The sequence below is a fragment of the Desulfovibrio piger genome (assembly GCF_951793255.1).
GTDB lineage: Bacteria > Desulfobacterota > Desulfovibrionia > Desulfovibrionales > Desulfovibrionaceae > Desulfovibrio.
Window position 1 is genome coordinate 994,046 of the sequence record NZ_OX636706.1, and the last position, 55,690, is coordinate 1,049,735.

The 55,690-nt window shown below is 64.6% G+C and carries 51 protein-coding genes, 1 tRNA gene and 1 pseudogene (2 of these 53 cut by a window edge); 20 read left to right on the plus strand and 33 right to left on the minus strand.

Annotated features, from left to right (window positions below):
- Window positions 1-52: the 3' portion of an IS200/IS605 family transposase gene (tnpA, locus tag Q4I12_RS04605; protein ID WP_302260756.1), read on the plus strand. 404 nt of this gene lie to the left of the window's left edge; the window shows 52 of its 456 coding nt (coding positions 405-456); its start codon lies off the left edge, out of view; the stop codon is at window positions 50-52.
- A 483-nt stretch (window positions 53-535) separates the two neighbouring features.
- Here tnpA and amrA read toward each other — a convergent pair whose 3' ends face one another.
- The 9 genes and pseudogenes from amrA to dsrA (Q4I12_RS04650) form a co-directional block, all read right to left on the minus strand.
- Window positions 536-1,102 (minus strand): AmmeMemoRadiSam system protein A, encoded by a 567-nt coding sequence (gene amrA, locus Q4I12_RS04610; RefSeq protein ID WP_302260758.1) that lies wholly within the window; start codon window positions 1,100-1,102, stop codon window positions 536-538.
- Window positions 1,103-1,656: 554 nt separating this feature from the next.
- A complete protein-coding gene (locus Q4I12_RS04615) occupies window positions 1,657-1,893 on the minus strand; it encodes a dissimilatory sulfite reductase D family protein (protein ID WP_302260760.1) in 237 nt (78 codons plus the stop codon).
- A 59-nt stretch (window positions 1,894-1,952) separates the two neighbouring features.
- The gene (gene dsrB, locus Q4I12_RS04620) at window positions 1,953-3,098 is read right to left on the minus strand and encodes a dissimilatory-type sulfite reductase subunit beta (protein ID WP_168935315.1); all 1,146 of its coding nucleotides are present in this window, start codon (window positions 3,096-3,098) and stop codon (window positions 1,953-1,955) included.
- A 17-nt stretch (window positions 3,099-3,115) separates the two neighbouring features.
- Window positions 3,116-4,357 (minus strand): annotated as a pseudogene (gene dsrA, locus Q4I12_RS04625) (dissimilatory-type sulfite reductase subunit alpha); the annotation flags it as partial.
- 11 nt (window positions 4,358-4,368) lie between these two features.
- Window positions 4,369-5,063 (minus strand): IS1 family transposase gene (locus tag Q4I12_RS04630; RefSeq protein ID WP_302259955.1). Its coding sequence is split into 2 segments (ribosomal slippage): window positions 4,369-4,745 and window positions 4,745-5,063, totalling 696 coding nucleotides; the frame shifts between segments, so codons are not numbered across the junction.
- A gap of 512 nt (window positions 5,064-5,575) precedes the next feature.
- Entirely contained in the window at window positions 5,576-7,222 is a 1,647-nt protein-coding gene (locus Q4I12_RS04635) for a sigma-54-dependent Fis family transcriptional regulator (RefSeq protein ID WP_302260763.1), read from the minus strand.
- Window positions 7,223-7,864: 642 nt separating this feature from the next.
- Window positions 7,865-8,101 (minus strand): dissimilatory sulfite reductase D family protein, encoded by a 237-nt coding sequence (locus Q4I12_RS04640; RefSeq protein ID WP_297158610.1) that lies wholly within the window; start codon window positions 8,099-8,101, stop codon window positions 7,865-7,867.
- Between the two features lie 60 nt (window positions 8,102-8,161).
- On the minus strand, window positions 8,162-9,307 hold the full coding sequence (gene dsrB / locus Q4I12_RS04645; protein WP_168935311.1) for a dissimilatory-type sulfite reductase subunit beta: 1,146 nt from the start codon (window positions 9,305-9,307) through the stop codon (window positions 8,162-8,164).
- Between the two features lie 18 nt (window positions 9,308-9,325).
- Entirely contained in the window at window positions 9,326-10,639 is a 1,314-nt protein-coding gene (dsrA, locus tag Q4I12_RS04650) for a dissimilatory-type sulfite reductase subunit alpha (RefSeq protein WP_289615891.1), read from the minus strand.
- 592 nt (window positions 10,640-11,231) lie between these two features.
- Between dsrA (Q4I12_RS04650) and Q4I12_RS04655 the strand changes: the two genes are divergently transcribed.
- Genes Q4I12_RS04655 through Q4I12_RS04665 form a run of 3 tightly spaced genes read left to right on the plus strand, consistent with a single transcriptional unit; the run spans window position 11,232 to window position 13,068 of the window.
- Window positions 11,232-11,501, plus strand: a complete 270-nt coding sequence (locus tag Q4I12_RS04655; RefSeq protein WP_168935309.1) for a hypothetical protein — start codon at window positions 11,232-11,234, stop codon at window positions 11,499-11,501.
- A complete protein-coding gene (locus Q4I12_RS04660) occupies window positions 11,498-12,331 on the plus strand; it encodes a hypothetical protein (protein WP_006007091.1) in 834 nt (277 codons plus the stop codon). The genes Q4I12_RS04655 and Q4I12_RS04660 overlap by 4 nt, the downstream gene beginning before the upstream one ends.
- The gene (locus Q4I12_RS04665; protein WP_204626658.1) at window positions 12,331-13,068 is read left to right on the plus strand and encodes a septal ring lytic transglycosylase RlpA family protein; all 738 of its coding nucleotides are present in this window, start codon (window positions 12,331-12,333) and stop codon (window positions 13,066-13,068) included. The genes Q4I12_RS04660 and Q4I12_RS04665 overlap by 1 nt, the downstream gene beginning before the upstream one ends.
- A gap of 438 nt (window positions 13,069-13,506) precedes the next feature.
- On the opposite strand, the gene Q4I12_RS04670 is transcribed toward Q4I12_RS04665, so the two are convergent.
- The 4 genes from Q4I12_RS04670 to Q4I12_RS04685 form a co-directional block, all read right to left on the minus strand.
- Window positions 13,507-17,100 carry a UvrD-helicase domain-containing protein gene (locus Q4I12_RS04670; protein ID WP_302260769.1) on the minus strand — a complete coding sequence of 1,198 codons (3,594 nt, stop codon included), beginning with the start codon at window positions 17,098-17,100 and terminating at the stop codon, window positions 13,507-13,509.
- A 209-nt stretch (window positions 17,101-17,309) separates the two neighbouring features.
- Window positions 17,310-18,287: an N-6 DNA methylase gene (locus Q4I12_RS04675; protein WP_302260771.1), complete on the minus strand. Its 978-nt coding sequence runs from the start codon at window positions 18,285-18,287 to the stop codon at window positions 17,310-17,312.
- A gap of 462 nt (window positions 18,288-18,749) precedes the next feature.
- A complete protein-coding gene (locus Q4I12_RS04680; RefSeq protein WP_302260772.1) occupies window positions 18,750-20,921 on the minus strand; it encodes a peptidase U32 family protein in 2,172 nt (723 codons plus the stop codon).
- Window positions 20,918-21,925: an NAD-dependent epimerase gene (locus Q4I12_RS04685; protein WP_204626365.1), complete on the minus strand. Its 1,008-nt coding sequence runs from the start codon at window positions 21,923-21,925 to the stop codon at window positions 20,918-20,920. The genes Q4I12_RS04680 and Q4I12_RS04685 overlap by 4 nt, the downstream gene beginning before the upstream one ends.
- Window positions 21,926-22,019: 94 nt before the next feature.
- On the opposite strand from Q4I12_RS04685, the gene Q4I12_RS04690 reads away from it, so the two are divergent.
- Window positions 22,020-23,027: a hypothetical protein gene (locus Q4I12_RS04690; RefSeq protein ID WP_302260773.1), complete on the plus strand. Its 1,008-nt coding sequence runs from the start codon at window positions 22,020-22,022 to the stop codon at window positions 23,025-23,027.
- 250 nt (window positions 23,028-23,277) lie between these two features.
- Here Q4I12_RS04690 and ahcY read toward each other — a convergent pair whose 3' ends face one another.
- From ahcY to Q4I12_RS04705, 3 genes are all read right to left on the minus strand, one after another.
- Window positions 23,278-24,699 (minus strand): adenosylhomocysteinase, encoded by a 1,422-nt coding sequence (gene ahcY / locus Q4I12_RS04695; protein ID WP_302260774.1) that lies wholly within the window; start codon window positions 24,697-24,699, stop codon window positions 23,278-23,280.
- A 246-nt stretch (window positions 24,700-24,945) separates the two neighbouring features.
- A complete protein-coding gene (locus Q4I12_RS04700) occupies window positions 24,946-25,872 on the minus strand; it encodes an ArsR/SmtB family transcription factor (RefSeq protein ID WP_204626364.1) in 927 nt (308 codons plus the stop codon).
- A gap of 66 nt (window positions 25,873-25,938) precedes the next feature.
- Window positions 25,939-26,397 (minus strand): hypothetical protein, encoded by a 459-nt coding sequence (locus tag Q4I12_RS04705; protein ID WP_302260777.1) that lies wholly within the window; start codon window positions 26,395-26,397, stop codon window positions 25,939-25,941.
- Window positions 26,398-27,940: 1,543 nt separating this feature from the next.
- Here Q4I12_RS04705 and Q4I12_RS04710 point away from each other — a divergent pair.
- Window positions 27,941-28,669, plus strand: a complete 729-nt coding sequence (locus tag Q4I12_RS04710; protein WP_302260779.1) for a DciA family protein — start codon at window positions 27,941-27,943, stop codon at window positions 28,667-28,669.
- Window positions 28,670-28,799: 130 nt separating this feature from the next.
- The gene (locus tag Q4I12_RS04715; protein WP_302260781.1) at window positions 28,800-29,171 is read left to right on the plus strand and encodes a hypothetical protein; all 372 of its coding nucleotides are present in this window, start codon (window positions 28,800-28,802) and stop codon (window positions 29,169-29,171) included.
- 327 nt (window positions 29,172-29,498) lie between these two features.
- Here the strand turns inward: Q4I12_RS04715 and Q4I12_RS04720 are convergent, their stop codons facing one another.
- From Q4I12_RS04720 to Q4I12_RS04740, 5 genes are all read right to left on the minus strand, one after another.
- A complete protein-coding gene (locus Q4I12_RS04720; RefSeq protein ID WP_302260783.1) occupies window positions 29,499-30,119 on the minus strand; it encodes a DUF4125 family protein in 621 nt (206 codons plus the stop codon).
- Between the two features lie 138 nt (window positions 30,120-30,257).
- A tRNA-Ser gene (locus Q4I12_RS04725) sits at window positions 30,258-30,347 on the minus strand.
- 239 nt (window positions 30,348-30,586) lie between these two features.
- On the minus strand, window positions 30,587-30,862 hold the full coding sequence (locus Q4I12_RS04730) for an HU family DNA-binding protein (protein ID WP_006007160.1): 276 nt from the start codon (window positions 30,860-30,862) through the stop codon (window positions 30,587-30,589).
- A gap of 189 nt (window positions 30,863-31,051) precedes the next feature.
- Window positions 31,052-31,882 (minus strand): glutamate racemase, encoded by an 831-nt coding sequence (murI, locus tag Q4I12_RS04735; RefSeq protein WP_204625495.1) that lies wholly within the window; start codon window positions 31,880-31,882, stop codon window positions 31,052-31,054.
- Window positions 31,883-32,174: 292 nt separating this feature from the next.
- On the minus strand, window positions 32,175-33,053 hold the full coding sequence (locus tag Q4I12_RS04740) for a sulfite exporter TauE/SafE family protein (protein WP_297138788.1): 879 nt from the start codon (window positions 33,051-33,053) through the stop codon (window positions 32,175-32,177).
- 315 nt (window positions 33,054-33,368) lie between these two features.
- On the opposite strand from Q4I12_RS04740, the gene hisH reads away from it, so the two are divergent.
- The 3 genes from hisH to larE are packed head-to-tail and all read left to right on the plus strand — an operon-like array spanning window position 33,369 to window position 35,555.
- Window positions 33,369-34,007, plus strand: a complete 639-nt coding sequence (gene hisH / locus Q4I12_RS04745; RefSeq protein WP_302260787.1) for an imidazole glycerol phosphate synthase subunit HisH — start codon at window positions 33,369-33,371, stop codon at window positions 34,005-34,007.
- Window positions 34,000-34,779 (plus strand): imidazole glycerol phosphate synthase subunit HisF, encoded by a 780-nt coding sequence (gene hisF, locus Q4I12_RS04750; RefSeq protein WP_168936431.1) that lies wholly within the window; start codon window positions 34,000-34,002, stop codon window positions 34,777-34,779. Before hisH ends, hisF begins: the two co-directional genes overlap by 8 nt.
- A complete protein-coding gene (larE, locus tag Q4I12_RS04755; protein WP_302260789.1) occupies window positions 34,773-35,555 on the plus strand; it encodes an ATP-dependent sacrificial sulfur transferase LarE in 783 nt (260 codons plus the stop codon). The genes hisF and larE overlap by 7 nt, the downstream gene beginning before the upstream one ends.
- Window positions 35,556-35,968: 413 nt before the next feature.
- Here the strand turns inward: larE and Q4I12_RS04760 are convergent, their stop codons facing one another.
- From Q4I12_RS04760 to Q4I12_RS04790, 7 genes are all read right to left on the minus strand, one after another.
- The gene (locus Q4I12_RS04760; RefSeq protein ID WP_297138800.1) at window positions 35,969-36,205 is read right to left on the minus strand and encodes a hypothetical protein; all 237 of its coding nucleotides are present in this window, start codon (window positions 36,203-36,205) and stop codon (window positions 35,969-35,971) included.
- A 14-nt stretch (window positions 36,206-36,219) separates the two neighbouring features.
- On the minus strand, window positions 36,220-37,266 hold the full coding sequence (gene mltG, locus Q4I12_RS04765; protein WP_168936429.1) for an endolytic transglycosylase MltG: 1,047 nt from the start codon (window positions 37,264-37,266) through the stop codon (window positions 36,220-36,222).
- A complete protein-coding gene (ruvX, locus tag Q4I12_RS04770; RefSeq protein WP_302260791.1) occupies window positions 37,263-37,700 on the minus strand; it encodes a Holliday junction resolvase RuvX in 438 nt (145 codons plus the stop codon). The genes mltG and ruvX overlap by 4 nt, the downstream gene beginning before the upstream one ends.
- A 5-nt stretch (window positions 37,701-37,705) precedes the next feature.
- The gene (gene trpS / locus Q4I12_RS04775; protein ID WP_297138806.1) at window positions 37,706-38,698 is read right to left on the minus strand and encodes a tryptophan--tRNA ligase; all 993 of its coding nucleotides are present in this window, start codon (window positions 38,696-38,698) and stop codon (window positions 37,706-37,708) included.
- Window positions 38,699-38,726: 28 nt separating this feature from the next.
- Window positions 38,727-39,389, minus strand: a complete 663-nt coding sequence (locus Q4I12_RS04780) for a site-2 protease family protein (RefSeq protein WP_168936427.1) — start codon at window positions 39,387-39,389, stop codon at window positions 38,727-38,729.
- An 80-nt stretch (window positions 39,390-39,469) separates the two neighbouring features.
- Window positions 39,470-39,859: an MmcQ/YjbR family DNA-binding protein gene (locus tag Q4I12_RS04785; RefSeq protein WP_302260793.1), complete on the minus strand. Its 390-nt coding sequence runs from the start codon at window positions 39,857-39,859 to the stop codon at window positions 39,470-39,472.
- A 17-nt stretch (window positions 39,860-39,876) separates the two neighbouring features.
- Window positions 39,877-40,128: a ubiquitin family protein gene (locus Q4I12_RS04790; protein WP_050760298.1), complete on the minus strand. Its 252-nt coding sequence runs from the start codon at window positions 40,126-40,128 to the stop codon at window positions 39,877-39,879.
- 403 nt (window positions 40,129-40,531) lie between these two features.
- Here Q4I12_RS04790 and Q4I12_RS04795 point away from each other — a divergent pair, with 403 nt between their 5' ends.
- The 4 genes from Q4I12_RS04795 to Q4I12_RS04810 are packed head-to-tail and all read left to right on the plus strand — an operon-like array spanning window position 40,532 to window position 44,467.
- Entirely contained in the window at window positions 40,532-40,774 is a 243-nt protein-coding gene (locus tag Q4I12_RS04795; protein ID WP_204625500.1) for a FeoA family protein, read from the plus strand.
- An 11-nt stretch (window positions 40,775-40,785) separates the two neighbouring features.
- A complete protein-coding gene (gene feoB, locus Q4I12_RS04800; protein WP_302260795.1) occupies window positions 40,786-43,251 on the plus strand; it encodes a ferrous iron transport protein B in 2,466 nt (821 codons plus the stop codon).
- A 34-nt stretch (window positions 43,252-43,285) separates the two neighbouring features.
- On the plus strand, window positions 43,286-43,603 hold the full coding sequence (locus tag Q4I12_RS04805) for a hypothetical protein (protein WP_006007196.1): 318 nt from the start codon (window positions 43,286-43,288) through the stop codon (window positions 43,601-43,603).
- A 36-nt stretch (window positions 43,604-43,639) separates the two neighbouring features.
- A complete protein-coding gene (locus tag Q4I12_RS04810; RefSeq protein WP_006007198.1) occupies window positions 43,640-44,467 on the plus strand; it encodes a DUF4198 domain-containing protein in 828 nt (275 codons plus the stop codon).
- A gap of 439 nt (window positions 44,468-44,906) precedes the next feature.
- On the opposite strand, the gene Q4I12_RS04815 is transcribed toward Q4I12_RS04810, so the two are convergent.
- The 3 genes from Q4I12_RS04815 to Q4I12_RS04825 are packed head-to-tail and all read right to left on the minus strand — an operon-like array spanning window position 44,907 to window position 47,849.
- On the minus strand, window positions 44,907-46,232 hold the full coding sequence (locus Q4I12_RS04815; RefSeq protein ID WP_302260798.1) for a DUF4857 domain-containing protein: 1,326 nt from the start codon (window positions 46,230-46,232) through the stop codon (window positions 44,907-44,909).
- Window positions 46,229-46,909: a hypothetical protein gene (locus Q4I12_RS04820; RefSeq protein WP_302260799.1), complete on the minus strand. Its 681-nt coding sequence runs from the start codon at window positions 46,907-46,909 to the stop codon at window positions 46,229-46,231. The genes Q4I12_RS04815 and Q4I12_RS04820 overlap by 4 nt, the downstream gene beginning before the upstream one ends.
- A 4-nt stretch (window positions 46,910-46,913) precedes the next feature.
- Window positions 46,914-47,849: an ABC transporter ATP-binding protein gene (locus tag Q4I12_RS04825; protein WP_204625503.1), complete on the minus strand. Its 936-nt coding sequence runs from the start codon at window positions 47,847-47,849 to the stop codon at window positions 46,914-46,916.
- An 81-nt stretch (window positions 47,850-47,930) separates the two neighbouring features.
- On the opposite strand from Q4I12_RS04825, the gene Q4I12_RS04830 reads away from it, so the two are divergent.
- The gene (locus tag Q4I12_RS04830; protein WP_006007205.1) at window positions 47,931-48,251 is read left to right on the plus strand and encodes a hypothetical protein; all 321 of its coding nucleotides are present in this window, start codon (window positions 47,931-47,933) and stop codon (window positions 48,249-48,251) included.
- Window positions 48,252-48,582: 331 nt separating this feature from the next.
- Here the strand turns inward: Q4I12_RS04830 and Q4I12_RS04835 are convergent, their stop codons facing one another.
- Together Q4I12_RS04835 and rnhA are read right to left on the minus strand one after the other, a co-directional pair.
- On the minus strand, window positions 48,583-49,569 hold the full coding sequence (locus Q4I12_RS04835; protein ID WP_204625504.1) for a hypothetical protein: 987 nt from the start codon (window positions 49,567-49,569) through the stop codon (window positions 48,583-48,585).
- 15 nt (window positions 49,570-49,584) lie between these two features.
- Window positions 49,585-50,064: a ribonuclease HI gene (rnhA, locus tag Q4I12_RS04840; RefSeq protein WP_168934732.1), complete on the minus strand. Its 480-nt coding sequence runs from the start codon at window positions 50,062-50,064 to the stop codon at window positions 49,585-49,587.
- A gap of 721 nt (window positions 50,065-50,785) precedes the next feature.
- Here rnhA and Q4I12_RS04845 point away from each other — a divergent pair.
- The 5 genes from Q4I12_RS04845 to Q4I12_RS04865 all read left to right on the plus strand — a co-directional run.
- Window positions 50,786-51,115, plus strand: coding sequence for an FmdB family zinc ribbon protein (locus tag Q4I12_RS04845; RefSeq protein ID WP_168934733.1), 330 nt, complete (start codon window positions 50,786-50,788; stop codon window positions 51,113-51,115).
- A 7-nt stretch (window positions 51,116-51,122) separates the two neighbouring features.
- Window positions 51,123-52,418: an adenylosuccinate lyase gene (gene purB, locus Q4I12_RS04850; RefSeq protein ID WP_168934734.1), complete on the plus strand. Its 1,296-nt coding sequence runs from the start codon at window positions 51,123-51,125 to the stop codon at window positions 52,416-52,418.
- A gap of 21 nt (window positions 52,419-52,439) precedes the next feature.
- Complete coding sequence (gene pyrE / locus Q4I12_RS04855; RefSeq protein ID WP_040369879.1) at window positions 52,440-53,000, plus strand: orotate phosphoribosyltransferase; 561 nt, start codon at window positions 52,440-52,442, stop codon at window positions 52,998-53,000.
- Window positions 53,001-53,761: 761 nt separating this feature from the next.
- The gene (locus Q4I12_RS04860; protein ID WP_302260802.1) at window positions 53,762-55,117 is read left to right on the plus strand and encodes an alanine/glycine:cation symporter family protein; all 1,356 of its coding nucleotides are present in this window, start codon (window positions 53,762-53,764) and stop codon (window positions 55,115-55,117) included.
- Between the two features lie 277 nt (window positions 55,118-55,394).
- Window positions 55,395-55,690 carry the 5' portion of a cytochrome c3 family protein gene (locus Q4I12_RS04865; protein ID WP_302260804.1) on the plus strand. 517 nt of this gene lie beyond the right edge of the window, so the window shows 296 of its 813 coding nt (coding positions 1-296); its start codon is at window positions 55,395-55,397; the stop codon falls past the right edge of the window.

The following is a 55,690-nucleotide window of genomic DNA, read 5'->3' on the forward strand; positions in this document are numbered from 1 at the left end:
TATGAGAGACAAGCTGACATCACGCGAATATCAAGACCCCTTTAAGGGGTAGCCAAGGCGGCAAGGGCACTGGGCTTGAACAGCGTGAAAGCCAGCGTCTTTAGGCGCAGCCGGTAACAGGCCCTTACAGGGCCAGAGCAAACCACCCGCTTTGCGGGTGGTTGTGGACTTTCGCCCGGGGCTCAGGACGGCGGACCGCAAGCCGTCCCGTATGGCGGCTGGGATATTTCAGGCGGCGGCGTTTCGTCTGTGGACCGATATATCGGGGAAAGGATAGAGGCGCGCGGGCTTCGAGAAGGCCGCATCCGTGGGGCATCCGCTGTCGGACACGGCGGCAGGATGCCGCCCCCGGCGTGAAGAAATCAAGAGGGCAGACCCTCCGGTCCTTTGTGGAGACACTTCTCCGGAGAAAGCGCGCGAGGGGTGGGCCCTCTTCGCGCTGGCGTGAGCGGGCCATTTTCTCCTCCGCCTGTTGCTGCGAAGGGGCACGGACAGCGCGGCAGGCAGGGATACTTCCTCCTCAGGGCTCTTTGGTTCAGGCCTCGAAGACCAGGCTCTCGAACCAGAAGAGCAGGGCCTGCGGATCACGCCAGCTGCCTGCGGGCAGACCGGCCTTGCGGCAGAGATGTTCCAGATATTGCCCCAGATCCCAGCCCTGTTCCACGGGCACCTGCGGCAGGAAGACGCCCTGACGCATGCCCAGGCGCAGCAGCAGGCCGTGACGGCCGATGACGACCCGCGCCGGGTCGGGGCAAGGGCTCAGGGGGCCCAGCACGGAGATGTGCAGGTGGCAGTGCGGCCATTCCTCCGCATCCAGGGCAGGGAAGCGGGGATCCTCGAAGGCGGCGGCACGGGCCATGCGCCAGACGTTCTGCCAGAGCGGCTCCCGGCCCACCATGTTGCCGATGCAGCCCCGCAGGTCGCCGTCCTTGTTCAGGGTCACGAAGGAGCCCAGGGACTGGGCCAGCGTCCCTCCGGCCAGCGCGGACGGCAGGGGCGGCGGGACGTCCTCCCGGCCCTCAAGGGCCGTGGTGATGCTGTCCCGGGCCAGCCGGGAGAGCCATTGCCGTTCTTCGTCATTGAGGGAAAAGGTGACGCCCATGACAGACCTCCGTAACGGGCGCGCAGGAAGTGCGCGATCCCGAGGGGCTCGCGGCCGCCTGATGCCCGCACGGAAAGCTGTGAAGGGCGGCAGGTCGCGGCATATGGCCGCAGTGTAGGCGGGGCGGGCGGAGGATTCAAGCCGGCTGTGATGCGGGCGCAGGAGGGGCGGCATGGGGAGGAGGGACCGTTCAGCCCGGTGACCGGCAGGTACAAAAGCGCTGCCCGGCGCAGGCAGGAGGCGGAGGGACTGGCGCAGGCCCTTGCCCATCCCTGCCGCCGCCGGAAAGCGGGACGGGAAACACCGGGGGCGCTGTCGCCGCAGACCGCCGGGGACGATAGGCGGGGCAGGGCCCCTTGCCTTCGCCGGACAGGCGTTGCATCCGTGCGGAAAACGGAAATGCCGCGATGGCTCGCGGCATTTCTGTGGGGTAAGGCAGGGCACATGCTCCTGAACGGTATTTGGCGGCATACCGTATGATATTTGCGTCCGTCGCGGTCCCGACTGCGTGGGGACGGACTGTTGCCGGTGCGGGAGGCACGACCGCCCGGCAGTTAATCTTCGCCCTCGGTATGGGCCTGCTTGCCGGCCCCCTTGAGGCCGTACATGGTGGTGGAGCCGGAAGACCAGAATTCCAGCACTTCTTCGTTCACCAGCCTGGTGAGGATCTTCTTCACTTCGCGGGGGCCCTTTTCGGGGAACAGCTCCGTGAAGTCCTTGAAGTAGAACTTGGACTTGGAGGAGGACTTGCTCTTCAGGAATTCGACAACAACGTCTTTTTCGTCAGCCATTTTTTTCTCCTGAACCCGGCGGCGCCGGAAAGCGCCGCCGGGGTATTTTCAAGCTCGGCTTAGAACTTGAACTGGGTGCTCTGACGCCAGGTGTAGTAAGCCGGATCGCGGAAGTCGTCGATCAGGTGGTGGGTGAACTTCAGGCCGGTCAGCTTGAAGAAGCTTTCCCAGCCGATGCGTTCGGCCCAGTCGCCCAGACGTTCGTACTTGTTGGCGTTGGCGGCATAGACTTCGACGATGTGCTTCACCGTCTTGGTCAGGGTGGGCCAGCGCGGCGGCTCGTTGGGGATGTAGCCCACGACCACCTTGGAGAACTTGGGCATGCTGATGCGGTTGGAGACCTTGCCGCCCACCATGATGGCGATGCCGTCGCCTTCGTGGTCGGCGATGGGCAGGGCGGGGCACATGGTGTAGCAGTTGCCGCAGTACATGCAGCGGTCCTGCTTGATGGCGATGGAGTTCACCTTCTGACCGTTGTGTTCCACCTTGGTGGGACGGACGGCAGCGGTGGGACAGGCGGCCACGGCCAGCGGGATCTCGCACAGCTGGTCGGCCCATTCGTGGTCGATCATGGGCGGTTTGCGGTGGATGCCCACCAGGCCGATGTCGGAGCAGTGCACGGCGCCGCACATGTTGATGCAGCAGGCCAGGGAGATGCGCACGGGCGCGGGCAGGCGCATGTTCTTGAAGTCCTCGAACATGGCGTCCATGACGCATTTCACGGGGCCGGAAGCGTCGGTGGCGGGGGTGTGGCAGTGCACCCAGCCCTGGGTGTGCACCATGTTGCTGACACCGGCGCCGGTGCCGCCCACGGGGAACTTGAAGGAACCGCCGTCGAACTTGCGGCTGTTGAGCTCGTCGCGCAGGGCCTTCATGGTGTCTTCGTCTTCCACCATGAACTCGATGTTGCTGCGGGTGGTCCAGCGCAGGTAGCCGCCGCAGTACTTGTCGGCGATGTCGCACAGCTCGCGGATGTGGGTGATGGACATGGTGCGGGTGCCGCCCACGCGGACGGTGTACACCTTGTCGCCGCCCTCGGCCACGTGCATCAGCACGCCGGGCTCGAGGATCTCGTGGTACAGCCACTTGCCGAAATTTTTTTTGATGACCGGCGGGAAGAACTCATCGTACTTGCGGGGACCGATATCGGTGATGCGCCCTTCCATGGGCTTGGCCGGATTGTAGCCGGAAGAAATAAAAGCCATGGTCTTTCTCCCTTACACTAGCGTTGATGGCGTTTGCGGAATTCGGCCAGGTCGCGGTTCCAGCCGCCGGGCACTTCCTCTTCCTTGAAGAAGATGTACGGGTTGGAGCGGGGAGCCGTGACGTGGTACGGAGCGGCCTCGGTGTCGGTGACTTCGAGCAGCTTCTGGAAGGAAAGACGCTTCATGGTCTCGCCCACGCGTTCGCGGTTCTTGCCTTCTTCCATCCACCAGTCCCAGATCTTTTCGATGACTTCCTTGATCTCGGTATACGGCGCTTCACAGGAGATGAAGGGCACCAGCAGCGAGCCCATCTGGGCGCCGTCCACCACGGGGGCCTTGGCGCCCACCAGGATGCTGGCGCCGCGTTCGTCACCGATGTGCAGGGCGCGGGGCATGGTGTTGATGCAGTGCATGCAGCGCACGCAGTCGGCGGTCTTGATGGACAGCTTGTTGCCGTCCCAGCTCATGCACTTGGAGGGGCAGCGGTCCACCACTTCGGCCTGGATGTCGAACTTGCCCCAGTCACGACCGGCGTGAGCACCGGCGTTGGGCTTGAATTCGCCGCCCACGTAGGCTTTCACGGCATCCTGGTCGATCTTGATGTCGTCCTTCCAGGTACCCACCACAGCGAAGTCGGAACGGGCCATGGCGCACACGCAGCCGTTGGGGCAGCCGTCGAACTTGAACTTGAACTTGTAGGGGAAGGCGGGACGGTGCAGCTCGTCCTGGTAGTCCTGAGTCAGCTGGTAGCACATGTCCTGGGTGTTGTAGCAGGCATATTCGCAGCGGGACTGGCCGAGACAGGCTTCGGGGGTGCGCAGGTTGGAGCCGGAACCGCCGAGGTCGTTGTGCAGCTTGTGGGTCAGAACGTGGAAGATCTCTTCCAGCTGCGGGGTCTGGGTGCCCAGGAGCACGATGTCACCGGTGGAACCGTGCATGTTGGTGATGCCGGAACCGCGCAGGTCCCAGATGTCGCACAGGTCGCGCAGGAATTTGGTGTTGTAGTACTTGGCAGCGGGCTGGGCCACACGCATGGTGTGGAAGTGGGCCACGCCGGGGAACTTTTCGGGCTGGTCGCAGTAACGGCCGATGACGCCGCCGCCGTAACCGAACACGCCCACGATGCCGCCGTGCTTCCAGTGGGTCTCCTTTTCTTCGTAGGAAAGTTCCAGGACGCCCAGCAGGTCTTCGGGGGCATCAGCGGGGATCTGATAGTCGAGTCCTTTGGGATTGGCCGCACGGGCGGCGGCTTCCTGTTTGGAGAGTATTGCTAAAAGAATGATAAAATATCTTCTCTTTGCCCGTTCACATGAAATCTGGCAAAGAGAGATATTGTGAGATCAACCATTCGCAAGGACCTTGAAACCACCTGAGATTTACGTTTGAAACGGGCAAACCAGTGTCTTTGGCGGGCATTATTTCGTTCAATTCGCACGGTTCCCCGTTTTCCTTGAATGAGGTCGTCCTCGGGTATTTCCCGTGGATATACTTTCCAGTTGTCGGTACAGAAGAACCAGACAGACCAACGGCGAAGCCTTGCCATCAATCTTGCAAGAGTGCTTTGGTCACGATTGCCACATTCCCAGTCAATGAGTTGACCGGTATCGCGACAATAAGCTTTCCAGAGCCATAGTTTGTTTTTTTTGAATGCAAATAGTGCCACATCTCATCAAGTTCTATGATGACAGCTTCCCCAGGAGAAGGCTTTTCATAAGTTTTTTCAGCGAAATCCCGGACCCAACGCATGACGGTCGATGTTGCAACTCCATAAATACGTGCTATGGCATTAAACGAAAGGCCCAAAGTATAAAGCAGGATGGCCATTGCCTTTTCCGTTGCCGGTCGTCCTCTGGGAGTGTCACGGGTAAATTGAAAACCGCAGTCTTTGCAGCGAAATCTCTGACGCTCCAAGTGTCTTCCATTCTTCACAATCCGCTCTGACGCACATTTTGGACAGTATTGCATAAAGAACTCCTTAACTGGAGTATACCATTATAACATTCTTTATGCAATACTCTCCCTGTTTGATGTCGGACACAAAGCTCGGCCAGGGGCCGCTTTCGAGCTGGTCCAGCAGGGGAGTCGCATGTTTCGGCATTGCCATACCTCCATGAGTGCATATTTCAACGAAAAATCGTTGAATATTTTACCAAATGCTGAAAAAATGGCGCATCCTCGGGGGTAAAGATGGCCTTTCCAGCCACGGCATGGCTTCTTGGTAACAAAAAATCGTTGCTCTTGGCAATAGAAAAAGAGGAATTTTCGTTTTTAGACGGCAAAATTTATGCTCGTGGTGTTGTTTTAACGAAAAATCGTTGAATCGAGGAGGGGTAAAGGGCGCGGGGCTCCGGCACGGTCAGGACCGTCCGAAGATGCGCCGCCATCCTGCGGTGTTGGAGTGGGGCATGGCAGGACGTGCGGGCCGTGAGGGCCGGCGCGGGCCGGGCTCCCCGGCGCGGCGTGCCTTCCGGCCCGGATCAGACGTCCTGCTTGCGGAGGCCGAACTTCTTGATGCGGGAGCAGAGCGTGGTGGGGCTGATGCCCAGCAGGGCCGCGGCCCCGTCCTCGCCATAGATCTTGCCGTGGCACCGTTGCAGGGCATTGGCGATATTGGTCCGCTCCAGGGCCTGCATCTCCGCCTCGGTAAAGACGATGGCGTTGTCGTCGGCAGGCAGGACGGGCCGGGGCGCGGCAGAGGGAGGGGACGGCGGCAGGGCCTCCAGGTGCAGGAGACCGTCCGTGCTGCCTGCGGCCGCGCGCAGGAGGCATTCCTGCAGTTCGCGGACATTGCCGGGCCAGGCATAGGTCTGCAGGCGTCCCGGAGCGTCGTCGGCAAAGGCCAGTTCCGGCCGCTGCAGGTGGGCCCGGTCATGTTCCAGAAAGGCCTGGGCCAGCGGCAGGATGTCTTCCGGGCGCTCACGCAGGGGAGCGATGCGGATGGGGAAGGCATTGAGGCGGTAATAGAGGTCTTCGCGGAAAAGCCCCGCGCGCACCAGCTCGTAGAGGTCGCGGCTGGTGGCGGCCACAAGGCGTACGCTGAGCCGGTGTCCGCTGTCCTCGCCGCCGCGGTGGAACTCCTTGTCCTGCAGGACGCGCAGGAGCCTGGCCTGCAGAGGCAGGGGGAGCTCGTCCACGGCATCCAGGAAGAGCGTCCCGCCCGAGGCGGCCTCCAGAAAGCCCATGCGGGCCGCATGGCCGAAGAACTCGTCTTCGAAGCTGTCGGGCGCGATGGCGGCACAGTTGACCCGCACCAGCGGCCCGCCGGCCACGAAACTTTGCCGGTGCAGCTCGGCGGCCACGGCTTCCTTGCCGCTCCCGGCTTCGCCGGTGATGAGGACGGGCATGTCCGTACAAGCCACCTGCCGGATCTTTTCCTTCAGCATGCGCATGCAGGGGCTGTCCCCTGTCAGCGCCAGGGCGGCCGGGGGAAGGGCATCGTTCTTCAGGTAGGCGTTCTCGATCTCCAGCTGCCGCTTCAGGCGGGTCAGCTCTTCAAAGGCCTGGGCATTGGCGATGGAGACCGCCAGATAGTCCGCGATCATGCGCAGGCGGTCCATGGCCTGGGCATCCTGCACTTCGCGGCTGAAGACCGCGAAGACCCCCAGCACGCGGCCGCGGTGCACCAGCGGCTGGCCCAGGAAGGTGCGGATGCCTTCCCGGCGTATCCAGTCGGGCGAGGTCACCCAGTCCATATCCGGGCGGACGGCATCCACATGATAGGCGGTGCCTGACTGGGCAATGAGCCCCACCTTGCCCAGCCCCAGGGAAAAACGGCTGTGCTCGCCATCCAGGGCGGTCCAGGCATGCCCGTCCACGCGGGAACGCCCGGTGCTGGCCGCCAGCCGCAGGCACTGGCGATGGTCGCGGCAATCGTAGAAATGGCGGCAGCTGGCGCAGAGGCTCGGCTCGGTCTGTTCCAGCAGCCAGATGCGGCACAGGGCCACGTCCTGCCGGGCGGCGAAGGTCTCCGCCACCAGACGGAAGATCTGGTCCAGCGACTGGCAGCGGGCCATCTCCAGAAGCAGGGCCCGGGTCTGCCCCATGTCCTGTTCGGGGGCCGGGGTTCCGGCAGGCAGGTCCGCTGTGGCCCCGGTGCGGGGAAAAGCTGGATGGTGGTCGTGCATGGTCTCTCCGTCTGATGGCTGCTGTATCCAGAGCTGATGGGAGCGGTAAGGCGCTCTCGTGCTCTTTGCGCCCGGCCAAATAGTGGTGGGCAGGATCTTTTGGGCGTGTCGCAGCCCCAGACTACTGGTGACGGCAGGCTTTTTCAACGAAAAATAGTTGGAGCGGCGACGATGCCGTCCCGTGGTCGTGGGGGCGCTCCTTCATGGCCAGAGGTGAGGGACGAGTCTCTTTGTCCGGGCGGAGCTTCGCCGCCCGACAGCGGGCGTAAGGCGTACTGTCCCGGAAAAAGGCGGCCGGTGCTCCCCGATGTCATGACTGGGAAGGATATGCCGCAGAAGGGGCGTGTGATGCCGGAACGGTCGCAAGGAAGGCTGGAAAGAAGAGTGGGGAGGGATGCGGCCGATTCTGCGCACGGCGGCGTTGAGGGGCTACAGGCGCCGGTAGGGAGCGTGTCGCGGGGATGGAAGGACGCTGCCGGACGCTGGAGATGCCGCAGGCCCCGGAAGATTTTTACAAGGACAAAACAAGAAACGCCACAACAGAGGTTGTGGCATTTCTTGAGAAAGGAGTCGAAGCTCCAATGGCCTTTGTAAACGCACAGACGTTGCAGTCGGGGCGTTCAAAAGCCGAAGGCAAAAAGACTAGTCTTCGCCTTCGGTGTGGGCCTGCTTGCCAGCGCCCTTCAGGCCGTACATGGTGGTGGAGCCGGAAGACCAGAATTCCAGAACTTCTTCGTTCACCAGCTTGGTGAGGATCTTCTTCACTTCGCGGGGGCCCTTTTCGGGGAACAGCTCCGTGAAGTCCTTGAAGTAGAACTTGGACTTGGAGGAGGACTTGCTCTTCAGGAATTCGACAACAACGTCTTTTTCGTCAGCCATTTTTTTTCTCCTGAACCCGGCGGCGCCGGAAAGCGCCGCCGGGGTATTTTCAAGCTCGGCTTAGAACTTGAACTGGGTGCTCTGACGCCAGGTGTAGTAAGCCGGATCGCGGAAGTCGTCGATCAGGTGGTGGGTGAACTGCAGGCCGGTCAGCTTGAAGAAGCTTTCCCAACCGATGCGCTCGGCCCAGTCGCCCAGACGTTCGTACTTGTTGGCGTTGGCGGCGTAGACTTCGACGATGTGCTTCACCGTCTTGGTCAGGCTGGGCCAACGGGGAGGTTCGTTGGGGATGTAACCCACGACGACCTTGGAGAACTTGGGCATGCTGATGCGGTTGGACACCTTGCCGCCCACCATGATGGCGATACCGTCGCCTTCGTGGTCGGCGATGGGCAGGGCGGGGCACATGGTGTAGCAGTTACCGCAGTACATGCAGCGGTCTTCCTTGATGGCGATGGAGTTCACCTTCTGACCGTTGTGTTCAACCTTGGTGGGACGAACGGCAGCGGTGGGGCAGGCGGCCACGGCCAGAGGAATTTCGCACAGCTGGTCAGCCCATTCGTGGTCGATCATGGGCGGTTTGCGGTGGATACCCACCAGACCGATGTCGGAGCAGTGCACGGCGCCGCACATGTTGATGCAGCAGGCCAGGGCGATGCGCACGGGAGCGGGCAGACGCATGTCCTTGAAGTCATCAAAGATGGCGTCCATCACGCACTTCACCGGGCCGGAGGCGTCGGTGGCGGGGGTGTGGCAGTGCACCCAGCCCTGGGTGTGCACCATGTTGCTGATACCAGCGCCGGTGCCGCCCACGGGGAACTTGAAGGAACCGCCGTCGAACTTGCGGCTGTTCAGGTCGTCGCGCAGGGCCTTCATGGTTTCTTCGTCTTCCACCATGAATTCGATGTTGTTACGAGTGGTCCAGCGCAGGTAACCGCCGCAGTACTTGTCGGCGATGTCGCACAGTTCGCGGATGTGGGTGATGGACATGGTGCGGGTGCCGCCCACGCGGACGGTGTACACCTTGTCGCCGCCTTCGGCCACGTGCATCAGCACGCCGGGCTCAAGAATTTCGTGGTACAGCCACTTGCCGAAATTCTTTTTGATGACCGGCGGGAAGTATTCGTCGTACTTGTGGGGGCCGATGTCGGTAATGCGGCCTTCCATCGGTTTGGCGGGATTGTACCCAGAAGAAATAAAAGCCATGTTCTTCTCCCCCTTAAACTAGCGTTGATGGCGTTTGCGGAATTCAGCCAGGTCGCGGGTCCAGCCGCCGGGCACTTCTTCTTCCTTGAAGAAGATGTACGGGTTGGAGCGGGGAGCCGTGACGTGGTAAGGAGCGGCTTCGGTGTCGGTGACTTCGAGCAGCTTCTGGAAGGAAAGACGCTTCATGGTTTCGCCCACGCGTTCGCGGTTCTTGCCTTCTTCCATCCACCAGTCCCAAATCTTTTCGATGACTTCCTTGATTTCATCGTAGGGAGCTTCACAGGAGATGAAGGGCACCAGCAGCGAACCCATCTGGGCGCCGTCCACCACGGGGGCCTTAGCACCCACGAGGATGCTGGCGCCGCGTTCGTCACCGATGTGCAGAGCGCGAGGCATGGTGTTGATGCAGTGCATGCAGCGCACGCAGTCGGCGGTCTTGATGGACAGCTTGTTGCCGTCCCAGCTCATGCACTTGGAGGGGCAGAGGTCGATGACTTCCTTCTGGATGTCGAATTTGCCCCAGTCACGACCGGCGTGAGCACCGGCGTTGGGCTTGAATTCGCCGCCCACGTAGGCTTTCACGGCATCCTGGTCGATCTTGATGTCGTCCTTCCAGGTACCCACCACAGCGAAGTCGGAACGGGCCATGGCGCACACGCAGCCGTTGGGGCAGCCGTCGAACTTGAACTTGAACTTGTAGGGGAAGGCGGGACGGTGCAGTTCGTCCTGGTAGTCCTGGGTCAGCTGGTAGCACATGTCCTGGGTGTTGTAGCAGGCATATTCGCAGCGGGACTGACCGAGGCAGGCTTCGGGGGTACGCAGGTTGGAGCCGGAACCACCGAGGTCGACGTTCAGCTTGTGGGTCAGGTCGTGGAAGATTTCTTCCAGCTGCGGGGTCTGGGTGCCCAGGAGCACGATGTCACCGGTGGAACCGTGCATGTTGGTCATACCGGAACCGCGCAGATCCCAGATGTCGCACAGGTCACGCAGGAACTTGGTGTGGTAGTATTTGGCAGCGGGCTGGGCCACACGCATGGTGTGGAAGTGGGCCACGCCGGGGAATTTTTCGGGCTGGTCGCAGTAACGGCCGATAACGCCGCCACCGTAACCGAACACGCCCACGATACCGCCGTGCTTCCAGTGGGTTTCCTTTTCTTCGTAGGAAAGTTCCAGAACGCCCAGCAGGTCTTCAGGGGCATCAGCGGGAATCTGGTAGTCGAGCCCTTTCGGATTGGCCGCACGGGCGGCGGCTTCCTGTTTGATGTCGGACACAAAGCTCGGCCAGGGGCCGCTTTCAAGCTGGTCCAACAGGGGGGTTGCATGTTTCGCCATTGCCATACCTCCACATGGTTTGTTGTATCACATCGCGTGATGTGCCTTCGTCATGACGCTTGGGGCCGGAGTAGCCCGGAACCGCACACGACAAAACGCCGCCGGGGCGGCCTCGTCTTGCGGCCTGCACACATATGTGTGCAGGCCCAGGTGCTGTTCCCTGTCCGGCGTAGTCAGACGGGGGATCGCAGGCGCAGCGGCAGACGCTGTTGGACGTCCGGCACTGCGGGCTGCAATGCAGTTCTGCTTCTTCTAGCGTATTTCTTTGGCGATGACAACCGCTGTTTCTTGTGATTGACCGCTTTTTCACAGCACAGACACAATGCGGGCTGCGCAGGCATGTTGTTTGTATGGTGCGGATAACTATGTGAAAAAAATATCATATCAACTTCTCCAAAAATATACGCTATGCCGCCCTGATAGACACGGTGCAGTCACGGGACCGGTCCATTGCCGGGCAGCCTGTGCAGAGCGTTCCGCTGTCCCCTGCGGGAGCGCCCCCTGTGCTCGCCTTGGCAAAAAAGGCATTAGCGGCTATGGTTCGGGCAGTATTTCACAGTGCCGCCGGGAGCGGCCCAGCAAGGAAAAAAGCATGAAAGACGAGCGTGGTTTGTACTATTTCCCCAATGCCGCGGACCACAGGGCCCGCATGTACGTGCGGCGCGGTGAGGACGGCGGCGTGCAGTTCCGCCTTTGGCAGTCCGACCATCCCGAGGTCTGGGACCGCCACCAGTGGCTGGACCTGCAGGTCATCGAAGACGCGGCGCGCCTGTACCGTGAGGAGCGCAACGCCGATGCCGATCCCCTCAAGCTCTATGATGCGGCCGTGGCCCGCGCCCTGCTGGAGGAGGCCGGTCTGTGAACGGGCGCTGGTCGCCGGAACGCAAGGCCTTTTTAGTGCGCGACCTGGTGCGTGACTACTGCCAGGTCTATGAGGGGCTGGAAGAGCAGCGCCGCCGTTTCGATCACGAAGGCGCCGTTTCCTATTCGTCCATCCGCGACCTCCTGGGCGAGGCCATGCGCAAGGGCGTGTTCTGGCGCCTCAAGGATACGGCGCATCACCTGTTCCGCAACAGCCAGTCCCAGACCCCGGACAAGGACGCCATCCTGCTCTGGCAGTATTCCGGCAGCCGTCATCCCGACGGCCTGGTCAGCCAGCAGCCGGTGGAGGCGCTCATCGACTGGTGCGTGGGCTATGCCTTCCACGAGTGCGCCAAACTGCGCGAGGACGCCTTCCAGCGCCAGCACTATGCCAACCGTCTGGCCCAGCTGGGACGCCATCAGGGCGTGACGGCCGAGCTCTACGATCCTTTGCGCCAGCTGGGCGAGCAGACCGCCGAGAGCTCCGCGCGCGAGCTGCAGCGCATCCTGCATGTGCTGCGGCATGGCCTGTTCCTGCTGCTTCGCTATCTGGAAGGGCAGGAGGACAACACACATCTGGCCCGCTGGCTGGTCATGGAAGAGGCCCGGGCCCGTGCGGTGTTCGCCGACCTGTATGACGACCTGCTCTCCGCCCTGTACGGGAGCCGGCCCCAGCGCCTGTACATGCTGGCGGCCTGGGACCTGCTGGAGGCCGGTCGCAGCGAGGAGGCCCGCTGCATGCTGGAATGCGCCGCCCGAATGGGTCGCCTGGATGCCGAGAGCCTGACCCTGTTGCGGCAGCTGGAACAACTGCAGGAAGAGGGACGATGATGACGGAGCGACAGTTTTCCTTCCCCCGTCTGCTGGTGAACCTGTCCTGCCTGTTGCTGGCGGCCGTGCTGCTGGCCGGTTGCGGCAGCAGGGACACCTCCTGGCGCAAGGGCGGCGTACCGGGCTCCAAGCCCTATACCGTGCGCGGCAAGACCTACTATCCGCTCAAGTCGGCCCACGGCTTCGTGGAAGAGGGCGTGGCCTCCTGGTACGGCCCCGGCTTCCACGGCAAGAAGACGGCCAGCGGCGAGCGTTTCAACCAGTACAACATCAGCGCCGCGCACAAGATCCTGCCCCTGGGCACGGAAGTGCGCGTGACCAACCTGGAGAACCACCGTTCCCTCATCCTGCGCATCAATGACCGCGGGCCGTTCGTGGACGACCGTGTCATCGACCTTTCGCGCGGAGCCGCCCAGCGGCTGGGCGTCATCGGCAAGGGCACGGCGCGGGTGCGCATCCAGAGCCTGGGCGACGTGCCCCAGGTGGAAGACGGCGATGTGGTGCGCGGCAACTTCTTCGTCCAGATCGGCGCGTTCTCCAAAAAGGACAACGCCCAGGGCCTCATCGAGCGTCTTACCCGCAGCGGCCAGAAGGGCCGCATGATCTTCGGCAGCAACAACCTCTGGAACGTGCAGGTGGGCCCGTGGGAAGACTCCCGCAAGGCCGACGAGATGATGCGCGTGCTGCGTGCCCTGTACCCCCACGCCTTCGTGGTGGGCGACGGCGGCGCGAGCTAGCTTGTTGCCATCCTTTGACATGTCGAACGGGCCGTTCCCTGCGGGGAACGGCCCGTTTTTTATGGCATGGAGACGGCTTGAGGGGGAAGGGGCCCCTTTTGAAAAAGGGTCTCCCTTCCCCCCTCAAATTCCCCCCATCCTCCCTAAAACTTTTCTTTTGGAGGCATGGCTGGTCCCGTCGTTGTCCGGCAAGGACGATACCGCGCAAGGCTTGCTGCTCCGCTCCATCGGGTCCCGCCGTTGGCGACAAGGGCGGCTGTTTCCTGCCCGGTGAGGGCAGGACGGATGACGGTCATACGGAAACAGGATGATGGATCGTTCTGCGGGAATGGCTGTCGAATGACGCGCGCTGGGGAAGGGGGAGGGAGTTTGAGGGAGGGGGGAACCCCTCTCGCGCCAGTGGGGGGGGTCCCCCCTCCCTCAAGACAGCCTTTCCATCTAGAACAGCGACAGGTGCTCCCGCACGGCCTTGGTGTGGCGGGCCAGGGTACTCTGGCGGCAGAAGTCGCGCACCAGCGGCAGGAAGCTGGAGGGTTCCAGCGCCAGTTCCCGGCCGAAGAGGCGGCGCCCGGCGCTGTGGCTCACATACAGGGCGCGGGCGGCGCGGGTCAGGCCCACATAGAACAGGCGGCGCTCTTCTTCCAGACGGGCGGCCTGCGCGGCGGGGGACATGTCGTCGTCCGGGTTCTCCAGCAGCAGGTCCCGGCGCATGGGCAGCAGGCCCTCTTCCAGTCCGGGCAGGAACACGGCCTGGAATTCCAGACCCTTGGAGGCGTGCAGGGTCAGGATCTGCACCTGTTCCGAGCGGGCGCGGATGAGTTCCGCCTCATGTTGCAGGCCCAGCTGCTGCACAAGGGCCTCCCACTGGCCGCAGTCTTGCCATGCACGGCAAAGCTGCTTCCAGGCCGTGCCCTGCCAGAGCGGGGCGGGCAGGCGGCTGTGCCCGGAAAGGCGGGCCTGCAGGGCCTGGGGGTCGGGCAGGGGCGCGTCCGGGGCCAGATCCAGCGCCTGTTCCAGCAGGGGCAGCAGGTCGTCGCTCTCGGCGTCGTCGCTGACAGGGACAGGGGCCTCGCCCTGGCCGCGGGCGATGGCCAGACGCAGCACGGCGGCGCAAAGGGGATCTTGCCAGCAGTCCTCCTGCGCGGGCGCGGCGCAGGGGATGCCCTCCTGCTCCAGCACGCGGCGGATGACCGGTATCTGGGCCTTGAGGCGCACCAGCACGGCCACGTCGCCCGGAGAAAGGGTCCCGGCCAGCTCGTCTTCCTGCGCGATCTGGTCCATGAGCGTATGGGCCGTGGCCCCCAGCAGCTGACGGATGCGGCCCGCGATCCAGCGGGCCTCGGCCTGCTGGTCGGGGGCGGAGAAAAGATGCAGGCGGGCCTGCTCCCGGCGCATGGCTTGCAGGGCGCCGCAGTGCCCGCGGCCCTGCAGCAGATTTTGGGCCATGTCCAGCACGCCCTGGCTGGCGCGGTAGCTCTGGCCCAGACGGCAGACGCGCAGGGAGGGCCAGAGGGCGCGCAGGCTGTCCTCGCTCTGGCCGCTGGCGCCACGGAAGCCGTAGATGGCCTGGTCAGGGTCGCCGATACCGAAAAAGCCGTTGCCGTCCTCGGGCAGCAGGGCGCGGATCAGGCGCAGCTGCACCGGGGAAAGGTCCTGCACCTCGTCCACCAGCACATGCCGCCAGGGCAGGGCCGAAGCCCGGCGGGAGGGTGCAGGAACAGGGGCGGGGGCTGCCGTGGCGGCCACCATGCCCAGCAGGGACATCTGGCGCGGCACGGCGTGGCCTTTGTGCGGGGCTTCATGATGCTCGGGCGTCGTGTCCGGCCCGGCGGAAGTCGCGGGAGAAGGGGCAGACGTCTGGGCCGGATGGTGCCGTTCCGTCACGGCGGCAGCCAGCAGGACCCGGCAGGCGGGCGGCAGCAGGCTGTGCTCCAGATCGGGCCGGATGTCCTCGCCCTGACGGGCGCGCAGATGGAAAAGGAAGAATTCCAGCAGGTCGGCGTAATCCAGCAGCGGGCTCTGGCTGCGCACGGTACGGGCAGCCTGCCAGTCGGCCACGGCGGCGCGCAGGTCGTCGGGGAGCTCGTCGGCGGACAGCCCCTGTTCACGAGACCACTGCAAACGCTCCCAAAGGCGACGCAGGGCCTTGCGTTCTTCGCGGCTCTCCGGGTGCCCGGCATCCACGAACAGGGCTTTGGCTGCGTCTTCGGGCAGGAGCAGCGCCGAGGGCAGCTCCCGCTGCACCACGCTCCAGGCCAGGGCATGCAGGGTATCGCAGCGGGGCAGGGCCGCGGGGACAGCGCCGTCTCCGGCCGGGGCCTGCAGGCGTTGCCGCATCTCCTGCGCGGCGCGTCGGGTGAAGGTCACGGCCAGCAGCTGCGAGGCCGGTACGTCATGGGCCAGCAGATATTGCAGACGGCCCACCAGCACGCGCGTCTTGCCCGCACCGGGCCCGGCCAGCACCAGCACGGGCGTGCCCGTCTCCAGCCCGGCGGTCAGGGCCTCGGCCTGTGCCGGGGAAAAGCCGCCCAGCGTGCGCCCGTCGGGCGTGGCGGGCTCGGGTTCGCTTTCGGCAGGCGCGGCGCTGTCCTTCTTGCGGCGCACCCGGATGGCCGCCACCGTGGCGGCGGTCTCCTGCTCCGGGGCCTGCGGGGCGGGTTCCGCCACCTTTTTGGGCCGTCCGCGCTTGCGGGGCGCGGCACCGTCCAGCAGGCTGCGGCTGCGGGTCGACCCCTGCCATTCCGCGGCTTCTTCGGGGCTGAAGACGCGCACCACGCCGTATTCGCCGTCATAGCCGCCCTTGCGGATGACCTGGCCCCGGCGCATGCGGGCCACGGCCTCGCCCAGCGGCTCCCAGTGGCGGCGCACCTGCTCCTCGTCCATGCGGCAGAGGATGTCCAGATCGGGCCCCAGATCGCGCAGCAGGGCCGCGTACCTGTCCTGCACCTTGCGCGAGCCGCTGCCCACGCCCAGGATCTCGCCCACCAGCTCGGGCAGGGGGATCAGGGGCCGGGCCTCCGGCTCGTGGAGCAGGCTGGCGGGCGTTTCGCGGTCGGCCAGCTCGCAGACGCGGTGCAGCACGCCGATGGTCAGGGGCTTGCCGCAGACCGGGCAGATGTTGTCCAGGGCCAGGGCTTCGCGCGGTTCCAGCACCACGCCGCAGGCCCGGTGGCCGTCCAGATGGTATTTGCCCTCTTCGGGGTAGAATTCCATGGTGCCCAGGAAGCGGCAGTCCTGGGGCTGCCGGTCGGGCGGCAGGCGACGGGCCGCGGCCCGCAGGGCGGCGAAGATGCCGTCATAGGAGGGCGCGCCCGCAAAGAAGTTGGCCTCGCGGCCCAGATTGGCCCCGGAGTGGGCGTCGGAATTGGAGATGAGCGCGTAACCGTCCAGCTGGCTGACCATGCGGTTCATGCCCGGGTCCGAGGAAAGGCCCGTCTCCAGCGCGAAGATGTGGGAGGAAAGGTCGTCGAAACAGTCCTCCAGCCGGTCGAAACCGGACTTGGAGCCGAACAGGGCGAACCACGGCGTCCAGACATGGGCCGGGATGAGCACGGCCTCGGGGCAGACATCCAGCGTCATCTCCAGCAGGTCGCGGGAGTCCAGGCCCAGGATGGGACGGCCGTCGGAATGCAGGTTGCCCACCAGCTCCAGCCGCTGCGAAAGGCGGTCGGCATCGTCCAGCGTGGGCACGAAGATCAGGTTGTGGACTTTGCGCACCTTGCCCTGACGCTTGTAGATGGAGCTGATCTCGGTCTGGAGCAGGAAGAGCGGCCCGTCGGCATCCGGCGGTGTCTTCCCCTGCAAAAAGTCCAGCTCCTCCGCCGGGCCGGACAGGCGGTACAGGCCGCTGGCCTCGTCGCGCACCAGCTGCCGGCGCAGCTCGTCCCGCCATTGCGGGTGGGTGAAGTCGCCGGTGCCCAGCACGTTGATGCCCTTGCAGCGGGCCCAGGCAGCCAGATGCCGGGGCGAGAGCTGTTTGCTGGTGGCACGGGAAAAGCGGGAATGGATGTGCAGGTCGGCGATGAAATTCATGGACAGGCTCCGCGATGTCAGGATGAGGAAACCGATATTGTTATGGAAAGCCGGTCGCAAGGCAAGGGCGGTGCATTCCCGTGACCGCACCTGTCAGCTGCGGTGAGGGGCTCGGACCGTCCTTGGGATAGAGGCACTTCCGGGTGGCTGCCTTTGCGACACCGGGCCGCTGCACGTCGTGGCTCCCTGTTTTCAGGGATGGGAGGGCGCTATCTTTTTTCCTCATGGCCCGCGCCCAGCCAGGGGCAGAAGGCAAGGGCCCCGCGGCTCCAGCACTGTCCGTCGTGCAGGGGCAGGGGAGCTTCCAGCCGGCATTGGGCGGCAGCGTCCTTGCGCGCCAGCACCAGCACCCGTTTGGCGGCTTCTCCGGCGCGGGGGCAGAGGGGCAGGATGCGGCGGCAGCCCAGACGCTCCCGCTCCAGTGTGGAGAGCAGGCGGGACAGGTCCTCCGCCGGGAAGATGCAGCAGAACAGACCGTGATGGCGCAGCAGGCGCCGGGCCGCATGGCAGAACACGGCCAGCGGATCAGAAACGCCATTGGGGCCGGGCCGCCGCTGGCGGGCGTGCGGGCCGTCGTGCAGAGAGGCGGGGCCGCGCAGGGCGGCGTCGCGCCGGGCACTGGCCGAGGGTCGGCCGCTGCCCGTCAGCGCATAGGGCGGGTTGGCCAGAACGAGATGGAAGGCATTTTCGCCGCAGTCCCGCAAAAAATGCGTGTCGGCAAGGTCGCCCTGCCGGAAGCGGCACACATCTTCCAGCCCCAGAAGGCGGGCGTTTGCCGTGGCCGCAGCGCATAAGGCCGTGTCCTGCTCCAGCCCCAGAGCGTGCAGGTGAGGGGCGTTGTGTCCTCCACGGCCTTCTCCCACCGGCTGTCCGCCAGCGGCAGCGGAGGGTGCTTCTGAAGGCTGCGTGCAGGGGCATTGGCGGGGCAGCGCGTCTGCCTGATGACGGTGCCCTGCCATCTCCGCCGTGCCGGACGAGAGATACAGGCACAGGCCCAGCAGGGCCGCACCGCAGCCGCTGCCAAGCTCCGCCACCTTCCGGGGGGCCGTTCCCGGCAGGGAGGCAAGGCTTTCCGCCGCGAAGGCCGCCAGCAGCAGGGCGTCCGCGCCGAAACGGTAGCTGTCCTGCGGCTGGTGCAGGCCCCGGGGGAAGAGGGCACGGGCGGTCGTGATGGCGGTATCGTTCATGGGCGTACGGTGGTGATGGCGGCTTGCTGGAGGGGAGGAGGGCGCTGTGGGCGATGCCGCGGTTCGTCCTGTTGCAACGGACATGGCGCTCGCGGGCTGCCTTCCGGTGACTTTCCGCGAAACATGGAAAAGCGTCCCCACCTGAAAGGGCGGTTACATGAAAAAACAGGGCCATGCCTGCGGCATGGCCCTGTGATGCTTTACGGTTGCGCGGGAGACAGTACCGGAAAACGTGCCGGAGCCATTTCCTTTGGGCACAGACGGTATCCCCGTGGGCAATACCGTTTGTCTTTCCTGTGTGCGGGTTTTGGGGAAGAAGGGGGTACGGAGGGAACCCCTTTTTGCCGCCAGCAGCGACCGAAGGCGGCCGCAGGCCGTGCCCGTTGGCGCATAGGCGCCTTACGGCATCGATAGCAAGGATTAAGGGGCTCCCTCCCCCGTTTTTCCGTTTATTTTGATATGTTACAGCAGGGCACCGTCCCAGTTGAACAGGCCTTGGCGCCGCATCTCGGGCAGACTGGAGGGCGGGTTCTCTTCCAGACGGGCGAAGAAGCTGTAGCCTGCCTGCTGGAGCTCCTGCCGCTTGGCGGTGAGATCCAGGGGCCAGCCGGGATAGAGCCAGACATTGCCGCCGTACTGGCGGGCCCAGAAGACCTCGCCCTTGGGGCTCATGAACGGCTCGTTGGGCTTGATGCCCAGCAGGCCGAAGCGGCTGATGCCCACGGGCCAGAAGCCGCCCAGCACCATGCCCAGCGGCAGCGGGCTCTGGCGAGGCAGGGCCAGGATGTCGTCGGCAGGCAGTTCGGGGCTGATGTACGCGCCCTTGAAGCCCATGTCGGCCAGCACGCCCAGCGCGGCGGCATTGGCCACGTTGCAGAAGGGCCCGGCCAGCAGGTCGAGGGCATCGCTGTGCTTGGGATCCTCGGGCTCGTCGTTCATGCGGGCCAGCAGTTCCGCCGGGAACAGGTCACGCTGCCAGGGGGCGTTGCAGACGAAGTGGCGCGCGCCTTCGCGGGTCAAGTGGGCCAGACGGCGGCGGATGGCCTCTTCCTCTTCGGGCCAGATGACGGGCGGCAGCCACCAGCAGATGCGCGGGGCGATGGTACGCGAGATCTCGGCCGTGCGCGGCGAGAGCCACAGACCGGTGTTCTGGCTGCGGCAGCCGCGGGTCTCGCGGCCCTGCGGCATGCTGGCGCGCACCACCATCTCGGGCCGGGGCGCGGGCCTGACGGGCCGGGGCAGACGGGACTCGCTCTCCACGGCCTTGCTGGGCCGGGTGGGCATGCGGTCGAGCCGGGCCTGCCACTCCCTGAGGATCTGCATCAGCTCGGGCTCGCGGCGGTCGATGAGGAAGACCGGCGTGCCCGCCTTGGGCGTCTTGTGCTTGGGCAGGCGCAGCATCAGGGTGCCCGCCTTGGGCGTGCGGCGCGTCACGGGCAGGGTGGCGTGCCAGCGTTCGTCTTCCACGCCCACGCGCAGATAGTCCTGCGGCAGCAGCTCGAAATGGGGCTTGAGCAGCACCTGGCCTTCGGGCGTCACATTGATCTTGCCCGCCAGCAGGCCGGAGCTGGTCTGCCCCGACGGGTCGGTGGGGATGAGGTTGTCCTTGTGCGGCAGGAAGCGGGCACGGCTGCCGGGACGGCCCAGCGCCATCTCAAGGATGGCCTCGGCGTCCTTGCGGGCCTGCGGGTCGCCGGGATTGTCGCGCAGCATGCGATAGGCCGTGACCACGTGATAGACGTAGTGCGGGCCCTTCTTGCGGCCTTCGATCTTCCACGAGACCAGATGCGGGATGTGCAGCAGGGTCTTGGCCAGCACGTCCAGCGAAAGGTCCAGACAGGAGAAGAAACGGCCGTCGCGCCCCTTGCCGGGGTTGCTGCGCTGGGGCCGGGGACGGCGCATGTCGCGGCCGCCGTCACGACCGTTGCGGCCCTGTTCGCGGGCCTGCTGTTCGGCCTGTTTGGCCATGGCCGCGGCAGCGGCGCCGCCCTGACGGTAGACGCGGCGGCAGGGCTGCACGCAGCGGCCGCGCAGGCCGCTCTTGCCGCCCATGTAGCTGGACCAGTAGCAGCGCCCCGACACGCAGTAGCACAGCGCGCCGTGGACGAAGCATTCCAGATCCAGCCCTTCGGGACAGGCCTCGCCCATGGCGCGGATCTCGTCGATGGAGAGCTCGCGCGGCAGGATGACGCGGCTGGCGCCCAGGTCCTTGGCGGTCTGCAGGCCCTGCGGGTGCGTGATGTTGGCCAGGGTGGAGAGGTTGATCTCGCCCTCGAAACCGGCCTGCCGCGCCAGATCCAGCATGGCCAGATCCTGCACGATGATGCCGTCGGGGCGCACCTGCCGGGCCAGACGATGGATGAGACGGTAGGCCGCCGCGGTCTCCTGCGGCTTGACCAGCACGTTCATGGCCACATAGACGCGGGCCTGTTCCTCGTGGGCCAGGTCGGTGAGGCGCGAAAGGTCGGTAAGGCCGAAGTTCTCGGCCTGCATACGGGCCGAGAAGTGCTTCAGGCCCAGGTACACGGCGTCGGCGCCGGCGGCCAGGGCCGCGGTGAAGCACTGGGCGTCACCGGCCGGGGCCAGGATCTCCGGGCGTTCCGGGGTAGGGGCGGACAGGATGATGTCACTCATGCGTAATAATATTCCTTGAACCAGGCCACAAAGCGCTCGATGCCGGTCTTGAGGGGCGTCACGGGCGCAAAGCCCGTGGCCTGCGACAGAGCGTCGATGTTGGCCCAGGTGGCTTCCACATCGCCGGGCTGCATGGGCAGCAGGTCACGGATGGCCTTCTTGCCCAGCGCCTCTTCGAGGGCGGCGATGAAATCGTTGAGTTCCACGGTCTGGTTGTTGCCGATATTGTAGATGCGCCACGGCGCGGAACTGGTGGCCGGGTCGGGGGTGGCGGCATCCCACTGCGGGTCGGGCTTGGGCGCCAGGGGCAGCAGGCGCACCACGCCTTCCACGATGTCGTCGATATAGGTGAAGTCGCGGCGCATGCGGCCGCCGTTGAACACCTTGATGGGCTCGTCCTTCATGATGGCGTGGGCAAAGAGCTGCAGGGCCATGTCCGGGCGGCCCCAGGGGCCGTAGACCGTGAAGAAGCGCAGGCCCGTGCAGGGCAGGCCGTACAGGTGGCTGTAGGAGTGGGCCATGAGCTCGTTGCTCTTCTTGGTGGCCGCGTACAGGCTCACGGGATGGTCCACGTTGTTGTGTTCCGAGAAGGGCTGGCTGGTGTTGAGCCCGTAGACCGACGAGGAGGACGCGAAGACGAAGTGCTGCACGCCGTTGTGGCGGCAGCCTTCCAGCAGGTTGGCAAAGCCCACCAGGTTGGAATCCACATAGGCCATGGGATTGATGAGGCTGTAGCGCACACCGGCCTGGGCCGCCATGTTGATGACATGGGTGAACTTTTCGGCCGCGAACAGGGCGCTCATGGCTTCGCGTTCGGCCATGTCCTGCAGTACGAAGCGGAAACCGGGACGGCCTTCCAGCTGAGCCAGACGGTCTTTCTTGAGCTGGACGTCGTAATAGTCGTTGAGGTTGTCCAGGCCAACCACGGTGTGGCCCTGGGCCAGCAGACGGTCACAGAGATGATAGCCGATGAAGCCCGCGGCTCCGGTAACGAGAATATGCATGCTGTCCTCCTGTTGGCGCAGACTAAGCCAGAAGCGCTTCCGGGGCAAGGGTTTGCTCTTGCCTCCGCTGCCCCGCCCGGCTATGTTCGGGAACATGAAAAATAACGAATCCACCTTTGCGTCCAGCAACGCTTCCGAAATGCGCAACAGCGCCGCCGGGACCGGCAAGAAAGCCGCCGGTGCCGCCGCTGGCAAGACCGGAGCCGCTGCCGACGCCGGCAGGGACGAGGCCATCCGTCACTGGTACAAGGGCGAGAATCGCGACACCATCATCTATCTGCTCATCGCGATCTTCTTCCTTGAGCTGATCATCGGCGGTATCGCCTTCTTTTACGGCATCATGCACGCCAAGCCGTCGCTGGCCGGGGGCCCGCCCGAAGCTCAGTTCCCCATCCTGGGCTGGGCCATCGGCGCTGTGGCCGCTCCGGTGGCGCTGCTGCTCATCGTGCATCTTTCCGGCCTCTGGGTCTCCAACACCCTGGAGCGGGAGCGCCAGCCCGGCAAGCCCGGCTCGGAACGCATGGTGCCCAAGCGGCTGCGCTATTTCTACGCCTGTGTGCAGCACGCGCCCACTGTGGTCATCCTGCTGGGCATATTGCTGCTGGCCGCGGCCCTGGTCTTCGTGGACGGCATGTTCTCGGCCGTGGTGGCCTTCGGTGCCGCACTCAAGCCCTACATCCCGTGGATCGCGGGCAGCATCGCGGCCCTGCTGGCGGCCTGTTATCTGGGGCGCCTGCTGCTCATCTACCGCCACCGCCGCATGGAGCAGGAATACGCCTACCGGCGCGAGGTGCTGGAAAAGACCGGCATCGTGCTGGTGAGCAAGGGCAGCATCCCCCTCAACCGGGGCATCGAACCCCTGCAGGCCGTGGATGGTGGCGGCTATGCCCTGCCGCCCGGCCCCGCCTACACGCCTGAGGAAGCCGCCGCCGATGCCGCGGCCCTCGAAGCCGGGGAAAAGAAGGGCGACGCGCCTGCCGAGGACATCGTGGATGTGGACCCCGAAGACCTGGGCGAAGCGCCCAAGAATACGGCCGCGCCCCGCAAGGACGACGTGACCGACGCCGATGTGGTCGTGGAGGATGGCAAGCCCAAGGCCTAAGCAACACGGCCTGAGGCACCGGCATTTTGGGGCGAAGGAGTTCCTCCTCCCTCAAAGGCGGCTGCTCCCGCTGCCGTGATCGCTTCCATCGCAACGGGGAGCGTGCGTGCGGCCTCCTTCGGCCCTGTCCCTTCCCGGCGCGTTTTATTTCAAAAAGGAGAGGCTCCTTGAGGAGCCTCTCCTTTTTTATTTTTGCTTGTCGTCCGTGTCCCGGTGCGAGGCCCGGGCAAAGACGACGGCCCGCTGCGGCCTAGTAGCGGTAGTGGTCGGGCTTGTAGGGGCCTTCGACCTTCACGCCGATGTAGTCGGCCTGTTCCTGGGTCAGGGTGGTCAGCTTGACGCCCAGACGGGCCAGGTGCAGGCGGGCCACTTCTTCGTCCAGTTCCTTGGGCAGGGTGTAGACCTTCTTTTCCAGGTCGCCCTTGGCCAGCTTGATCTGGGCCAGGGTCTGGTTGGTGAAGCTGTTGGACATGACGAAGCTGGCGTGGCCGGTGGCGCAGCCCAGGTTCACCAGGCGGCCTTCGGCCAGCACGATGATGCTGCGGCCGGACTTGAGGGTCCACTTGTCCACCTGGGGCTTGATGTTCAGCTTGGTGATGCCGGGGGTGGACTCCAGGTAGTGCATGTCGATCTCGTTGTCGAAGTGACCGATGTTGCAGACGATGGCTTCGTCCTTCATGCCTTCCATGTGTTCGCCGGTGATGACGCGCAGGTTGCCGGTGCAGGTGACGTAGATGTCGCCTTCGGCCAGGGCGTCTTCCATGGTGGTGACTTCAAAGCCTTCCATGGCGGCCTGCAGGGCGCAGATGGGGTCGATCTCGGTCACCCGCACACGGGCGCCGAAGCCGCGCATGGACTGGGCGCAGCCCTTGCCCACGTCGCCGTAGCCCACCACGACCACGACCTTGCCGGCCACCATGACGTCGGTGGCGCGCTTGATGCCGTCGGCCAGGGATTCGCGGCAGCCGTAGAGGTTGTCGAACTTGGACTTGGTCACGGAGTCGTTGACGTTGATGGCCGGGAAGAGCAGCTTGCCTTCAGCTTCCAGCTGGTAGAGGCGATGCACGCCGGTGGTGGTCTCTTCGGAGACGCCCTTCACCTTGGCGGCCACTTCATGCCAGTGGTTGGGATCTTCCTTGTAGCGCAGGGCCAGACGATCCATGATGATCTGGAATTCCTTGTTGTCGTAGGTCTTTTCCAGCAGGGAGGGATCGTTTTCCACTTCCACGCCCTTGTGGATCATCAGGGTGGCGTCGCCGCCGTCGTCCACGATCAGGTCGGGGCCCTTGCCGTCAGGCCAGGTCAGGGCCATTTCGGTGCACCACCAGTAATCTTCCAGGCTCTCGCCCTTCCAGGCGAAAACCTTGGCCATGCCCTGCTCGGCGATGGCGGCAGCGGCGTGGTCCTGGGTGGAGAAGATGTTGCACGAGGCCCAGCGGATGTCCGCGCCCAGGGCGTGCAGGGTCTTGATGAGCATGGCGGTCTGGATGGTCATGTGCAGGGAGCCGGTCACGCGCAGGCCCTTGAGGGGCTTCTGGTCACCGTACTTGCGGATGCACTCCATGAGGCCGGGCATCTCGCGCTCGGAGAGCTGCATTTCCTTCTTGCCGAAATCGGCCAGGGCCATGTCGGCCACTTTGTAGGCCAGGGAAAGGTCCAGGGCTTTGGTCATCGTTCCATTCTCCTTGAGGAAGTATGTTGGGCCGCTCCACAAAAGGGCGGTCTGCGGCATGGTCGTTGTCCCCTGTTCGGGGATGGTGCGCAGCCTTCGGTAAGGCCGCGCGGGAAATCTTGTGTGCCTTTTCCGGCCATATCCCCCCGGGACAGGTGCGCCGCTCCCCATCGGGGGCAGGCTTTCCTGAATGGAGCACGTTTGGGGGAAGATGGGGCACGGGGGGCCTTCCCCCCGAAAATATCCCTAACAGGCGCGTGCCTGCACCAGCAGCAGAAACAGGCCGCGGCCCACGGCCTGCCGCGTACAGGACAGGACTTCGAAACCGGCCTGGCGCAGGCGTTCCTGCAGGCGTTCTTCGTCGAAGCCCAGCCAGCGGTCGCCGTAGCGGCTGCGCATGGTCTCGTCGTGGTGCTGGAGGAAATCGGCCACGAACAGGTGCCCGCCCGTGGTCAGGCTGCGGCGGATCTCGCGCAGGCCCTCGCCGGGGTCGGACAGGTGGTGCAGGACAAGGTTGATGCAGGCGAAGTCCGCTTCCTGATCACGCAGGGGCAGGTGATCCAGCTCGCCGATGCGCAGGGAGATGCGGTTCTCGTTGGCCAGATCAACGGGGTTGAAACGGCGGCGGCACATCTCCAGCATACGGGCCGAGCCGTCCACGCCGATGAGGCTCCGACTGGCGGGCAGCAGGCGCTCCAGCACCGCGCCGGTGCCGCAGCCCAGGTCCACGGCCACGCGGCAGCCCTCGGGCACGGCGGCCAGCACGGCGGCGGGCAGGTCGAAATCTTCCAGCACTTCGCGGTTGAGCTCGTCCCAGTCCTCGGCGATGGCGTTGAAAAACTGGCGCGTCTTGAGGGCGCGTTCCTCCAGGATCTGGGCCGCCATGGCCAGATCCTCGCGCATGGCCGTGTCCGTATGCAAAAAGGGCCCCATGGCCTGCAAAAAGTCGCTGGCCTCGCCGCAGCGCGTGGCGGCATAGAAGACCCACAGGCCGTCCCGGCGCGAGGTCAGCAGGCCCGCTTCGGTCAGGATCTTGAGGTGGCGCGAGACGCGGGACTGCCCCATGCCGAGGATGCGCACCAGCTCGTTGACCGAGAGTTCGTAATGCAGCAAGATATGCACCAGTCGCAGACGGGTCTCGTCTGAAAGTGCCTTGAAATATACCAGTGCCATGCGTGCCCCTGTACGGCGCGCCGGGCGCGCCTGCGATCTATGTATCAAATTTGCTTGATGCAAATATCAGCCTATCTGGATATAGTCAAGGAGTTCCATGTCCTCGCCTTCCGATGCTGCCCCCGACCGGTCTTCCGCTGCCGGGGAGGAGACAAAAAGACGGTTGTCGCGCAAGCGGGTGACCGTCATCACGGCCACGGCCCTCTCGTTGCTGGAGGCCTGTGGTCTTGAGCCGTCTCCGGCGCGCTCGGAAAAGACGGCCGGGAAGGGGAAAAAGGCGACGCAGGGAGAACCGCCGGCCGAAAAGGCATCGGCGGATGGTCTTGAGGAACGGCAGGCGGCAGGCTCGGCGTCTTCCCGCGAGCGGAACGGCGGGCGGAAAAAGAGATCTGCGCCGGACAGGGCTCCCCGGGAAGCGGCGGACGCCGTCCCACAGGAAGATGCATCGCAGGGCGTTGCCGCCACCAAAGCCGCGCTCCCGGAAATCCCTCCGGTGATCCCGCCCGCCGACACGGCCGTGGCCACGGTACCGCCGGGACCTGCCACTCCTCCGAAAAAGACGACTGCCCGGCGTCGTCGTGCGAGCGGCACGAAGGCCGCGCCGGTGACCGATACCGGGGCAGTTCCCGCTACCGAGCCGGCTCCCGCGTGCGGGTCTGTCGCACAGGAGGCCTCACCACAGGTAGTGAAGCCTTCTGCTGGCCAGTCCGCTGTGGAGGCGGCGTCATCCGTGCCGGGAGAGGATCAGCCTCACTCCGGCGCACGGCGGAGAGCCGTCTCCCGTGCCGGGCGTGCCTCCACTTCCGGTGGGCGCGGCCGCAAGAAGGCTGCTGCGACCGCTCCCGCATCCGCGGGAGAAGCCGGTCCGACCACAGCGCCGGTACCGGAGCGACAGCCTGCGGAACGTCCCATGGATGCGGCGGCACTGGCTGCCGAAGCGGATCGTCTGGCTGCGGAATACGGCCTGTCGTCATCGGGCGGCGGTCTGGTGGTGCTGCCCGGGGACGATGACTGGGATGATTTTCCCGCTCCTCCGGATAGGGAAGCGTCGTCCGCCCGGACGGGGGCTCACGTTACGGAGACGGTCCCGGCCGTTGCTTTTCCTGAATCCGTACCGTCAGCGGCGCCCTTCGCTGCGGCGGCTCCTGCCGCTCCCGCCCCCGAAGCCACACCTGCGGCGGCAAAAAGCTCCCCCAAACGTCGTCGTGCGGGCAGTCCGAAGGCTGCACCTGTGGCCGAGGACGGGCCGGTTCCCGTGGCCGAGGCTGTCGCACAGATGGCCCCACCGTCAGAGGGATCTTTCGCTGTTCGGCATGCAGCTGATGCGGAGGCCGCTGTGCCTGATGCGGGGCTGCCCCAGCCTGCCGCAGGGCGGAGAGCCGTTTCCCGCGCGGGGCATCCAGCCGCATCCGGCGGGCGCGGCCGCAAGAAGGCTGTTGCAACCACGCCCGCATCCGCGGGGGAAGCCGGTCCGACCACAGCGCCGGTACCGGAGCGACAGCCTGCGGAACGCCCCATGGATGCGGCGGCACTGGCTGCCGAAGCGGATCGTCTGGCTGCGGAATACGGCCTGTCGTCATCGGGCGGCGGTCTGGTGGTGCTGCCCGGGGACGATGACTGGGATGATTTCCCCGCTCCTCCGGATAGGGAAGCGTCGTCCGCCCGGACGGCGGCTCACGTTACGGAGACGGTCCCGGCCGCTTCTTTTCCTGAGCCCGTACCGGCAGCGGCCCCCTTCGCTGCGGCGGCTCCTGCCGCTCCCGTCCCCGAAGCCACACCTGCAGAGGGCAAAAGCTCACCCGGGCGTCGCCGTGGGGGCGGCACGACAGCAGCGCCGGTAGCCGGCAGCGGGAACGCTTCCGTACCGCTGGCCGGAGAGAAGGGAGGAACGTCATCAGCCGTACCCGGCGATGCGCGCATGCCGGAGGGAAGCCCTGCTCCCGTACCGGGGGCTGTTTCTTCCGCATCTGCCGGACACCGCGCAGAAGGGGAGGCAAACGGGACTGCCCGGCCCGCAGCGTCCCCTGTGGCCGGGGCCCCTTGTCCTGCACCGTCTTCCGGGACAGGCATGGGGCGGCGCGAGGCCGCGTTCCGGCAGTGGGCCGCGGACATGCAGGCCCGTTTCGATGCCGGGCTGGAAGCGGAGGAAGACCGGGCGGCACGGCGCAAAGACTCGCTGGTCGTGCTGCCGCCGCCGACGGATACGGGCGGGAGGAAACGCCGGACAGCAAAGAAGGCACAGGCCGACGCAGCGGAGGCCCCGCGCCCGCGGACGTGGATCACGCGGCGGCGAAGCACCGAACCCGGGCACGAGGCCCGCTTCGAGGAGTGGCACGGCCCGGCACGGACAGGGAGCGTGCTGGAAAAGGTCTTCATCTCTCTGGGCGCGTCCCCGGAGCAGGCGAAGCTGAGCCGCTTGTGGCGCAGCTGGGATGCCGTGCTGGGGGCGGATCTGGCGCCATTGGCCCGTCCGCTGGGCCACCATGACGACAAGCTGCTTATCGGCGCCGAAGACGCCGTGCTGCTGCAGGAGCTCTATTATATGGGGCCGGAGATCGTGCGCCGGGTCAATGAGTTCCTGCAGGAGGATTTCTTCACGGCGGTGAAGGTCTCCCTGATGCTGGACCATCAGGATCTGGATGCGCCCAGCCCGGTGCTGGAGCGCTCCGCCGGGCGTCCGAAGGAAGAGGTCCCCGCGCCTTCCGGGGCCAGTCTGGGGCTCATGGATCCCGAATCGGCCGTGGCCCGCTGCTATGCCCGCTTCCTGGGCATGGAGCTGCCCGATCCCCGCAAATGACGGGCTGGAGCCGCCGGGAGGCGGGATTGACAAAGCTTTTCTTGCGATGCTAGGGTCAGCCGGTGTCGTGCTGGCCTTGCTGCTTTGTCGCTGTGGCTGCCGTCACGCTGCAGCTCAAGGGGAGGGTGCCATGCAGGATACGCTGGAAAATATCAGCCTCAAGCACGATAATGGCGAGGATATGCGCTTTCGTGGAAGCCTTTCCTCCGAGTGTTCCTGGTATGACGAGGAGCATGGCGTGCTGTGCCGCCAGAAGCTGTATGTGATGGAGAACAAGGACCAGATCTACTACATCATGCGCACCGGGGCGGAAGAACACAGCCGCCGGGCTTATCGCCTGAAGGTACAGGACCAGACCTGCATCATCCATAACGGCAAAGCTGAAGTGCGCATGCCCATTACCCTGCTGATGCTGGCTGTGCGCGGTCTGTGCGGCATGGATGCCCGGAACGCGACCAGCCTTGCCATGGTGGAAGAAATGCTCAAGGCTGCCAACGCCTAGCCGCCGTCCGTTTTTTCCCCGAAAAGAGAGGAAAGGGATGCTTCTTCGGAAGCATCCCTTTTCGTTTTTGCGGCCTCTGTTCCTGTACCGGTCATACAAATCAAAAGAGCCACCCATACGGGTGGCTCTTTTGATTTTCAGCCCTCATGGCGAGCCCCGGCAAGTCCAAGAGGTTCGCCGGGCAGATGCCCATCCCCAGGGGGAGGCCGGAGCCTGTTCCTCCCGGGGCTTTGAAGGCGCAGCCTTTTCAAGAGCGGCAGTGCCCCTGCCGGAAGCGCATCATCGCGACTGCTCCCGGCGGGGCGACGTCAGGCGCTGTCGGTGGTCTCAGCGACGGGCGCTGAAATGCTTTTCCGCGCTCTCGATGTCCTCGAAGCCGTACTGCCGCACCTGATGGAGCAGGTTCTGTTCGGCTTCGCTTTCGCCCTTGCGCAGACGTTCCATGGTGGCCCGATGATAGAGGGCGATGGTCTTGGGGGAATAGGTGCGCAGTTCCGCGCGCAGGTAGGTCTCCATGGAGACCCAGCCCGGACGGTCGTCACGGCTGCGCAGGGGGCGGCCCCTGTCGGCCAGCGAGGGGAAGCGGCTGTCGAGGTCTTCCTTCCAGGACACATGAGCGGCCACGATGTCGTCCACCTGGGCCATGGCTTCGGGGTCCAGCGGCGGCAGGCTGTCGGCCAGCTGGGCGTACTCCTCGGGGAAGGTGGATTCCATCATGCGGGCGTATTTTTCCGTGACCAGGTTACGCCCTTCCAGACGGGCGTTCAGCAGGTCTTCCAGATAGCTGCCCAGCAGTTCATCGTCCCAGTTGTCCATCTGGCTGGAACGCATGATGCGGAAGGTCTTGGGATCCATCTGGCAGGAGGCCTTGCCGCCCACGTTCTGCACGTTGCTGAACATTTCCCACTCGGCTGTGACCACAGCATCTGCAAGGGTCTTGTGTTCCATAGCGTCTCCTTGGCCGGGAAGGGCCGCAGGCACCGCGGCCGTCCCCGGCCATCTTCGGCAAGAAAGTTTTCCCGGCATGGCCGGGAGATATGAAAAAAGGGCGCCCTGCCGGAAGCAGAACGCCCTTGTGTCAGCACGTGGCGGAGGGGGAGGGATTTGAACCCCCGGAAGGCGTGAACCTTCAGCGGTTTTCAAGACCGCCGCAATCAACCGCTCTGCCACCCCTCCGTGCGGAGCAGACCGCGCCGCCTCCTGCGCCAACCCTGCGTGCAGGGCCCATGGCCTTGGGCGGTGCTTCGTCTGCGGGCTGTCGGGCCACGGCGCAGGGCCTGCCCGTCAGAACAGCCAGAAGCATATAGCACTTTTGGGCCCGGAGCGCAAAGGGCAAGCTGCCGGAGAGCCCGGCGGACCATAAAAAAAGCGGCGCCCTCCAGAAGAGGACGCCGCCGGATCCGCTGAGCGAAATACTACTTGATGGCGTCCTTCAGGCCCTTGCCGGGGGTGAACTTGGCAACCTTGCTGGCAGGGATGGTGATTTCCTTGCCGGTGCGGGGATTGCGACCCTTGCGGGCGGCGCGCTCAACCACCTTGAAGCTGCCGAAACCGGTGAAGGTCACGGATTCGCCGGAAGCGAGGGCTTCGCGCAGAGCAGCCACGACGGCGTCGAGGGCTTCTTCGGCCTTGGCTTTGGTGGGCAGGCCGGCCTTGGCATGGATCTTTTCAACAAGCTCAGCTTTGGTCATAGTTATACTCCAAAAAAAGAGTTTCGGGTTTCAATCTGTAGGCCAGACAGGGCATCCATACGTTATGGGCTTGGCCCGTGTCAATGGAAAATGCCCATATATCAAAGTTTTCCGGGCATCAGAGCCTTTTCGGGCATACTTTTCGCATCGCTTTCGGGCGAGGCGGCCCCGGGACGCATCAGCGGATGGTCAGGAAAGGTCCACCAGGCTGACTTCGGCGCTTTTGAGCGGGTGCCCCAGGAAAAGGCTGCCGGTGCGGATGAAGCGCAGCACGTTGTCCGTGGTCATGAAGCGGTGGGAGCCCGGGGCGTCTTCCCCGCGCAGCAGACCCAGCTCGCGCAGGCGGTTCTCCACGGCCACAGCGGCGGTCTCGGCCGAATCCACGATGCGCACGTCATCGCCTACCACATGGCGCAGGGCTTCGCGGAACAGGGGGAAGTGCGTGCAGCCCAGCACCAGGGTGTCGGGCCTGTCGGGCCGTCCCGGGGAGAACAGGTCGCCCAGATAGCGGCTGGCGATGCCCTCGACGATGGGGCCGTCCATCCAGCCTTCCTCGGCCAGGGGCACGAAAAGGGTGCAGGCCCTGCCTTGGACGCGGGCCTCGGGGCACAGGGAGGCGATGGCCTGCTGGTAGGCGCCGCCGGCGATGGTGGCTTCGGTGGCGATGACCACGATGCGCTTGTTGCGGCTGGCGGCCACGGCGGCCTCGGCACCGGGGCGCACGACCCCGAGGACGGGCAGGGGCGCGAAGTGTTCGCGCAGTTCCGGCAGGGCGGCGGAAGTGGCGGTGTTGCAGGCCACCACCAGCATCTTGACGCCTTCGTCCACCAGGCGTCCCGCAGCCTTGAGCGTGTAGCGGATGATGGTGTCGCGGCTTTTGGTGCCGTAGGGCAGGCGGGCCGTATCACCAAGGTAGAGCAGGTTCTCGCCGGGCAGGCGGCCGGAGATGGCTTTGAGCACGGTCAGGCCGCCCATGCCGGAATCAAAGATGCCGATGGGCAGGGAAGCTGAGGGATTCATGACGTTCCTTCGATGGGGGACGGCTCCGGTGGGGCCTCCCCGGGCTGGCACGTTGTGGGGACAGAAGGGCGCAAGGCGCCCCTGCCTGCCGGTAGGGCGGGACGCGGCCTCCTTTCCGGGCGTGCCCCGAGGAGGGCGACGGCATCCGGTCAGGGGCATCCATGTCCCGACTGCGGAAGGATGGCTTTTTTCAGGCGGCAGGGCAAGGGAAAACGGGCGCCGGAGGCTTACGGGACGCACTTCTCCTGTCCCGGGGCGTCATACCGGCGTGCCGGCCGGGCGGTACGGGCCGCTAGAATCCCTGCCACAGATAGCGCAGGGACGTGAAGAGCAGGATCAGGGCCAGCCCCCACTTGATGCGGCGCGCGGGCACGAAGCGCTGGCAGCGCGCCCCCAGATAGCTGCCCATGAGCCCGCCCAAGCCCAGCAGCAGGCCCAGCAGGGGATCGGCGCCGATGCCGTCCAGCGAGGAGAACAGGCCCAGGAAGCCATAGCCCAGCACTCCGGCCAGCGAGGCCAGGAAGGTGCCCAGCAGCAGGGCCCCGGCGATGGCATGGACGGGCAGGCCGAAGATGCTGACCAGGAAGGGGGAAAGGATGGCGCCGCCGCCGATGCCGTAGATGCCGCCCGCCAGACCGATGCCCAGGCTGAGGGCCGCCAGGCGCGGGCAGCTGACGGAGTGCCGTGCCTCACCGAACGTGAAGACCAGGCGGGAACGGTCCCAGCGCTCCACATGGATCCGGGCCATGCCGCCCCCCTTGCGGGCGGGCGCGGCGGGCCTGCGCAGGTCGCGGAACATGCGCCAGAAGATCCAGAGCAGCAGCAGACCGGCAAAGACCTTGAAGCGGCTCTCGTCCGGCAGCCAGTAGACGCGGATCAGCGAGCCCAGCACGATGCCGGGCAGGGTGCCCACGGCCACGGTCAGGGCCAGGGGCCAGAGCAGGCGCCCTTCGCGGGCATAGCGCACGATGCCGCCGGGACAGGCCAGCACGTTGAAAAGATGGTTGGTGGCGCTGACGCCGGGGCTGGTGTAGCCCAGAAAGCTCATCTGGAAAGGCAGGAGCAGGAAGGCTCCCGACAGGCCGCCCATGGACGTGACGAACGAGATGCCCATGGCCGCCAGGACGGGCACCAGGGGGTGACACTCGATACCGGAAACGGGAAAGAACATGGACCACCTCCACAGGTTGTGCGACGGGGTAAAAGCAGAGTAAACTGATATGGATATTTTTGTCACGTTTTATTTTTTTTACTAACATATGGAAAATAAAGAGATAAAAATAAAATAAGCGTGATTTTTCAGGGTACTTTCATCACTATTTTATATAAAATAGTGATGAATTGGGCTATGCGGCGGCCCTCCGGCCCCGCAGGGCCGGGGCTGCGGCCCGGTCACGCAGCGCGTCCCCCGGGGGCACATTGCCTGTGCCGGGCGAAACGCGTATATTTCAGGCTTTCCCATCACCGTGCAGCAAAGGATTTCTTCATGCTCGCCATTCTCGAATACAAGGCAGGCAACCAGACCAGCGTGCGCCGCGCGCTGGAACATCTGGGCATCCCCTGCCGCATCACCGCCGATCCTGTGGAACTGGAGCAGGCCCAGGGCATCATCTTTCCCGGTGTGGGCGCCGCCGGGCAGGCCATGGAGGCCCTGACCTCCGCCGGTCTGGACAGCGTGCTGCGCCGTGCCGTGGCCGAAGGCCAGCCCCTGCTGGGCATCTGCCTGGGCTGCCAGATCCTGCTGGAGCACAGCGAAGAGAACAACGTGCGCACCCTGGGCATCGTGCCCGGCCGCTGCGTGCGCTTCCCCGATCATATGAAGGAAGAGGACGGCAGCCCCGCCCCCGTGCCGCATATGGGCTGGAACAGCCTCGATGTGGTGCGTCCGGGCCGTCTGCTGCACGGCATCGAGCCCGGTGCGGAATTCTATTTCGTCCACAGCTATTATGTGGAGCCCGCGCCCGAGCTGGTCATGGCCACCACGGTCTACGGGAAGGAGTTCTGCTCGGTCTACGGCCGCGACGGCCTGTGGGCCGTGCAGTGCCATCTGGAAAAGAGCGGCCGTCCCGGCCTGACCGTGCTGCGCAATTTCTACGATTACTGCGACGAGGTGCGCCATGCTTAGCAAACGAGTCATCCCCTGCCTGGACGTGCGCGCCGGCCGCCTGACCAAGGGCATCAAGTTCCAGGGCAACGTGGACATCGGCGACCCCGTGGAGAGCGCCCGCCGCTACTATGAAGAAGGCGCGGACGAGATCGTCTTTTACGACATCACGGCCTCGGCCGAGGAACGCGGCATCTTCCTGGACGTGGTGGAGCGCGTGGCCTCGCAGATCTTCATCCCCTTCAGCGTGGGCGGCGGCATCTCGTCCGTGGCCGACATGCGCGCCGTGCTCAACGCCGGGGCCGAGAAGGTCTCCATCAACTCCGCGGCCGTGCGCAATCCCGATCTGGTGGCCGACGGCGCGGCGGCTTTCGGCTCGCAGGCCATCGTGGTGGGCATGGACGTGCTGCGCGTGCCCGTGAGCGAGAGCATCCCCTCCGGCTACGAGATCGTCATCCAGGGCGGCCGCCGTCGCATGGGCATCGACGCCATCGAATGGGCGCGCCAATGCCAGGAACTGGGCGCGGGCGAGCTCTGCGTCAACTCCATCGACGCCGACGGCACCCGTGACGGCTACGAACTGACCCTGACCCGGGCCATCGTGGACGCCGTGTCCATCCCGGTCATCGCTTCCGGCGGCGCGGGCGCGCCCGAACATATGTACGATGCCGTGAGCAAGGGCGGTGCCTCGGCGGCGCTCATCGCTTCCATCGTGCACTACGGGCAGTACACCATCCGCCAGTGCAAGGAAGTCATGGCCGAGAAGGGCGCCAAGGTCCGCCTGACGTGGTAGCTCCCGAAGCCCGCTGGCAGGCCCTGCTGCCCGTGCTGCGGCACTGGCCGCTGGCCGTGGCCTTTTCCGGCGGGCTGGACAGCCGTTTCCTCTGTTTCGCCCTGCGGCGTGCGGGCTGCGACGTGCTGGCCCTGCACGCCACGGGGCCGCATGTGCCGCAGGCCGAGAGCGAGGCGGCGCGGCGCTGGGCCCGGGCGCAGGGGCTGCCCCTGCTGGAAGTGCGGCACGATCCCCTTTCCCTGCCCGAAGTGGCGGTGAACAGCCGGGAACGCTGCTATGCCTGCAAGCGGGCCCTCATGCGCCGTCTGCGTGAGGCCCTGGCCGCCGCGGGCGGTTGCCGTATCCTCTGTGACGGCAGCAATGCCGACGATCTGACCGCCTTCCGGCCCGGACAGCGGGCCGTGCGCGAGGCGGGCGTTCTCTCGCCCCTGGCGCTGGCCGGGCTCCACAAACAGGAGTTGCGCGATCTGGGCGCGTCCTGGGGACTGGACGACCCGCAGCAGGCCGCCCGGCCCTGCCTGCTGACCCGGCTGGCCTACGGCATGAGCCCGGAACCGGCCCTGCTGGCCCGTCTGGCCGCTGCCGAGGCCGATCTGGCCGCCTTGCCCGGCCTGGGGGATTTTCGTCTGCGCCTGACGCCGGAGCCCGTCCTGCAGGCGGCCGTGCTGCCTGACGGCCTGCGGCCGCAGGTCATGCAGGTGCTGGACGCCCACGGTTTTGGCGGGGCCGGGATGGTGGAAGGGACGGTCAGCGGTTTTTTTGACCGCGGAGCGTGATGTTTTTGGAGGGAATCCCCTCATCTTTGCTGTCGATGCCCGCAGCTTTCTGCATCGTGCAACGGGTAGGGCCTCCTCCCGTCGCTGCCGGTACACGAAGGCCTTCCCGGCGCCCCGATGAAGGGGGGAGGATATTTTCCCCGGAAAAAATAAAACGCGCCCGCGAGACCTCTGTCTCGCGGGCGCGTTTGTTTTTGACAGGGATATGCCCTCCCATGAGCTGGAGGGATGTCCTGTTATGAAAGCGCGCTGGGGAAGGGGGAGTTTGAGGGGGGAACCCCTCTCGCGCTAGCAGCGACCGGATGGCGGCCCGCAGGGCCGTGTCCGTTGCGACGCAGGAAGCTACGGGCATCGACAGCAAAGATGAGGGGTTCCCCCTCAAAGATCCTTCCCCGTCCTTTGCAGATATGGCCTTACCGGACGCGCAGGGCCTCGGTGATGATGGCCGCGTCTTCCTCCGGCCGGGCTTTGACATTGAGTTCGGCGTTGCCGCCGTGGCAGACGAAGCCCTCGGGGCCGTGTTCCACCACACCGGCGGAGATGACCTGCCCGTAGGGGAGCTGGTCGCGCATGTCGGCGTGGTCCACGCGGCGGGGAAAGATGAAGGGCACGAGCTGGCCGGAAAAATCTTCCATGATCAAATACTTCATGACCTGCCTTCCTGTTATTGCTGGCGCTGGGCGCGACGGTTCTTGAGGTACTGTCGCACGGCGCGGTTATGATCGTCGAGGTTGGTGGAAAAAGCGTGGCGACCGCCGTCGGTGATGGCCACGAAATAGAGGTACTTGTGCTCTTCGGGCGTGATGGCCGCGGCCAGGGCGCTGGCGCCGAACGAGCAGATGGGGCCGGGCGGCAGGCCGGGACGCTGGTAGGTGTTGTAGATGTTGTTGGCGTCGTCCAGATGGCGGCGGCGCAGGTTGCCGTCAAAGTTGGGCCCCAGCCCGTAGATGACCGTGGGGTCGGCCTGGAGCGCCATGTTGATGCGCAAACGGTTGGCATAGACGCCGGCCACGCGCGGCCGCTCGTCGGCAAAGGCGGTCTCCTTCTCCACGACGGAAGCCAGGATCACCAGACGGCGCAGCTCGTCGCGGGAGGGCCGTTTGCCGTCGGGCCAGAGGGCGTCGCCCTTGCGCCAGAAGTTGTCCACCATGCGGCCGGCCACGGCACGGGCCTGGGCCTTGTCGGGCACGTCGGCCTTCTTGAGCAGATAGGTGTCCGGCATGAGGAAGCCCTCGGCCGAATCGAAGGGGATGCCGTAGTGGCGCAAAAAGGCCGGATCCGTGATGACGGCCCGGAAATCCTCAAAGCGTACCAGCCCGGCCTCTTCCAGCACCCTGGCGGTCTGCCACCAGGTCAGGCCTTCGGGCACGGTGACGCGGAACAGCACCGGCTGGCCGTTGACCAGGGTATCCAGCACCTGTTCCGGCAGCCAGCCCGTATTGAGGGCAAAGCGGCCGGCCTGCAGACGGCTGTCCCACTTTTTGTAGCGGGCCAGCAGCAGGAACTTGCGCGCATCGGTGATGAGGCCGCGTTCTTCCAGCTTGTCGGCCACACGGCGCACATTGGCGCCGGGTTCCACGTCGAAGAAGGCTTCCTGCCCCGGTGTGGCCGGGGGCGTCTTGAGGAAGGTCCAGGCCTCGTACCCCGCCCAGCCGGCAGCGGCCGCCGCCAGCAGGACAAGGACAGCCACGATGCGCAGTACGGTCTTCATGCCGGCCTCCGCTGGTCAGGGCTGAGGGAAAGAAAGGACTCCAGGATGCGCACGGCGGCCTGCTGGTCCAGCACGGCCTTGCAGCGGCGGCCCGTGCGGCCCACCTCGCGCAGTTCGCGCTCGGCGGCCTCGGAGCTGAGCAGCTCGGACATGAAATAGAAGGGCAGGGGCACGCGGCGCTTGAGGCGCTCGGTGACGTTGCGCACCTGCCGGGTGGTCATGCTCTCGGTGCCGTCGGTGAGCAGGGGCAGGCCCATGACCACGGCGTCGGGGCGCTCCTCAAGGATCCGCCCGGCCAGCGCCGCCAGGAATTCCTTGCGGTTGGCGTAGTCGGCCAGGCGGATGGTGGCCAGCGGATAGGCCATGATGCCTTCCGGGTCGGTGGCGGCCAGGCCCGTGCGGGCCAGGCCGTAATCAATACCTACCCATTTCAAGGCGTTTACAGCCCCATCTTGGCGCGCACTTCGGCCAGCGTGGCGGAGGCGAAGGCGCGGGCGCGTTCGTTGCCGGCGGCCAGGATCTCGGCCACGGCACCGGGACGGGCCGACAGGGCGGCGCGGCGTTCCTGCAGGGGAGCCAGGAAGGCTTCCAGGTTCTTCAGGAAGCGCTTCTTGCATTCCACACAGCCGAAGCTGGCGCCGGTACAGCCGGTGCGGATCTCGGCCTGCTCTTCGGGGCTGGCCAGCAGCACATGGTAGGGGAAGAGGTTGCAGACGTCCGGGTTGCCGGGATCGCTCTTGCGCAGGCGGGCCGGGTCGGTGAACATGCCGCGCACCTTGGGCTCGATGTCGGCCATGGTGTCACGCAGGAAGATGCCGTTGTTGTAGCTCTTGGACATCTTGCGGCCGTCCAGGCCGGGGCACTTGGCCGCGGGGGTGAGCATGGCCTGCGGCTCGGGGAAGAAGTTGCCGCCATAAAGGTAGTTGAAGCGGCGGGCGATCTCGCGGGTCAGCTCCATGTGGGGCAGCTGGTCTTCACCCACGGGCACGCCGTGGGGACGGTACATGAGGATGTCCGCGGCCATGAGCACGGGGTAGCAGAGGAAGCCTGCGTTGCCCAGGTCCTTGTTGGTGATCTGCTGCTGCTGTTCCTTGTAGGTGGGGTTGCGTTCCAGCCAGGAGACGGGGGTGATCATGGAGAGCAGCAGGCTCAGCTCGGCGTGTTCCTTGACCGCGCTCTGGCGGAAGATGACGCACTTTTCGGGATCCAGCCCGGCGGCCACCCAGTCCTTGACCATCTCTTCCACGTTGGTGGCGATGTTGGAGGGGTCGGCATAATCGCTGGTCAGGGCGTGCCAGTCGGCCACGAAGAAATAGGCTTCCTCGGTGTGCTGGAGTTCCACCCAGTTCTTGAGGACGCCGAAGTAGTGACCCAGATGGAGCGGCCCGGTGGGACGCATGCCCGAAACCGTACGCGGACGAACAGTGTTCATTTCAAGATTCCTTTAGAAGTTCCGTTACTTACTTGATACCGACAAGCGAAAGCAGCAGATCGCTGCCCCCGCCGATAAGAGGCCCGAGGATGTGCCCCAACAGGCCCGTGGCCAGCAGGAGCACCAGGATGATGAAGCCGTAGCGCCCGGCGCTCATATAGGCCCAGGCGGCGCGCGGCGGCAGGAAATAGGCCACGATCTTGCTGCCGTCCAGCGGCGGGATGGGCAGCAGGTTGATCCAGGCGAGGCAGAGGTTGATGTTCACCCCGGCCACCAGCATGAGCAGGAAGTAGCGCGTGGTGTCCGAGATGTCGGGGCTGGGCAGCATGGCCACCACGGCGCCCAGGACAAGGGCAAAGCCGATGGCCAGCAAAAAGTTGGTCACGGGCCCGGCCAGGGCCACCCACATCATGTCGCGGGCGGGGTCGCGCAGGTTGCGCACATTGACCGGCACCGGCTTGGCCCAGCCGAAGATGAAGCCCGTGCCCAGGCTGGTGAGCAGGAACACGGCCGCGCCCAGGGCGTCGAAATGCGAGACGGGATTGAGGGTCAGGCGGCCCATGAAGCGGGCGGTCTGGTCCCCCTTGCGGGAGGCCATCCAGCCGTGGGCCACTTCATGCATGATGATGCCGAGCAGGGTGGGGATCAGGTAGACAGCGAAACGCTGTGCGTTGAATGCAAAATCGAACATCTGCCGCAAGTACCATGCAACGGGTCAAATGTCGATATGAGGGGCGGGAAGGGCAGGGGGCCTCCCCGGCCCCGTAGATGTCATTTGGCAAGGGGCATCCTGTGGCGGCGGGGGCCGCCGGTCAGGGCGTGGCTCGCGTCGATGAGCGCGAACAGCTCTTCGGGCGTGATGCCCCCGTCCAGAAGGATGGAGACCCAGTGCCTTTTGTCCATATGGTAGGCGGGCAGGATGCCCGGCGTCCCGCTGATGAGCAGATCCAGGACGCCGTCGGACTTCAGGTTGATGATCTCCACCGGTCCGTCTCCGGCCAGGCCCAGCCGGTCCGGGGGCACGTCCATGATCAGGGCGTACCACTTCCGTCCCTGCTGGTGGCGCAGGACGGCATAGTGCGGATACCGGGCCCAGGGGTATTCCGGTTCCGTGCCGAACTTTTCCCTGACGTAGGCGAGGATGGCGCCACGCGCGGGCATGACCGACCTCCGCGGGCCTAGCCCACGCTGGCGACTTTGCGGACCAGCAGCTCGTCGTTGGGCCAGATCTGGCGGTCGGGGGTGAGCAGTTCGCCGTCGCGGGCCACCAGGGCGCATTCTTCGGCCAGCCCCAGGGCCGTCAGCAGCTGGCGGGAGGTCTTGGGGCGGGGGATGGAGAGCCAGTGGTCCTCGGGCTGGAGGCGCACGGTGACGCGCGCGCCGGTGTGTTCGGGTTTGACGCAGTGGATGTGGCGGGGAGTCTCGCTCATGGCTAGTTCCTTCGAGGCCTGTTGCCGGGACCTCGTGGCCGCACCGGCAAAGCCCGTTCTGCAGTGACGTCCCAGGCGGCGGGGCAGCCCTCCCGGGATGGATTTCCGGGAAAGATGCGGGGCCGGGGACAGGAAAGCTCAGCATACATACGTTGTTCTGTCCGTCTTGTCCATGTGCCGGGCATGCGCTGGGCGTCAGAGATCCTGTAAGGCAGCGGATCTTTTTACAGTTTTCAGGGAATCAGGAATCAGCCTTGCGGACAGTGGAATAAAAAAATAAATAAATACGTTATGTTACAGTTAAATCATAAATTTTTCTTTTGTGGCCATATTGACATTGAATTTCATTTTCAGCATATACTTGAGTCGTGCGGGGCCTACCTGCCGCTGAGGAGGATCTTGTATGACTCTTGACGACGTCCACTCCATGTCCCGGTGCACGGTAAAACGGGTCACGGCAAAAGGTATGCTGGGGCAACGCCTCAGTGACATGGGATTTTGTCCGGGTATCTGCTTTCTGTTTGTAAGGCGTGCACCACTCCGGGATCCTATCCACGTGCAGATAGGATCCTATCATGTGGCACTTCGCAGCGGTGAGGCCAGGCATATAGAGCTGGATTCCTGCTCTCCGTGCCCGGCAAGGTAAGGAGCCAAGTCATGGAACAGATCCTTACCGTTCTGGCCGGGCAGCCCAATTGCGGCAAATCGACCATCTTCAACATGCTCACCGGCGCCCGCCAGTATGTGGCCAACTACCCCGGTGTGACCGTCGAGAAAAAGGCGGGAAGTTTCGTGTGCGGCGACACGCGCGTCGAGCTGGTGGACCTGCCCGGGACGTACAGCCTGGCTTCCTGGTCGCCGGAGGAGATGGCCGCCCGGCAGTTCATCGTGGAAGAGGATCCGGCACAGATCGTGGCGGTGCTCGATGCCTCGACGCTGGAAAAAAGCCTGTATCTTTGCCTGCAGCTTCTGGAGATGCGGCGGCCCACCCTGGCCGTGCTGAACATGATGGACGTGGCGGCGAAGCGGGGGATACGGGTGGATGCCGATGCCCTTTCCCAGGCACTGGGCATCCCGGTCATCCGGGCCCAGGCCAGCAAGGGGATCGGGAAGCAGGAATTGTACAGCGCCATCACCGCGCGTCACGGCCGTTCCGGCAGCGCGGAGATCGTCGATTACGGCGAGCTGGAAACGGATATCCGGGAAATCACGCGCCTGCTGCCCCGGCAAGGGGTCAAGGGCTATCCTTCCCGCTGGTTTGCCATCAAGCTGCTGGAGCAGGACAGCCTTGCCGAGGGGCTGCTCGCTTCCGTGGATACGGAAGACGGCCGCATCGCCGCCCTGACCCGCCAATGCCGCGAGTCCTGGGCGACGCGGCACGGTGAGGATATGGTCAGGAGCATCGCCCATGCCCGTTTCGCCCAGGCGCGGGACATCGCGGCACGCTGCTCGGAACGCCTGGAGTTCGTCACCTCGGTGACGGAAAAGGTGGATGCCGTCCTCTGCCACCGTTTCTGGGGCCCGCTCATCCTGCTGGGGATACTGTTCGTTTTTTACCAGGCCTCCGTCACGCTGGGCAATTATCTGGCCGCCCAGGTCTGGCCGGTCTGGGGCAAGCTGGAGGTCTGGGCCGCCGCCGTCCTGCCGCAGCAGGGCTTTCTGGAAGATCCCGTCCTGACGGCGCTGGGGTTGTGGATCGTCAAAAGCATCACGGCAGTGCTGAACTACCTGCCCATCTTCGTCATCATGTTCGCCCTGGTGGCCATCCTTGAGGATTCCGGCTACATGGCGCGCATCGCCTTCATCCTCGACAGGATCTTCCACCGTTTCGGCCTGCACGGCCAGTCCACGCTGCCCCTGATCCTCGGCGGTGTCTATGTGGGCGGTTGCGCCATCCCCGGCGTCATCGCCACGCGTGCCATCCCCGATGAGCGGGCCAGGATGGCCACCATCCTCATCGTGCCCATGATGAACTGTCTGGCCAAAGTCCCGCTGTATCTGCTGCTGGTGGGGGCCTTTTTCAGCAGCCACGCGGGCTGGGCCATGTTCTTCATCGGGACGGTGACGCTGCTCATGGGCCTCATCGTGGCCAAGATCCTTTCCCTGACCCTGCTGCGCGGGCACAACCCCGCCCCGTTCATCATCGAGCTGCCCATCTACCACATGCCGTCGGTCTACGGGGTCATCCGCCAGACCGTGGACCGCATCTGGATGTTCCTGCGCAAGATCGGTTCCGTTGTGGTGGCCGTGGCCGTCATCATCTTCGCCCTCATCAATTTCCCCGATCTGCCGGCCGAACGGCTCGCCCATTATGAGGGGCAGCAGAAGGCCCTTGAGCAGGCCTTCCTGGCAGCGGTGGACAAGACCTCGTTCAAGGGGCGTCTTGAGGCCGCGGACATCGTACCGCTCCTGCTCTATCAGGAGGATCTTCGCGAGCGGAAACGCGGCCTGACGCAGGCCGAGGCCAATGCCGTCAACCAGGCCGCCCTGGAAGAGAACCCCGTCTATGCCGCCGTGGCCCTGCGTCAGGGCAAGGACGGCAAGCTGCTGGCCGGGGAATTGCGCAAGATCGACGGCAAACGCAAGACCCTGCGGCGCGAGATCCGCCAGGAACGTTTCGAGGACAGCTTCCTGGGACGTGCCGGCAAGGCGCTGGAAAGCGTCACTGCCGGAGCGGGCTTCACCTGGCGCATCAACGTGGCCCTGCTTTCCGCCCTGGCTGCCAAGGAGAACAGTGCCGCGACGCTGGGCGCCATCTATGGCCTGGACGGGATGAGCATCGGCGAAGGCATGGCCTCGGTGAGCGGTTTCACGCCCCTGCATGCCCTGGCGCTCATGCTGTTCATGGCTCTTTACCCGCCGTGCGTGCCTGCGGCCATCATGGTGAAGACACAGACGCTGTCCACGCGCTGGATGCTCTTTTCCATCCTTTTCCAGATGACCGTCGGCCTCATGGTGGCCACCCTGGTGTTCACAGGCGGATCCTGGCTCGGCCTGAGCGGCTTTGAAGCCATGTGGGCCTACTACGGCTTCTGCCTTGTCCTGCTGTTGCTCCTGGCACTGGTACCGGCCGGGGAGGAACAGCAAAAGCCCGGCCCCGTTGCCGGCCCCGCCCGTCCATAACCCCAAACCCTGTTTGTGCATGAGGAGGAAATCTATGTTCAGGTTGTTTGCTTCCCTGGCCCTGGCCGCCGCGGTGGCCCTGCCCGGCGCGGCTTTTGCCCACAGCGCCATTTTCGACTGCTTCGACAATGGTGACGGGACCGTTTCGTGCCAGGGGGGATATTCTGACGGCTCGTCCGCTTCGGGCGTGAGCATCAAGATCAAGGACGCCAAGGGCGACGTGCTGCGGGAGCTCAAGCTGGACAGCAACAGCGAGGTCTCCTTCCCGAAGCCCGAAGGGGACTACAAGGTCATGTTCGATGGCGGTGAGGGCCATTCCATCGAGCTCGACGGCAAGAAGATCGTGCAGTAGCCCGGATCGTCCCACAGAAACATAAACGAGGTTGCTATGAAAAAAATGTCCTTTGCCGCGCTGGGCCTTGCCGGCGCCCTGCTGCTTGCCGCCCCCGCCCAGGCCCATTTCATGATGGCCTATACGCCGCAGACCGCTCTGGAAAAAGCCGCCGATCTGGATTTCCGCATCGTCTTCACCCACCCTGCCGAAGCCGGCCACATGATGGACATGGGGGGCGTGAAGGAATTCTATGCCCTGCACCAGCGCGGTGACGGTGAGGCCAAAAAGATCGACTTCAAACCCCTGTTGAAGGAGATCACCTGGAAGAACCCGGACTCCAGCGCCCCGGCCTTCTCCGCCCTGGTGCCGCGCAAGGAGCTGCGCAGCATGGGTGACTACATGTTCGTCATGGTGCCCGGCTACTATTATGAGAAGGAAGAAGACGTCTATATGCAGCAGATCACCAAGCTGCTGGTGAACGTGGGCGGCATCCCCGGCAACTGGAACACGCCGGCGGGCCTGCCGTGCGAGATCGTGCCCCTGGCCAAGCCCTACGGCCTGTGGACGGGCAACGTCTTCCAGGGCCAGGTGCTTTCCAACGGCAAACCCGTGGCCGGTGCCGAGGTGGAAGTGGAATACATGAGCCATGAGCCGAACCTCAAGAAGAACGGCCTGTCGGCCAAGTCTTCCGTCAAGTATCCCAATGGCGTCATGGTGACGCAGGCCATCATGACGGATGCCAACGGCGTCTTCACCTTCGGCATCCCCAAGGCCGGCTGGTGGGGCTTCGCGGCCCTCGGTGTCGGTCCCGACAAGAAGCACGACGGCAAGGAACTGTCCCAGGATGCTGTGATCTGGGTACAGGCCGTCGACATGAAGTAGCTCATCCGAGCACAGCACTCATTCGCAAGGGGCACGGGTGGTCCGTGCCCCGACTGCGGCCTTACGGCGCCCTCCTTCAGTGAAAGGGCCGGAGCAGGATCCCTGCCCCGGCCCTTTTTTTGCCGTCGTGGCGGAAGCTTGCAGCGGAGGAAAGGCCGCCCCCGGCGGACGGATGCCCCGGACGCGCGCGAGGGCGTTCGCGCCGTCTTATGGCCGTGGTTCCGTCCGGCAGTCCCGGCCGCATCCGACGAAGGCGGTGTCCGTCTGCCTCTCCGGTACCGTCCGGGACAGGCTCCCGGGGCGGCAGAGCGCCCGGCAGTTCGGCAAGCGGAGATAGAAGGTGCCGCCTTTACGCTTCCACGGGGCGTTACGGCCGGCAAAAGAAAGGCGGGACAGCCAGGCTGTCCCGCCTTTCAGGAACAGGGGGCCCCTGCCGGCATCAGCTCCGTTCGTCAAGGAGCAGCAGAGGGATCAGGCTGAAGATGCCGCCCCCCAGGATCATGCCGACCTCAAGCCAGCGGCTGCCCGTGAGTTCATGCCGCCGTGCGAGACGCAGGCCATGGAGCAGGGCCAGTGCCAGGCAGAACGGCAGGGCAAGGGAAGCCCAGCGGGGAGAGAGCGTGATCTCGGGCGAGAAGGACTCCCGGTCTTCATGGGTGAACGTCAGGCGGAAGGGGAAGATGGTGTCGGCAAGGTGATGCTGCCAGACGCGTTGGGCACGGGACATGTGGTGCGAAAAGGTCCGTAACGGGAGAAGCGGCGTGTCCGTCAGTGCCTGCGGCCGCCTGTAGACAGCGGCATGCAGGTGTGTCGCGTCCGATACGACGGCCGTGAGGTAGAGGGGATCGAAGATGAGCTTGCAATCCATGCTGTCAGGCTCGTAATGCGGTATGGACAGCGGCAGCAATGCCGGCGGCAGTCCGGCTCCGCGCTCCTTCATGAGCCAGACGGTCTTCTCATCATCCAGCATCAGTCCCAGCCAGCGACGTTCCCGGCTTTCGGATACCAGAACGTGGCGGGGCGTGACGCCGGACGGTAATGGCACGGCCGTCACTCGCGGCTGGTCATGGTATCGCAGCAGGTGGAAGAGCGCCCCTGTCCCGTCCACCAGAAAGACGCCCCCCTCATATGGCTTGAAGGTGGTGAAGTTCCCCCCTACATGTCGGGCGGGAAAACGGAATCCCGCCGCGAGCAGAGCGTCGGTAAAACGCCTGCTCAGGCCCTGGTCCGGTGTGTTGCTGTCGGCGTTGAGGAACTGCATCCCTGTTGCCGTCAGGCGGAAGCGGTCGTCCGGGTAGACCAGCGCCACCTGTCCAGGATCGGCTTCCAGCAGGGGCAGATATTCCCGTGCAGGCCCCTTGCCGTCGAGCTGGCGTGCGGGCAGTTCCAGGACCCGTCGTGAGCGCTCGATATCCTCACGTTGCAGGATCCTGCCTTCAAGGCGGACGGGGAGCAGCCCGCGGGCCTCCATGTTGCGGAAATAGATGAAGGGCAGGGCCGCCTCGAATTCCAGCCGGTCATGGTAACCGCCGTCTTCGTCCTTGTAGACGATATCGGCATGGTGCCCGTCGGATTTTTGGGCGGCTTTTTCGTCCTCGCCGTGGACCTGTTCCGTATAAATGAATTTTTTCAGCACGGGACTGAAGAAGGCATGTGTTTTGTCCAGCGATTTGAGCAGGGCCATGTCATAGAGCTGAGGCAGGCCCCAGGACAGGATAAGAGCGGACATTAGGGTAAGGCAGAGCAGGGCTGCGGCACGCATCATTCGATTCTCCTGTGCCGGTAGTTCAGGGCGGGCAGCAGCAGGCCCGTGGCCAGGACAGGCAGGCCCGCTGCGAAGAAGGGCAGGCTGGGGGCGAAGGCTCCGGGAGCTGCCCGGGCAAGCAGGAGAGGGCAGATGCCCGCCGCCAGCATCACGCCGAGGAGCCGGGCCTTGCCTTGGGGTTCCAGAAGGCAGAAGGCAAGGCACAGATAGGCATACAGGCCCGCGAGGAACCAGGGGGCAGTCGTCAGCAGGGCCAGGCGGGCCGCCTCAGGCGGGAACGCACTATGGCAGAGGAGGACGAGAACGAGGGCATCGAGGCCATAGAGCAGCGTCAGAAAAAGGAGCCCGAACAGCAGATGGGCCAGTATCAGGGGAGCCATGCCGCAGGGAAGATGCAGGGAGATGCGGAATCGCTCGTCACGCATTTCCGGCAGGAACTGGAAGCAGCAGAAGACAAGGGCGCTGCACAGGGGAAGGTAGGCCAGAGGCGCGTAGGGGATCTGACCCAGGTCCAGCACCCTGTACCAGACGATTTCGGGATGGTCCTGCAGGAAAAGACGGCGGATGGCCAGCCAAAGCCAGGTCATGAAGGCCAGATTTCCCGCGCACAGCAGGGCCATGCCCGCGCGGGTCTTGAGAAATTCCTTGAAAAAGATGCTTCGCAGCAAAAGTATCATCCCGCTACCTCCTGCCGGTATAGCCGATGAAGGCATCTTCGAGGTTCATGGCTGTCGGGATCATGGTTGCCGGGGACAGGGACAGGCCAGTGCGGGCCAGGGCCTCGGCCATGCCGGAGGCCGTGACGAAGCCGAACAGTTCATAATGGTCACTGTGGGCTTCTGCATTGATGAGACCATCGGGCAGGGGATGCCTGCCGCAGGCCAGGGCGTCCAGCCGGTCACGGGCAGTGGCGTCAGGAACGTCCCGGTGCTGCAGGCGATAGCAGCGGAACGTGTCCATGAAATCCCGAAGGGGCAGTTTCAGGGCATCGCCGCCGCGCCGGAGAAAGATGGCTTCATCCACAAATCGGTCCATGTCCTGGATGACATGGGACGTAAGGATGACCGTATGCCGCCCGTCACGCAAAAATTCGCACAGGCAGTCCACAAAGAGACGCCGGTAACCGGCATCAAGGCCCAGTGAGTAGTCGTCCAGTACCAGTAGGTCCGGATCCTGGGCCAGCATGAGCCCCAAAACGACCTGTGAGCGCTGCCCTTCACTCATATGGGCGATGCGATGCGTGGAGGGCAGGCCCAGGACATCCACAAGGGCATGATAACGTTCCGCTTTCCAGCGGGGATAAAAAGCCGCCATAAAGCGTTCGACCTGGGCAATGGTGAAGAAATCATAGGCAAGGTGGCGCTCAAAAAGCAGGCCTACCCTCTCCCGGGTAGCGGGCCGTATGGCATGGGCGGGGTCCCCGAAGATACGGCAGCTGCCGCCCAGCGGCTTGAGAAAGCCCATGATTATCTTGATCAGCGTCGTCTTGCCAACGCCGTTCTTGCCCAGCAGACCGTAAATCTTGCCCATCTCAAAAGAGAGCGACAGATCTTCATAGACCTTGTGCTTTCCATAGGCGTGCCGGAGATGGTCCACGCAGACCGGGGGAAATCGCATACCTCCTCCTTGCTCTTTTTTTGACAGGTCTATATGAAAAAGAAATTCAATGTCAATAATGCAAGCATAGGAGGAGGAACAATGAAGAATCTTCTCTTCATTCTGGCAGTAGCGGCCCTGTTGGGGGCACAGGCATCGCCTGCGGCAGCGCACAGTGCCCTGCTGAACTGTTTTGACAACGCTGATGGGACGTTCACCTGCCAGGGCGGTTACTCGGACGGTTCGTCGGCAACGGGTATCAGGATCGTGGTGCGGGACAGCAGCGGCGTTGTTTTGCAAGAGGCCCGTCTGGACTCCAACAGTGAGGTGACCCTGAACAGGCCACAGGGGGATTTTTCGGTATTGTTCGACGGTGGGGCCGGTCATTCCGTAGAGGTACGCGGCGATTCTCTTGTGCGTTAGAAGGGGGACTCCGCCCTGTCATCCGGCTCTCCGGCAGGCAGGATGTGAAGGACGGCAGGAAGGACAGGGCATACCGAGAGCCCCTGGCGGCACAGTCCGGCCACTATGGCAAAGAATGCCGGGCGGGCGATGCCTTGAGCCATATGCGCGCTGGTGTCTTTCCGGAGCCCGGAGAGCAGACAATACCTGTCTCGGTATGAAGGAAAGGCAGGCTGTCTTTCTCCTCTCTTGCCCCTGCTGAAAGTTTTGGGAAGGGAAAGGGGGAGCGCGAGGGGGAGAGGGAGAACCGTTTTCCAAAACGGTTCTCCCTCTCCCCCTCGTCTGTTCCTTACTAAAACGCCACCCACCAGTACAGCAGGGTGACCACGGCCATGCTGACGGCGCGCAGGCCCTGGTTGGCCAGGATCAGGCGCAGGGCCAGGGCCGGGCGGTAGAAACCGGCGTAGGCGGGCAGCTGGTGGCGGATGGCCCGCATGGGCGTGGACAATATGTTGCCCACCATCAGGGCAAGCACCACGTCGCGGGCCTCGAGGCCGCCGGTCTGGAGCACGCTGCCTGCGGCGCCCAGGGCTGCGCCCAGCTCGGCGGCCAGATGCAGCACGATGATGCCCATGGCCTGGGGCTTGAGGAAGGCCAGCCATTCCATGTGCATGGCCAGCCACTCCTCGGCGGCGGTGAACAGGCCGTAGCGCTGCAACAGATACATGATGATGTAGACGGGCACCGTGAAGCAGACCAGCTTGGGCACTCGGCGGCGGAAGCGCTTCCAGGCCTTGCGGGCGGCGGCGCGCCAGCCGGTCTCGCCGTCGGCGGCGGCCGTGCAGGCCAGGCAGCCCTGCGGCGGTGCGGGCAGCAGGCGGCGGGAAAAGGCGATGGTCAGGCCGGTACGGCCCACGGCGGCCAGCAGGGTCAGGCCCACATAGACCACGGCGGGCCAGCCCAGCACGGGCCAGGTGAGCAGGAAGATGGTGGGCGTGTGGACCAGATAGGCCGGGAAGCTGTTGAACAGATTGGCCAGCATGAGTTCCCGGCCGTCGATCTCGCCTTTCTGGTGGCTTTCGGAAAGCAGGCCGTTGGCCGCTGCCGGGGAGACGAAGGCCAGGGAGAAGGCCGCGCCCGCCACGTCGCGCAGATGGGCGGCCCGGGCCAGCGGGGTGGCCAGGCGGGCCAGATGGCGCGTCCAGCGCAGGGCCTCCAGCAGATTGGCCAGCAGCAGGCCCACGCACAGGCCCAGCAGCAGACGCAGCAGGGGCCAGAGCAGGCCTTTCCAGAGCAGGGCCAGGGAATGCAGAGTGTCAGGGGAAAGGATATCGTTCATGGGCAGGGCGCGGGATCAGGCCTGGGCGGCCGTGAAGCCCGTGTCCTCGGGCAGGTCGGGACCGGCGGCGAAGGCGCGGGCCAGTTCGTCGCAGCGTTCGTTCTCGCGGTGTCCGGCATGGCCGCGCAGCCAGTGGAAGGTGACCTTGTGGGTGCGCAGCAGGGGCAGGAGCTGCTTCCAGAGGTCCACGTTGAGCACGGGCTTCTTGTCGCTCTTGATCCAGTTGCGCTTTTGCCAGCCGGCCAGCCAGCCTTTTTCCACGGCGTCACAGACGTATTTGGAATCGGTGTAGAGGTCCACCTCGCAGGCTTCGCGCAGGGCGGAGAGGGCCGCGATGACGCCGCCCAGTTCCATGCGGTTGTTGGTGGTCAGGCGGGCGCCGCCCACCAGCTCGCGGCGGGCCGTGCTGCCCACCAGGCAGAGGATGGCGGCCCAGCCGCCCCGGCCGGGATTGCCCAGGCAGGAACCGTCCGTATAGATGATGACTTTCTTCATCAAGAATTCCTTTGTGGTTTGAGACCTCCCCCTTCAGGGGGAAAAGGGAATTTGACAAGACGGCGAAGCCGATGAAATCCTTTTCCGTAACTTCTCCCTTCAGGGAGGGGCGATCCGCACGCCCCCTATCCGCCGGTCGCGGAGGCGGTAGCCGTTGCCCGCACCAGCGGGCTTACGGATAGCGACAGCGCTTTCATGGGCTGCCTTGCCGCGTAACACATTGCTGTCTTTATCCGTAGCTTCCTGCGTCGCAACGGCTAAAGCTCAGTCGGCGGATGGGGCGACTGTGGATTGCAACATGACCGCGCAGTGTAGGAAAGAAGCGGGGCGCTGGCAACGGGGCCTCCCCGGGTGTGCCCGCGCGCACAGCGGGGGCCGCAAAACGGGGGAGAGCGCGGGCGGGGCCGTGGTCTTCGTTCTGCAGGCTGGACTTTGCGGAGCCTTTGGGATATGCTTTTCTACCAAAAATTAATGGGGGCATCACCCCCGTGGAGGACATCATGGCTCACAAGAAAATTGAGCGTAAAAAGGAACTGGATCGCCGCCGTCATCGTCGCGCTGAACGTCTGAAACAGCGCGTGCGTGAAGCCAAGGCCGCCAAGGCCTAGTTTCCGCGGACAGTTCATTGCCGGTTCCCTGCGGGGAGCCGCGAATTTCAGCACAACGGCCGATGGCCCCGGACAAAAAAGGGGCTGTCGTGGCCGTTCTTGGCGTTATAGCTATGCCCATCTACGAATATCAGTGTCCCAACTGTCAGAAAGTCTTTGAAGAATGGACCCATGTGACCGACATGCAGGCCCAGGAGCCCTGCCCTGATTGCGGCACCCCCTCGCCGCGGGTCATGTCGCACACGTCTTTCGTGCTCAAGGGCGGCGGCTGGTATGTCAGCGATTACGGCTACCGCAAGGGCATCAAGGACGAGAACAGCACGTCCACCCCTTCTTCTTCCGCCTCCTCGTCGACGAGTTCCACTTCTTCCGGCAGCACTGCCAGCAGCACTTCCGGAGGCTCGGGTTCTTCCACCTCCTCTTCGTCGACCCCTTCCGCGTGAGGTACCTATGATTGAGCGCTACACCCGGCCCGCCATGGGCCGCATCTGGACCCTGGAGAACCGTTACCGCGCCTGGCTGGCTGTGGAAGTGGCCGTGTGCGAGGCCTGGGCCGAACTGGGCCGCGTGCCCGCCGAGGCCGTGAAGACCATCCGGGAAAAGGCCGACATCGACGTGGACCGCATCCTCGAGATCGAGCAGACCACCCGTCACGACGTCATCGCCTTCCTCACTTCGCTGGAAGAAAAGGTGGGCCCCGACGCCCGCTACATCCATCTGGGCTGTACGTCTTCCGACATCGTGGACACCGCCAACGGCTATCTGTTCATGCAGGCCGGCAAGCTCATCGTGGAAGACATCGAAAAGGTGCTGGCTTCTCTGGAAGCCCTGGCCCGCAAGCACAAGGGCGTGCTCTGCATGGGCCGCACCCACGGCATCCATGCCGAACCCACCAGCTTCGGCCTCAAGATGACCGGCTTCCACGCCGAGTTCCAGCGCCATCTGGAGCGCGTCAAGGCCGGTATCGAGAGCGTGCGCGTGGGCAAGATCTCCGGCGCCGTGGGCACCTACGCCTTCCTTTCTCCCGAACTGGAGGAAAAGGCCCTGACCCGTCTGGGCCTGGCCGTGGACCCGCACTCCACCCAGATCGTGCAGCGTGACCGCTATGCCCATTTCTTCACCTCCCTGGCCATCCTGGCCGGCGGCATCGAGCGCCTGTGCGTGGAGCTGCGCCATCTGCAGCGCACCGAGGTGCTGGAAGTGGAAGAAGGCTTCGCCAAGGGCCAGAAGGGCTCCTCGGCCATGCCGCACAAGAAGAACCCCATCTCCGCCGAGAACATGGCCGGCCTTGCCCGCCTGATCCGCAGCAATGCCGTGGCTTCCATGGAGAACCAGGCCCTGTGGCACGAGCGCGACATCAGCCATTCGTCCGTGGAGCGCGTCATCATGCCCGACTCCACCATCCTGGCCGACTACGTGCTCAACCGCCTGTGCCGCCTGCTGGACGGCCTGGTGGTCAAGCCCGAGCGCATGAAGGAGAACATGGAGCGTTCCTACGGCCTGTACTTCTCCCAGCGCGTGCTCACCGCCCTCATCGCCACCGGCCTGCCGCGCCAGAAGGCTTATGAGGCCGTGCAGCGCCTGGCCATGCAGAGCTGGGAGACCCGCAAGCCCTTCCCCGAGCTGGTGTGCGCCGACCCCGACATGCATGAACGTCTGGGCGATGCCCAGCTGGCCGAACTTTTCGATCCCACCTACTATCTTAAATACGAAGACGTCATCTACAAGCGCGTCTTCGGCAATTAGGAGGCTCCCGTGCAGCAGTCCATCCTGGAGATCAAGCGTCGTCTGGCCCGCCTGCTGGTGGAAAAGTCCTACCGTGAAGGCGACTTCGTCCTGGCTTCCGGCCGTCGCAGCGACTATTACTTCGATTGCCGCGTGACCGCCCTGCATGCCGAAGGTTCCTGGCTCATCGGTACGCTGTTCAACGACCTGCTCAAGGACGTGCCCGTGGTGGGCGTGGGCGGCATGACCATGGGCGCCGACCCGCTGGTCTCCGCCACCACCGCCATCTCGCATGAACTGGGCCGTCCCCTCAACGGCCTGCTGGTGCGCAAGGAAGCCAAGGACCACGGCACCGGCCAGTTCGTGGAAGGCCTGGGCAACTTCAAACCCGGCGACAAAGTGGCCATGCTGGAAGACGTGGTGACCACCGGCGGCTCCCTGCTCAAGGCCTGTGACCGTGTGCGCGCCGCCGGTCTGGACATCGTGGCCGTGTGCTGCATCCTGGACCGAGAAGAAGGCGGCCGCGAAAAGCTGAAGGAAGCCGGTTACGAACTGCACTCCCTCTTCACCCGCAAGGAACTGGTGGAGATGGCCCGCTCCTAGGGCTTTTTCGCTGGAGCGTTCCCGGCATGATCCGGGACATGGCGGGGATGACGCCCACCATGGGGCCCACTCCAGATCCGTCCCGGACCGGGGATACACTGATCGTCAAAGGGCAGCCTTCGGGCTGCCCTTTTTTGTACGCTTTTGTCCGGCACAGGCCGGGGGGCTGGGCGGCAAGCGCCTGTGCCGCACGCTTGCCTTCCCGGATTTTTGCCTGCGGCAGGGCGCTGACAGGCCTGGAAAGCAGCGTGAAAGGTCACAGGAAAAAATTTTTTGAAATTTTTTTCAGGAAATTTTTCCGAAGGCCGCCGAAAAATGTGATGGCGCAAAGCTGCCGGAAATGTGCAGGCTGAAAAACTTTGTCACATTGATGATAGAGACGCCTGGACGTATATCGATTTTGATTCACAATGTACTTTTGACGCAGTAACACAAAAAAATAAAGTATATTTTGCATCATATACAGTTTTATGATGTTCATTTGTTTGGCTTGTTCGTTATTTCTTAAAGTGTATGGAAGGTTTTTTGACTGTTTGTGTGAACAGTCATGGCGGGACTATGTGCATTGCGTAACAAAGTGCGCGTTTTTCCGTGTAAAACCGGCGTAAAGCAGAGCCCGGCCCTTTGCAGCGATGGTGAAAGCGTGCTAGCGTGTTTTTGTGCCATCCGCTGTGGCACGGGCATTCCGGCCGGATGCAGAGGGCTGTCCGGGCGGAAGATATCAACGAGAGGACAGGGGCGAGCCCCGGGAGGATGGAAAAGTGGAGCTTTACAAGCTGTTGGAAACCTTTAACGGATTTTTGTGGTGCCCGGTCATGCTGGTGCTGCTGGTAGGCACGGGCATCTATCTGAATATAGCGCTGCGCTTTTTCTCCTTCCGCAACTGGGTACGAGCTTACAAGTGCCTGTGGCAGGGGCGGTCCCATCAGTCCGAACACGGCGAGATCTCGCCGTGGAATGCCCTCATGACCGCTCTGGCCGCAGATATCGGTACCGGTAACGTGGTGGGCGTGGCCCTGGCCATCGCCGTGGGCGGCCCCGGCGCCCTGTTCTGGATGTGGGTCACGGCCCTGGTGGGCATGATGACCAAGTTCAGCGAAGTGCTGCTTTCCGTGCACTTCCGCGAAAAGACCCCCGCCGGCAACTGGGTGGGCGGCGCCATGTACTTCATCAAGAACGGCCTGGGCCCCAAATGGGTCTGGCTGGGCACCTGCTTTGCCGTGTTCGGCATCTGCGCCTGTATCGGTACGGGCGGCATGGTGCAGGCCAAGGCCATCACCGACAACATCTCCGGCACCTTCGGCCTGCCCGCGTGGCTGTGCGGCCTGATCCTGGTGGGCCTGTGCGTGGCCGTGCTGCTGGGCGGCGTGCGCCGCATCGGCGCCGTGGCGGGCAAGATCGTGCCCTTCATGGCCATCATGTATGTCTTCATGTGCCTGCTCATCATCGGCATGAACATCGAAAAGGTCCCCTCCGTGTTCTGGTGGGTGATCTCCGACGCCTTCCAGCCCACGGCGGCCACCGGCGGCTTTGTGGGCGCCACGGTGATGATGGCTATCCGTCAGGGCATGGCCCGCGGTATCTTCTCCAACGAAGCCGGCCTGGGTACCGCTCCCATGGCCCACGCGGCCTCCACGGCCGAGACCCCGCTGGTGCAGGCCTCCATCGGCATGCTCGACGTCTTCATCGATACCATCATCGTCTGCAGCATGACGGGCTTCGTGATCCTGGTGACGGGCACCTGGTCCGCCGGTTCCTCCGCCGCCAGCATGATGACCTCCATGGCCTTCGAACAGGCGCTGCCCGGTGTGGGCCAGTTCGCGGTCACCATCTGTCTGACTTTCTTCGCCTTCACCACCATCCTCGGCTGGTGTGTGTACGGTGAACGCTGCGCCATCTACCTGTTCGGCGACCGGGCCCAGATGGTCTTCCGCCTGGTGTACTGCCTGGCGGTGGGCGTGGGTTCCGTCCTGGCCCTGGATGCCGTGTGGCTCCTGGCCGATACCTGCAACGCCCTTATGGCGCTGCCCAACCTTACCGGTGTCCTGCTGCTGAGCCCCGTGCTGTTCAAGATCGTACGGGACGAGGTGGCCCGGGACGACCGTTTCGTCGTGTAGGCAACCGGGGGGCGGGCCCCGGGCCCGCCCCTTTGCAACATATTCCATGACATAGCCTGAGGAAGGCAGCCTTCGGGCCGGCGCTCTCCGTCATCGGGGAGCGGGTCTTGGCGCTCACCCTGAAAACGGCCTTTTCCATGGAAAAAGACCGGCAGGGAGAAGGCTGCGGAGCTGGCAAGGGCGCAGCGGTGCCTCCGTGACGGTCCGGCATGACGGACTGCCGGCCGGGACGCCGGAGGCTCCTATCCCGTTCACCTTTTGGAAGAGGGGCAAGGCATTGCAAAAACGTTACCTTTCCATCGCCATCCTGACGGCCGTCCTGGCCGTGACGGGGATCGCCGGCTATCTGCTGCCGGCGGGCCCGGTCGCGGGGGACAAGGAACCTGCCACACGTCGCATCCTGTTCGACAATGCGGGTGGTCCCGTGGTCTTCGATCATCAGAAGCACAGCCGTCTGCTCAAGGAAGATTGCGCCACCTGCCACCACGAGAGCCTGCAGAAGACGCCCGACAAGGCCATGGCCTGTGCCAGCTGCCACGGCGTGGCCCTGGACGATGCCTTCAAGGCGGGGCA

What these genes read in the sequence shown, in the direction of transcription:
- Q4I12_RS04670 (WP_302260769.1), bottom strand. Translation starts at nt 17,100, where the DNA reads ATGAATTTCATCGCCGACCTGCACATCCATTCCCGCTTTTCCCGTGCC.
- murI (WP_204625495.1), bottom strand. Translation starts at nt 31,882, where the DNA reads ATGAATCCCTCAGCTTCCCTGCCCATCGGCATCTTTGATTCCGGCATG.
- Q4I12_RS04720 (WP_302260783.1), bottom strand. Translation starts at nt 30,119, where the DNA reads ATGGAACACAAGACCCTTGCAGATGCTGTGGTCACAGCCGAGTGGGAA.
- Q4I12_RS04820 (WP_302260799.1), bottom strand. Translation starts at nt 46,909, where the DNA reads ATGATACTTTTGCTGCGAAGCATCTTTTTCAAGGAATTTCTCAAGACC.
- Q4I12_RS04690 (WP_302260773.1), top strand. Translation starts at nt 22,020, where the DNA reads ATGAAAAATAACGAATCCACCTTTGCGTCCAGCAACGCTTCCGAAATG.
- Q4I12_RS04785 (WP_302260793.1), bottom strand. Translation starts at nt 39,859, where the DNA reads ATGCCCGCGCGTGGCGCCATCCTCGCCTACGTCAGGGAAAAGTTCGGC.
- Q4I12_RS04685 (WP_204626365.1), bottom strand. Translation starts at nt 21,925, where the DNA reads ATGCATATTCTCGTTACCGGAGCCGCGGGCTTCATCGGCTATCATCTC.
- Q4I12_RS04810 (WP_006007198.1), top strand. Translation starts at nt 43,640, where the DNA reads ATGAAAAAAATGTCCTTTGCCGCGCTGGGCCTTGCCGGCGCCCTGCTG.
- mltG (WP_168936429.1), bottom strand. Translation starts at nt 37,266, where the DNA reads ATGAAGACCGTACTGCGCATCGTGGCTGTCCTTGTCCTGCTGGCGGCG.
- Q4I12_RS04835 (WP_204625504.1), bottom strand. Translation starts at nt 49,569, where the DNA reads ATGAACGATATCCTTTCCCCTGACACTCTGCATTCCCTGGCCCTGCTC.
- Q4I12_RS04635 (WP_302260763.1), bottom strand. Translation starts at nt 7,222, where the DNA reads ATGCACGACCACCATCCAGCTTTTCCCCGCACCGGGGCCACAGCGGAC.
- Q4I12_RS04665 (WP_204626658.1), top strand. Translation starts at nt 12,331, where the DNA reads ATGACGGAGCGACAGTTTTCCTTCCCCCGTCTGCTGGTGAACCTGTCC.
- Q4I12_RS04730 (WP_006007160.1), bottom strand. Translation starts at nt 30,862, where the DNA reads ATGACCAAAGCTGAGCTTGTTGAAAAGATCCATGCCAAGGCCGGCCTG.
- Q4I12_RS04760 (WP_297138800.1), bottom strand. Translation starts at nt 36,205, where the DNA reads ATGAAGTATTTGATCATGGAAGATTTTTCCGGCCAGCTCGTGCCCTTC.
- Q4I12_RS04655 (WP_168935309.1), top strand. Translation starts at nt 11,232, where the DNA reads ATGAAAGACGAGCGTGGTTTGTACTATTTCCCCAATGCCGCGGACCAC.
- dsrA (WP_289615891.1), bottom strand. Translation starts at nt 10,639, where the DNA reads ATGGCGAAACATGCAACCCCCCTGTTGGACCAGCTTGAAAGCGGCCCC.
- Q4I12_RS04795 (WP_204625500.1), top strand. Translation starts at nt 40,532, where the DNA reads ATGACTCTTGACGACGTCCACTCCATGTCCCGGTGCACGGTAAAACGG.
- Q4I12_RS04675 (WP_302260771.1), bottom strand. Translation starts at nt 18,287, where the DNA reads ATGAACGATACCGCCATCACGACCGCCCGTGCCCTCTTCCCCCGGGGC.
- amrA (WP_302260758.1), bottom strand. Translation starts at nt 1,102, where the DNA reads ATGGGCGTCACCTTTTCCCTCAATGACGAAGAACGGCAATGGCTCTCC.
- dsrB (WP_168935315.1), bottom strand. Translation starts at nt 3,098, where the DNA reads ATGGCTTTTATTTCTTCCGGCTACAATCCGGCCAAGCCCATGGAAGGG.
- purB (WP_168934734.1), top strand. Translation starts at nt 51,123, where the DNA reads ATGATTGAGCGCTACACCCGGCCCGCCATGGGCCGCATCTGGACCCTG.
- Q4I12_RS04700 (WP_204626364.1), bottom strand. Translation starts at nt 25,872, where the DNA reads ATGGCACTGGTATATTTCAAGGCACTTTCAGACGAGACCCGTCTGCGA.
- rnhA (WP_168934732.1), bottom strand. Translation starts at nt 50,064, where the DNA reads ATGAAGAAAGTCATCATCTATACGGACGGTTCCTGCCTGGGCAATCCC.
- dsrB (WP_168935311.1), bottom strand. Translation starts at nt 9,307, where the DNA reads ATGGCTTTTATTTCTTCTGGGTACAATCCCGCCAAACCGATGGAAGGC.
- Q4I12_RS04790 (WP_050760298.1), bottom strand. Translation starts at nt 40,128, where the DNA reads ATGAGCGAGACTCCCCGCCACATCCACTGCGTCAAACCCGAACACACC.
- Q4I12_RS04845 (WP_168934733.1), top strand. Translation starts at nt 50,786, where the DNA reads ATGCCCATCTACGAATATCAGTGTCCCAACTGTCAGAAAGTCTTTGAA.
- Q4I12_RS04640 (WP_297158610.1), bottom strand. Translation starts at nt 8,101, where the DNA reads ATGGCTGACGAAAAAGACGTTGTTGTCGAATTCCTGAAGAGCAAGTCC.
- feoB (WP_302260795.1), top strand. Translation starts at nt 40,786, where the DNA reads ATGGAACAGATCCTTACCGTTCTGGCCGGGCAGCCCAATTGCGGCAAA.
- trpS (WP_297138806.1), bottom strand. Translation starts at nt 38,698, where the DNA reads ATGAACACTGTTCGTCCGCGTACGGTTTCGGGCATGCGTCCCACCGGG.
- Q4I12_RS04815 (WP_302260798.1), bottom strand. Translation starts at nt 46,232, where the DNA reads ATGATGCGTGCCGCAGCCCTGCTCTGCCTTACCCTAATGTCCGCTCTT.
- Q4I12_RS04715 (WP_302260781.1), top strand. Translation starts at nt 28,800, where the DNA reads ATGCAGGATACGCTGGAAAATATCAGCCTCAAGCACGATAATGGCGAG.
- Q4I12_RS04825 (WP_204625503.1), bottom strand. Translation starts at nt 47,849, where the DNA reads ATGCGATTTCCCCCGGTCTGCGTGGACCATCTCCGGCACGCCTATGGA.
- hisH (WP_302260787.1), top strand. Translation starts at nt 33,369, where the DNA reads ATGCTCGCCATTCTCGAATACAAGGCAGGCAACCAGACCAGCGTGCGC.
- Q4I12_RS04680 (WP_302260772.1), bottom strand. Translation starts at nt 20,921, where the DNA reads ATGAGTGACATCATCCTGTCCGCCCCTACCCCGGAACGCCCGGAGATC.
- hisF (WP_168936431.1), top strand. Translation starts at nt 34,000, where the DNA reads ATGCTTAGCAAACGAGTCATCCCCTGCCTGGACGTGCGCGCCGGCCGC.
- Q4I12_RS04805 (WP_006007196.1), top strand. Translation starts at nt 43,286, where the DNA reads ATGTTCAGGTTGTTTGCTTCCCTGGCCCTGGCCGCCGCGGTGGCCCTG.
- ahcY (WP_302260774.1), bottom strand. Translation starts at nt 24,699, where the DNA reads ATGACCAAAGCCCTGGACCTTTCCCTGGCCTACAAAGTGGCCGACATG.
- Q4I12_RS04740 (WP_297138788.1), bottom strand. Translation starts at nt 33,053, where the DNA reads ATGTTCTTTCCCGTTTCCGGTATCGAGTGTCACCCCCTGGTGCCCGTC.
- Q4I12_RS04830 (WP_006007205.1), top strand. Translation starts at nt 47,931, where the DNA reads ATGAAGAATCTTCTCTTCATTCTGGCAGTAGCGGCCCTGTTGGGGGCA.
- Q4I12_RS04710 (WP_302260779.1), top strand. Translation starts at nt 27,941, where the DNA reads ATGGGGCGGCGCGAGGCCGCGTTCCGGCAGTGGGCCGCGGACATGCAG.
- Q4I12_RS04780 (WP_168936427.1), bottom strand. Translation starts at nt 39,389, where the DNA reads ATGTTCGATTTTGCATTCAACGCACAGCGTTTCGCTGTCTACCTGATC.
- Q4I12_RS04615 (WP_302260760.1), bottom strand. Translation starts at nt 1,893, where the DNA reads ATGGCTGACGAAAAAGACGTTGTTGTCGAATTCCTGAAGAGCAAGTCC.